Origin of the sequence: uncultured Maribacter sp. (assembly GCF_963974015.1) — a bacterium.
In the GTDB taxonomy this organism is placed as follows: domain Bacteria; phylum Bacteroidota; class Bacteroidia; order Flavobacteriales; family Flavobacteriaceae; genus Maribacter.
The window spans coordinates 57,672-115,342 of record NZ_CAXBBZ010000003.1 but is presented as its reverse complement, the minus strand read 5'-3'; the positions used below and the strand labels follow the sequence as shown (position 1 = coordinate 115,342).

The 57,671-nt window shown below is 35.8% G+C and carries 51 protein-coding genes and 1 tRNA gene (1 of these 52 only partly in view); 40 read left to right on the top strand and 12 right to left on the bottom strand.

All coding sequences use genetic code 11. The features are described from left to right. The 6 genes from AACZ41_RS07765 to AACZ41_RS07740 form a co-directional block, all read left to right on the top strand. Window positions 1-317 carry the 3' portion of a thioredoxin family protein gene (locus tag AACZ41_RS07765; RefSeq protein ID WP_339627816.1) on the top strand. It extends 124 nt beyond the left edge of the window, so only the last 317 of its 441 coding nucleotides appear in the window; its start codon lies beyond the left edge, outside the window; it ends in the stop codon at window positions 315-317. A gap of 1 nt (window position 318) precedes the next feature. Next, window positions 319-1,299, top strand: a complete 981-nt coding sequence (locus AACZ41_RS07760; RefSeq protein ID WP_339627815.1) for an FAD:protein FMN transferase — start codon at window positions 319-321, stop codon at window positions 1,297-1,299. Beyond that, window positions 1,296-1,508, top strand: a complete 213-nt coding sequence (locus tag AACZ41_RS07755) for a DUF4266 domain-containing protein (RefSeq protein ID WP_339627814.1) — start codon at window positions 1,296-1,298, stop codon at window positions 1,506-1,508. The genes AACZ41_RS07760 and AACZ41_RS07755 overlap by 4 nt, the downstream gene beginning before the upstream one ends. A gap of 17 nt (window positions 1,509-1,525) precedes the next feature. Then, window positions 1,526-2,851, top strand: a complete 1,326-nt coding sequence (locus AACZ41_RS07750; RefSeq protein ID WP_339627813.1) for a DUF3570 domain-containing protein — start codon at window positions 1,526-1,528, stop codon at window positions 2,849-2,851. A 129-nt stretch (window positions 2,852-2,980) separates the two neighbouring features. Continuing rightward, window positions 2,981-3,196 carry a malate:quinone oxidoreductase gene (locus AACZ41_RS07745; protein WP_339627812.1) on the top strand — a complete coding sequence of 72 codons (216 nt, stop codon included), beginning with the start codon at window positions 2,981-2,983 and terminating at the stop codon, window positions 3,194-3,196. Between the two features lie 51 nt (window positions 3,197-3,247). Continuing rightward, on the top strand, window positions 3,248-3,391 hold the full coding sequence (locus AACZ41_RS07740) for a hypothetical protein (protein ID WP_339627811.1): 144 nt from the start codon (window positions 3,248-3,250) through the stop codon (window positions 3,389-3,391). A gap of 94 nt (window positions 3,392-3,485) precedes the next feature. Here the strand turns inward: AACZ41_RS07740 and AACZ41_RS07735 are convergent, their stop codons facing one another. The 3 genes from AACZ41_RS07735 to AACZ41_RS07725 form a co-directional block, all read right to left on the bottom strand. After that, a complete protein-coding gene (locus AACZ41_RS07735) occupies window positions 3,486-5,690 on the bottom strand; it encodes a molybdopterin cofactor-binding domain-containing protein (protein ID WP_339627810.1) in 2,205 nt (734 codons plus the stop codon). A 52-nt stretch (window positions 5,691-5,742) separates the two neighbouring features. Then, window positions 5,743-6,207 carry a (2Fe-2S)-binding protein gene (locus AACZ41_RS07730; RefSeq protein ID WP_339627809.1) on the bottom strand — a complete coding sequence of 155 codons (465 nt, stop codon included), beginning with the start codon at window positions 6,205-6,207 and terminating at the stop codon, window positions 5,743-5,745. Between the two features lie 139 nt (window positions 6,208-6,346). Next, window positions 6,347-6,799 (bottom strand): PA2169 family four-helix-bundle protein, encoded by a 453-nt coding sequence (locus tag AACZ41_RS07725; RefSeq protein WP_339627808.1) that lies wholly within the window; start codon window positions 6,797-6,799, stop codon window positions 6,347-6,349. A 242-nt stretch (window positions 6,800-7,041) separates the two neighbouring features. On the opposite strand from AACZ41_RS07725, the gene AACZ41_RS07720 reads away from it, so the two are divergent. The 7 genes from AACZ41_RS07720 (at window position 7,042) to AACZ41_RS07690 (ending at window position 15,865) form a co-directional block, all read left to right on the top strand. Further along, window positions 7,042-7,185, top strand: coding sequence for a hypothetical protein (locus AACZ41_RS07720; RefSeq protein ID WP_339627807.1), 144 nt, complete (start codon window positions 7,042-7,044; stop codon window positions 7,183-7,185). Window positions 7,186-7,340: 155 nt separating this feature from the next. Continuing rightward, window positions 7,341-8,567, top strand: a complete 1,227-nt coding sequence (locus AACZ41_RS07715; protein WP_339627806.1) for a cell envelope biogenesis protein OmpA — start codon at window positions 7,341-7,343, stop codon at window positions 8,565-8,567. A gap of 67 nt (window positions 8,568-8,634) precedes the next feature. Next, on the top strand, window positions 8,635-10,323 hold the full coding sequence (locus AACZ41_RS07710; protein ID WP_339627805.1) for a PorP/SprF family type IX secretion system membrane protein: 1,689 nt from the start codon (window positions 8,635-8,637) through the stop codon (window positions 10,321-10,323). A 672-nt stretch (window positions 10,324-10,995) separates the two neighbouring features. Continuing rightward, window positions 10,996-11,637 (top strand): response regulator transcription factor, encoded by a 642-nt coding sequence (locus AACZ41_RS07705; protein WP_339627804.1) that lies wholly within the window; start codon window positions 10,996-10,998, stop codon window positions 11,635-11,637. A gap of 237 nt (window positions 11,638-11,874) precedes the next feature. After that, complete coding sequence (locus AACZ41_RS07700) at window positions 11,875-13,362, top strand: FGGY family carbohydrate kinase (RefSeq protein ID WP_339627803.1); 1,488 nt, start codon at window positions 11,875-11,877, stop codon at window positions 13,360-13,362. 1 nt (window position 13,363) lies between these two features. Continuing rightward, window positions 13,364-14,689, top strand: coding sequence for a xylose isomerase (gene xylA, locus AACZ41_RS07695; RefSeq protein WP_339627976.1), 1,326 nt, complete (start codon window positions 13,364-13,366; stop codon window positions 14,687-14,689). Between the two features lie 159 nt (window positions 14,690-14,848). After that, window positions 14,849-15,865: a LacI family DNA-binding transcriptional regulator gene (locus AACZ41_RS07690; protein WP_339627802.1), complete on the top strand. Its 1,017-nt coding sequence runs from the start codon at window positions 14,849-14,851 to the stop codon at window positions 15,863-15,865. A gap of 1 nt (window position 15,866) precedes the next feature. Here AACZ41_RS07690 and AACZ41_RS07685 read toward each other — a convergent pair whose 3' ends face one another. Beyond that, window positions 15,867-17,240 (bottom strand): Gfo/Idh/MocA family oxidoreductase, encoded by a 1,374-nt coding sequence (locus AACZ41_RS07685; RefSeq protein ID WP_339627801.1) that lies wholly within the window; start codon window positions 17,238-17,240, stop codon window positions 15,867-15,869. 142 nt (window positions 17,241-17,382) lie between these two features. Between AACZ41_RS07685 and AACZ41_RS07680 the strand changes: the two genes are divergently transcribed. The 5 genes from AACZ41_RS07680 to AACZ41_RS07660 all read left to right on the top strand — a co-directional run bounded on the left by AACZ41_RS07680 (window position 17,383) and on the right by AACZ41_RS07660 (window position 23,891). After that, window positions 17,383-18,762: a sialate O-acetylesterase gene (locus AACZ41_RS07680; RefSeq protein WP_339627800.1), complete on the top strand. Its 1,380-nt coding sequence runs from the start codon at window positions 17,383-17,385 to the stop codon at window positions 18,760-18,762. Window positions 18,763-18,893: 131 nt separating this feature from the next. Continuing rightward, complete coding sequence (locus tag AACZ41_RS07675; protein ID WP_339627799.1) at window positions 18,894-20,615, top strand: GMC family oxidoreductase; 1,722 nt, start codon at window positions 18,894-18,896, stop codon at window positions 20,613-20,615. A gap of 3 nt (window positions 20,616-20,618) precedes the next feature. Continuing rightward, window positions 20,619-21,341 carry a gluconate 2-dehydrogenase subunit 3 family protein gene (locus AACZ41_RS07670; protein ID WP_339627798.1) on the top strand — a complete coding sequence of 241 codons (723 nt, stop codon included), beginning with the start codon at window positions 20,619-20,621 and terminating at the stop codon, window positions 21,339-21,341. A gap of 18 nt (window positions 21,342-21,359) precedes the next feature. Beyond that, complete coding sequence (locus AACZ41_RS07665; protein WP_339627797.1) at window positions 21,360-22,178, top strand: sugar phosphate isomerase/epimerase; 819 nt, start codon at window positions 21,360-21,362, stop codon at window positions 22,176-22,178. A gap of 96 nt (window positions 22,179-22,274) precedes the next feature. Next, window positions 22,275-23,891, top strand: coding sequence for a sulfatase (locus AACZ41_RS07660; protein ID WP_339627796.1), 1,617 nt, complete (start codon window positions 22,275-22,277; stop codon window positions 23,889-23,891). Window positions 23,892-23,898: 7 nt separating this feature from the next. Here AACZ41_RS07660 and AACZ41_RS07655 read toward each other — a convergent pair whose 3' ends face one another. Together AACZ41_RS07655 and AACZ41_RS07650 are read right to left on the bottom strand one after the other, a co-directional pair. Beyond that, on the bottom strand, window positions 23,899-25,686 hold the full coding sequence (locus AACZ41_RS07655) for an arylsulfatase (protein ID WP_339627794.1): 1,788 nt from the start codon (window positions 25,684-25,686) through the stop codon (window positions 23,899-23,901). 57 nt (window positions 25,687-25,743) lie between these two features. Then, window positions 25,744-26,868, bottom strand: a complete 1,125-nt coding sequence (locus AACZ41_RS07650; protein WP_339627793.1) for a glycoside hydrolase family 130 protein — start codon at window positions 26,866-26,868, stop codon at window positions 25,744-25,746. 96 nt (window positions 26,869-26,964) lie between these two features. On the opposite strand from AACZ41_RS07650, the gene AACZ41_RS07645 reads away from it, so the two are divergent. From AACZ41_RS07645 to AACZ41_RS07625, 5 genes are all read left to right on the top strand, one after another. Further along, window positions 26,965-27,741, top strand: a complete 777-nt coding sequence (locus tag AACZ41_RS07645; RefSeq protein ID WP_339627792.1) for a M15 family metallopeptidase — start codon at window positions 26,965-26,967, stop codon at window positions 27,739-27,741. A 14-nt stretch (window positions 27,742-27,755) separates the two neighbouring features. Beyond that, a complete protein-coding gene (locus tag AACZ41_RS07640; protein ID WP_339627791.1) occupies window positions 27,756-28,667 on the top strand; it encodes an alpha/beta hydrolase in 912 nt (303 codons plus the stop codon). 65 nt (window positions 28,668-28,732) lie between these two features. Then, window positions 28,733-28,806: transfer RNA gene (locus AACZ41_RS07635), tRNA-Pro, on the top strand. 241 nt (window positions 28,807-29,047) lie between these two features. Next, entirely contained in the window at window positions 29,048-29,191 is a 144-nt protein-coding gene (locus AACZ41_RS07630; protein ID WP_339627790.1) for a hypothetical protein, read from the top strand. A gap of 162 nt (window positions 29,192-29,353) precedes the next feature. Continuing rightward, complete coding sequence (locus AACZ41_RS07625; RefSeq protein WP_339627789.1) at window positions 29,354-29,953, top strand: Crp/Fnr family transcriptional regulator; 600 nt, start codon at window positions 29,354-29,356, stop codon at window positions 29,951-29,953. A gap of 189 nt (window positions 29,954-30,142) precedes the next feature. Here AACZ41_RS07625 and AACZ41_RS07620 read toward each other — a convergent pair whose 3' ends face one another. Further along, complete coding sequence (locus tag AACZ41_RS07620; RefSeq protein ID WP_339627788.1) at window positions 30,143-30,802, bottom strand: lysoplasmalogenase; 660 nt, start codon at window positions 30,800-30,802, stop codon at window positions 30,143-30,145. 504 nt (window positions 30,803-31,306) lie between these two features. Here AACZ41_RS07620 and AACZ41_RS07615 point away from each other — a divergent pair. The 12 genes from AACZ41_RS07615 (at window position 31,307) to AACZ41_RS07560 (ending at window position 43,547) form a co-directional block, all read left to right on the top strand. Then, the gene (locus tag AACZ41_RS07615) at window positions 31,307-33,118 is read left to right on the top strand and encodes an acyl-CoA dehydrogenase (RefSeq protein WP_339627787.1); all 1,812 of its coding nucleotides are present in this window, start codon (window positions 31,307-31,309) and stop codon (window positions 33,116-33,118) included. A 58-nt stretch (window positions 33,119-33,176) separates the two neighbouring features. After that, window positions 33,177-33,953, top strand: a complete 777-nt coding sequence (locus tag AACZ41_RS07610) for a glucose 1-dehydrogenase (RefSeq protein WP_339627786.1) — start codon at window positions 33,177-33,179, stop codon at window positions 33,951-33,953. 12 nt (window positions 33,954-33,965) lie between these two features. Next, window positions 33,966-35,183, top strand: a complete 1,218-nt coding sequence (locus AACZ41_RS07605; RefSeq protein ID WP_339627785.1) for an acyl-CoA dehydrogenase family protein — start codon at window positions 33,966-33,968, stop codon at window positions 35,181-35,183. 1 nt (window position 35,184) lies between these two features. Further along, window positions 35,185-36,264, top strand: a complete 1,080-nt coding sequence (locus AACZ41_RS07600; RefSeq protein ID WP_339627784.1) for a phosphotransferase family protein — start codon at window positions 35,185-35,187, stop codon at window positions 36,262-36,264. A 2-nt stretch (window positions 36,265-36,266) separates the two neighbouring features. Further along, window positions 36,267-36,665, top strand: a complete 399-nt coding sequence (locus tag AACZ41_RS07595) for a hypothetical protein (protein ID WP_339627783.1) — start codon at window positions 36,267-36,269, stop codon at window positions 36,663-36,665. A 19-nt stretch (window positions 36,666-36,684) separates the two neighbouring features. After that, complete coding sequence (locus AACZ41_RS07590; protein ID WP_339627782.1) at window positions 36,685-37,440, top strand: SDR family NAD(P)-dependent oxidoreductase; 756 nt, start codon at window positions 36,685-36,687, stop codon at window positions 37,438-37,440. 9 nt (window positions 37,441-37,449) lie between these two features. Next, complete coding sequence (locus tag AACZ41_RS07585) at window positions 37,450-38,223, top strand: enoyl-CoA hydratase/isomerase family protein (RefSeq protein WP_339627781.1); 774 nt, start codon at window positions 37,450-37,452, stop codon at window positions 38,221-38,223. A 14-nt stretch (window positions 38,224-38,237) separates the two neighbouring features. Continuing rightward, complete coding sequence (locus AACZ41_RS07580) at window positions 38,238-39,242, top strand: NADP-dependent oxidoreductase (protein WP_339627780.1); 1,005 nt, start codon at window positions 38,238-38,240, stop codon at window positions 39,240-39,242. Between the two features lie 44 nt (window positions 39,243-39,286). Then, window positions 39,287-40,261 (top strand): NADPH:quinone oxidoreductase family protein, encoded by a 975-nt coding sequence (locus tag AACZ41_RS07575; RefSeq protein ID WP_339627779.1) that lies wholly within the window; start codon window positions 39,287-39,289, stop codon window positions 40,259-40,261. Window positions 40,262-40,427: 166 nt separating this feature from the next. Further along, a complete protein-coding gene (fabG, locus tag AACZ41_RS07570) occupies window positions 40,428-41,165 on the top strand; it encodes a 3-oxoacyl-ACP reductase FabG (protein ID WP_339627778.1) in 738 nt (245 codons plus the stop codon). 11 nt (window positions 41,166-41,176) lie between these two features. Then, window positions 41,177-41,641 carry a MaoC family dehydratase gene (locus AACZ41_RS07565; RefSeq protein WP_339627777.1) on the top strand — a complete coding sequence of 155 codons (465 nt, stop codon included), beginning with the start codon at window positions 41,177-41,179 and terminating at the stop codon, window positions 41,639-41,641. Window positions 41,642-41,723: 82 nt separating this feature from the next. Further along, on the top strand, window positions 41,724-43,547 hold the full coding sequence (locus tag AACZ41_RS07560) for a long-chain fatty acid--CoA ligase (RefSeq protein WP_339627776.1): 1,824 nt from the start codon (window positions 41,724-41,726) through the stop codon (window positions 43,545-43,547). 279 nt (window positions 43,548-43,826) lie between these two features. Here AACZ41_RS07560 and AACZ41_RS07555 read toward each other — a convergent pair whose 3' ends face one another. Next, window positions 43,827-45,101: an MgtC/SapB family protein gene (locus AACZ41_RS07555; RefSeq protein ID WP_339627775.1), complete on the bottom strand. Its 1,275-nt coding sequence runs from the start codon at window positions 45,099-45,101 to the stop codon at window positions 43,827-43,829. Window positions 45,102-45,119: 18 nt separating this feature from the next. After that, window positions 45,120-46,796 (bottom strand): AarF/UbiB family protein, encoded by a 1,677-nt coding sequence (locus tag AACZ41_RS07550; protein ID WP_339627774.1) that lies wholly within the window; start codon window positions 46,794-46,796, stop codon window positions 45,120-45,122. Window positions 46,797-47,360: 564 nt separating this feature from the next. On the opposite strand from AACZ41_RS07550, the gene AACZ41_RS07545 reads away from it, so the two are divergent. From AACZ41_RS07545 to cls, 5 genes are all read left to right on the top strand, one after another. Next, window positions 47,361-48,443: an efflux RND transporter periplasmic adaptor subunit gene (locus tag AACZ41_RS07545; protein ID WP_339627773.1), complete on the top strand. Its 1,083-nt coding sequence runs from the start codon at window positions 47,361-47,363 to the stop codon at window positions 48,441-48,443. Next, complete coding sequence (locus AACZ41_RS07540; RefSeq protein WP_339627772.1) at window positions 48,440-49,702, top strand: FtsX-like permease family protein; 1,263 nt, start codon at window positions 48,440-48,442, stop codon at window positions 49,700-49,702. The genes AACZ41_RS07545 and AACZ41_RS07540 overlap by 4 nt, the downstream gene beginning before the upstream one ends. A gap of 11 nt (window positions 49,703-49,713) precedes the next feature. Continuing rightward, the gene (locus AACZ41_RS07535; RefSeq protein WP_339627771.1) at window positions 49,714-50,388 is read left to right on the top strand and encodes an ABC transporter ATP-binding protein; all 675 of its coding nucleotides are present in this window, start codon (window positions 49,714-49,716) and stop codon (window positions 50,386-50,388) included. Between the two features lie 286 nt (window positions 50,389-50,674). Beyond that, window positions 50,675-52,837 carry an alpha-L-fucosidase gene (locus AACZ41_RS07530; protein WP_339627770.1) on the top strand — a complete coding sequence of 721 codons (2,163 nt, stop codon included), beginning with the start codon at window positions 50,675-50,677 and terminating at the stop codon, window positions 52,835-52,837. Window positions 52,838-53,045: 208 nt separating this feature from the next. Continuing rightward, window positions 53,046-54,452 (top strand): cardiolipin synthase, encoded by a 1,407-nt coding sequence (gene cls, locus AACZ41_RS07525; protein WP_339627769.1) that lies wholly within the window; start codon window positions 53,046-53,048, stop codon window positions 54,450-54,452. 9 nt (window positions 54,453-54,461) lie between these two features. On the opposite strand, the gene AACZ41_RS07520 is transcribed toward cls, so the two are convergent. The 3 genes from AACZ41_RS07520 to AACZ41_RS07510 form a co-directional block, all read right to left on the bottom strand. Beyond that, window positions 54,462-55,100 carry a hypothetical protein gene (locus AACZ41_RS07520; protein WP_339627768.1) on the bottom strand — a complete coding sequence of 213 codons (639 nt, stop codon included), beginning with the start codon at window positions 55,098-55,100 and terminating at the stop codon, window positions 54,462-54,464. A 111-nt stretch (window positions 55,101-55,211) separates the two neighbouring features. Further along, window positions 55,212-56,582, bottom strand: a complete 1,371-nt coding sequence (locus AACZ41_RS07515) for an MBL fold metallo-hydrolase (RefSeq protein WP_339627767.1) — start codon at window positions 56,580-56,582, stop codon at window positions 55,212-55,214. Window positions 56,583-56,586: 4 nt separating this feature from the next. Next, window positions 56,587-57,432: an ATP cone domain-containing protein gene (locus AACZ41_RS07510; RefSeq protein ID WP_339627766.1), complete on the bottom strand. Its 846-nt coding sequence runs from the start codon at window positions 57,430-57,432 to the stop codon at window positions 56,587-56,589. Window positions 57,433-57,671 lie beyond the last annotated feature (239 nt).

Below are 57,671 nucleotides of genomic sequence, written 5' to 3'. Positions count from 1 at the left end.
TTTTAGTTTTTCAGGGTTCAGATTGGTGTGCTCCGTGTATTAAACTAGATAGGGAAGTTTGGTCTACAGATGAATTTAAAGCGTATGCTAAAAATCATTATGTAATGTTGCAGGCAGATTTTCCTCGAAGAAAAAATAATGCATTATCTCCTGAACAAACAGATAAGAACAAAGCTTTAGCGGAAAAATATAATAGAAACGGTATTTTTCCTTTCGTGGTGGTTATGAACGGTGACGGTAAGGTTTATGGCGAAACGAGTTATAAAAAGCTAGCTCCGAAAGAATATATAAATGAAATGAATTCCTTCATAAAATAGTGTGAAGAACGTATTACTCATATTGACTATCTTTTCTGTTGGTATACTCTTTGCCCAAGAGCCTTATAAACGTACCCTAAAATTAATGGGTAGTCGTTTTGATATTACGGTCGTAGCTAAAGATCCTATTGAAGCAAATAAACACATAGATTTGGCTATCAATGAGATAACAAGAATTGAACGGTTAATATCTTCATGGGATCCAAAATCACAAACATCTGAAATTAATAGAAACGCAGGTATAAAACCCGTGAAAGTTGATGCCGAACTATTCGAACTAATACAGCGGGGAATAGGTATTTCTAAACTGACCGATGGTGCTTTTGATATCAGTTATGCCTCTATGGACAAGATTTGGAAGTTTGACGGTTCTATGACCTATATGCCTTCAATAGATTCTATTAAAGCTTCTGTGTCAAAAGTAGGATACCATAATATAATTCTGGATAAAGAAAATAATACTGTTTTTTTGAAACTGAAAGGAATGAAAATTGGATTTGGTGCTATCGGTAAAGGCTATGCAGCCGATAAAGCCAAAAACCTGTTGATATCTAAAGGAGTAGTGGCAGGTATCATAAATGCTTCTGGAGATATGAATACTTGGGGTAAACAACCCGACGGTTCTGAATGGAAGGTTGCGATTACCAACCCTATGGATAAGAATAAAGTATTTGCGCTACTACCCATAAATAATGGCGCAGTAGTTACTTCAGGTAATTACGAAAAGTATGTTACGTTCAATGATGTGAGATATACACATATCATTGACCCTCGTACTGGGTATCCTGCTACCGGTATTATCAGTGTTACCGTATTTGCTCCAAAAGCAGAATTGGCAGATGCCTTGGCAACCTCTGTTTTTGTAATGGGCATAGAAGTAGGCTTAAATCGAATTGAGCAATTACCACAGGTTGAATGTATAATTATTGACGATAAAGGACATATTACCACATCGAAGAATATAGAAATAGAGAAATCATGATGAAGAAGATTTTAATTTTTGCCTTGATATCGGCTTCTTTTAGTAGTTGTACCGTTTTGAAGGAATACGAGAAAATAAACATTAACGATCCAGATATGGTTTTGCAAGATAAAAAGGCAGACCGTAACCTAACTACAATGCATTCCTATAGGGAAGCGGCTGTAGGTGCAAATGGAGGTAAAACGGGTGGTGGCTGCGGCTGTAATTAATAAAGGGATAACTTAAAATGAAAATATTTAAATCAACAGGTTTTATTGCCTTTATCTTCTTTTTTACCGCAAGTTATGCTCAACAAAGTCAAGATTCTGTTAGTACTTATAAAAAGCGTGTATTAGAGACTACAGAGGTAGATTTTCTTACGAGTTATTATTCGCAGGATGGGGATAATGCTGCGGTAAGTGGAGGTATTGGTACGGAAGAATTAACGGATTTTACGGGAACATTTGTAGTTTCGATTCCGTTGAACGATGATGACGTTTTAACGATTGATGCGGGTGTGTCTGCATATACATCTGCGTCGTCAAGTAATGTAGACCCATTTGATGGTGGTCAGCCAGCGGACCCTTTCGTAGCTAGTTCTGGTGCATCAAGTTCAGATACTTGGGCAAATTTAACGGGTTCGTATAGCCATAGTTCTGACGATAGAAATACCATTGTTTCAGGTAAACTATCTTTTTCATCTGAATATGATTATTTCTCCCTAGGTTTTGGTGGAGGTTTAACCAAATTGTTCAATGAGAAAAATACGGAGGTAAGTGTGAATGCCAACGTGTATTTAGACAAGTGGAATTCTATATATCCGTCAGAACTTAGGCCTTTTGTCAGTGGCGCCAATGGTTTAGCTAACGGTTTCTTTTCAAATAAAACAATAACCGGAAATGCTAACTATAGCCCAATTTTCGATAAATTTTCTGATGAAACAAGAAACTCCTATTCTCTAGGATTTGGTTTTTCGCAGATATTGAGTAAAAACGTGCAAGGTTCTTTGGCCTTAGATTTTGTTCAACAACAAGGACTATTGTCAACACCGTTTCAAAGAGTATATTTTAGTGATGTAGCAGAGTCTTTTATTGAGAATTTTCAATTGGCAGATGCTATCGAACAATTACCGGATAGCCGATTTAAGGTGGCTGCCGGTGGTCGGTTAAACTGGTATATTAATGAAACATTTGTAATACGAACATTCTATCGTTATTATTATGACGATTGGGGTATCAGCTCTCATACTGCAAGTGCAGAGGTTCCTATTAAATTATCTGATAAGTTTACTATATATCCCTCCTATAGATATTATCAGCAGACAGCTGCAGATTATTTCAATGGTTATGAAGAAGCCTTATCAACAGATACATTCTACACTTCCGATTATGATTTATCCGAGTATATGGCAAATCAATTTGGAATGGGTGTTTCATATACCGATATTTTTACAAAGGCACATATCTGGAAACTAGGACTTAAAAGTATTGACTTGAAGTTTTATAAATATGATAGGGATACGACCTTTAGTTCAAGTATCATAACAGCAGGCTTTAAGTTCGTAATGGACTAAGAATTGAACATTAGAATTTAATAAAAGCAGGTCAATTGACCTGCTTTTTTATGTTTCAAAACGTTTTAAAAAAATAAAATCAATGTAGAGTAATAATTGATTTGGGGTGTTTTTTGGCATAATCTACCATTGACCAAGTATTTGATAGAACAAGTAGCTATGAGTTTTGACGATAGAATGGAATCGCTACGGACATTTATGAGAGATGCAAAAAATGAAGATTGGGAGATATTGGTTGCAGGGCAACGAGTTCAGACGATTAAAAGGAATAAATTTGAAGGCGGTTCCTTAGAGTTTGGCACTGAATTAGTAAGTAGAAAGGTGGTAGGGTCACTTGTTTGTTAGGCACTTCTCCAGGAGCTTCTACGTCGGTGAAAATTATGTTAAGACGTATTGGTGAAAGCTTTTCCTGAATTGGCCACATCTGAAATTGGGAAACAGAAACTAAATAAAATAGTATCTTTTTATAATAAAGATAGTACTGAAAAAATGTTTGAAGAGCAACTTGAGAATTCTAGAGTTACTTTAGAATTGAATTAGAGAAATACTAATTATAGTTTAAAAACATTTTCATAAAAATAAAAACGCCGGAAGATAACTTACGGCGCTTTCGTTTTACAATAGCATAAGGGCATTATCCTATTACAGATTTCTCCGTAATAAACGGTTGATTGTAATGTCTTTGTCCTGTTGCCCTGTATAGTGCATTTGCTAATGCACCTATAACAGGAGGAAGAGAAGGTTCTCCCAATCCTGTAGGGTCAATACCATTATCTACAAAAAAACTTTCTATTTCCTTAGGTGCTTCTTTATGTCGTATTAGGCGATATGTGTCAAAATTTGAATGTTGAGGTTTACCATCTTCAAAGGTCATTTCGCTATAAGTTGCATGACCAATACCATCAATGATACCGCCTTCAATTTGATTTTTTGCTGCCATAGGGTTGATTACAATACCACAATCAACAGCACACCATACCTTGTTAACTTTAGGTGGTGTTACATCTGTTGAGAGATCCAGTACTTGTGCAACATAAGAATTATGGCAATAGTATGATGAAACACCTCTAGCTGTTCCATTTTTTTGATTTCCATCCCAACCAGATTTTTCTCTTATCAATTTAAGCACACCTGCATAACGTTCTGGGTCGTAATCATTATTTTTTGGATCGCCTACGGGGTCTTTTATTGCCCTGTCAAACAATTCAAGTCTAAATTCTATAGCATCTTTACCTGCTGCTTCTGCAACTTCATCTAAAAAGGCTTGTTCGGCACCCGCTATAAAGTTAGATCGCGGTGCACGCCATGCGCCAGTTGTAACATTCGTTTCTAAAGTGAATTTTTCCGCCAAATAATTATCTACGGCACCAGCAGGGAATCTATTTTCAAAAATTAAATCATCGTTTGAACCGGCACCTTTAACATGCCAAGCGATTAAATTACCGTCTTTGTCTAAACCGGCCTTGTATTTAACTTTATAGGTAGGCCTATAGGTGCCTTGCGTCATATCATCTTCACGAGTGTACACTAACTTTATTGGGGTTTGCATTTTTTGTGAGATAACAGCCGCCTCTACACCAAATGTGCCATATAATCTTCTACCAAAACCACCGCCCATTCGGGTCATTTTAATATCAATTTTCTCCAAGGGCAAATCTAATCTAGATGCAAGGGTTTTTTCTAGAAACTCAGGAGTTTGAATGGGACCGTTCAAAATAGCTCTTTCACCAGTCACGTCGGCGTAAAAGTTCATTGGTTCCATAGTATTATGGGCTAAAAATGGAGCGCTGTATGTGCGCTCTATTATTTGAGCAGCCTTTTTAAAAGCACTGGCTACATTACCATCTTTACGAGCTGGTTCTTTGGAAGTAGTATTTAGTAATTTTGTTATAGCCTCATAATGACCTGCTGTACTTTCTAAGGTAGAAGTTTTTTCCCATTCAACGTTCAATGCTTTTTTAGCCTGCATGCATTGCCAAGTAGTCTCCCCTACGATAGCTACTAATTTATCTATAGCACCACCATCTGACCATTGTCTTTCAATACCTTCAGGGTACACCTCAATAGGAAACACATCTTTTATGCCAGGCATTGATTTAACAGATTCAGCATCCATTGACTTATAAGTCAAACCAAAAGCAGGCGGATGAATTATCATGGCAATCAACATACCTTCCTCTTGAAGATCAATTCCGAATAAAGGTTTTCCGGTAACCAAATTTGGTCCGTCTACATTTCTTCTATCCGTACCTATGATTACAAAATCTTTAATATCTTTCATGGATACTTCTTCAGGTACTGTCATGGTAGCTGCCGAAGATGCCATTTCACCATAACCGGCAGATTTATTGGAAGCCTTATGGGTTATGATACCAGCAGCCGTTGTTATTTCTGATGCAGGAACTTGCCATGCCTCTGCAGCAGCGGCAATCAACATATGACGAGCAGTTGCCCCAGCCATACGTAAACCTTGCCAACCGGCACGAATAGATTGGCTGCCACCAGCGAGTTGTCTTTGAAAAATATCAGTATTTAACGGGGCTTGCTCTACTATTACATTATCCCAATCTGTATCTAATTCCTCTGCCACGATCATGGGCATAGATGTTTTGACATTCTGGCCAATTTCTGGATTTGGTGACATGATAGTTACCATGCCATTATCACCAATTTTAAGGAAGCCATTAATATCAAACCATTCTTTAGGCATATTATTTACTTGTTCCGGGGTTGGATTACAAGATGCAAGCCAACTAAAACCTATTACCATGCCACCACCCGCAAGGGCGGAGCTTTTAATAAAGGAACGTCTATTATATGTTGTTTTTATGAGTGTCATCTGTTTGTTTTTTAATAAAGTTTAAAATCCACAAAATTGTGGGCCACTTGTTTTACGCATTTGAAGTATTAGCAGCGTTTTTAATCGCTTTCTTAATCCGCGTATATGTGCCACAACGACAGATATTACCGTTCATAGCATCCTCAATTTCCGCATCTGAAGGATTAGGATTTCTCTTTAAAAATGCGCTTGCATTCATTATTTGCCCCGCTTGGCAATAACCACACTGGTATACATCTTCTTCTATCCAAGCTTTTTGAACTGGATGGTCTCCGTTTTCAGATAAACCTTCAATTGTGGTTATTGATTGTTCGCCTACTGCAGATACTGGCAATTGACAAGACCGAACTGCATTGTCGCCTAGATGTACGGTACAAGCACCGCATTGTGCAATGCCGCAACCAAACTTTGTTCCTACTAATTTTAAATGGTCCCTTAGTACCCAAAGCATAGGTGTAGTTGGATCTACGTCTATCTGCTCTGTTTTTCCATTAACTTTTAAACTGAAATTCGCCATTAGTTCTTGTTATTTAATTGAGTCCCTTGAAATTAAGTAAAATTTTATACTTATTAAGTGAGTTTTTCATAAAGTTTTATAAACTAAGCGAATTAAAAAGCCCTTGCGTCGCAAGGGCTTTTTAATCCATAAGGTAATACTATTTATAATCCTCTAAGATTTCAGTTGTTTGTAAATCATTGTGCAGTTTCTCACGTTGGGCTCTAATAATTTCTTTTAATCTCGGTGGCATCATTGTTTCTGTTAAGGCTTTGTCATAATCTTCAATGGCAGATTTATCTCCTCTTACAGCTTCCTCTAACATTGCCTCGTCATTATCTCCTGCAAAAAATGCTTTTACATCCATCCATTTTCTATGTATGGCACCAGCAGCACTTCCATCTATAGCAACACTACCCAAATCTAAATCTGGTACAGCAGATCTAAGTTCTCTTAAAAATTGCATTCTTTCAATGACTTTCTTTTCAAAATAACTCTTAATACCTATTTGTTCAGAATTTTTTGAAGCTTTTTCAAAACCTTTGATAGCATCTTCATTTTTACTTACTAAATCTTTTAGTCTGTGTTCTATTTTCTCTATATCCTTGTTCATAATATTAAATTTTATATAGACACTTATGTCTACGGTTAAATAATAGTGATAGCTCTAAGTTAAGTTTATTTCATAAGTATGATTGACTATAATGAGTAGGACTTTTGCTGTATTGGTGTTATTTTGATATAAGTTATTACGCTTAATGATTATCTAGGTTTTGGTTTACGTTTTCATCGGATTGAGTTAGACTTACAAGTGGTTAACTAGTATTTTGATATAAATTTAAAAACTAAAATATTATGGGATTATCACCTCTATTTGGTGTAGCGAAGCTGCTTGTTCGAAGTCGAAAATTGAAAATGGCTGCAGTTGGTTTGCAACTTGCATATTTAGGATATACTTATATTTCTGATAAAAGAAAAAATAAGCAGGTAGCTAAATAAGCTATCTGGGTTTTTTATAAACTGGTTTTCAGTTATTTAGGTATTATTTTCAATAAGTTAGTTTACACATTAATGTAAAACCTATGAATTTTTATTAATAACAGATCGAATCGGTTGTTAGATCTTTGTGGTATTAATCCCCAAAATCTAGTAACATGAACAATTCATTAAAATGCATCCTTTTGTTTGCCTGTATGGCGACCATGGGTTACGGCCAAGATTTGGCCTTCAATCATTCCTCTACTAATTTTCAAGAGCGGAAAATTACCGAAGTATCAAAACGGGCAGAAAATTACAAGAAGTTAAAATCTCTTGGGTATGCCGATAAAGAGATTTTCGAAGACTTAGGTAATGCAAATTTTTTAACTAAGAAGTATGAAAATGCATTGTACTGGTATGGTAAATTAATGGAAATTTCAGAAGATGGGTCTTTATCTAAGAGTTATCAAAAGAGATTTGACCATGCCGTAACCAAACTGGGTAAGCAAGTTCAAAACGAAATTGCAGATGAAAACTGGACCGAGTTGGTCAAGGACGACTATAAAATGACGCAAACGGTTATACCTACTCGTATTACGTCGAACAATAGAAGTAAATTTTTGCCTTGGGATAATGAGGAAGCTAGCGAAGAATTAGCTTCAAATCTTAAAAGTCCGTCCAATACAACGGGTGAATATTCTCAGCCAGTAGCACTTACAAATGGAGGTAATACTGCATATTTCAGTAAAACTACGTACCGTAAACCTGTAACAGGTATTTTTTCGAAAAGAAAAGTAGTACATAAAATTTATAAGGCGGATAAGGTGGCCGGCGAATGGAAGAAAATTACTGAGCTACCTATTTGCCCAGGTGATTACTCGGCAAAACACCCGGCAGTTTCACCAGATGGTAGCCGACTGTTCTTTGCTTCAAACATGCCCGGTACATTTGGTGAATACGATATATATGTCGCCACAATTCAAAAAAATGGATCATTGGGTACGGCTAAGAATCTTGGTGAAAAAGTAAATACAGCCAAGAATGACATACATCCAAACCCTGTAGCCAATGGTACACTTGTTTTTGCTTCCGAAGGTAGAGAAGGTTTTGGTGGTCTAGACGTATTTATGGTAGAAGTAGGGCAGAGAAAAGTTGGCCTTGCTGTAAATATGGGAAATACGATTAATAGTTCTTATGATGAATATTCAGTAAACCTTTTACAAAGTAATGGGTCTGGCTATGTAGTATCTAATAGAATGGCTAAAGGTAAGAGTACACAAAATGTGGCTTTTAATTTAAATGATAAGCCTATAAATGAGAAAGTTAGGGATGACCGCTTTTTAGAAGCTTTCAATAGTGAAAGACAAACGCAGTATTCTAGTTCTGTTTTTGAAGATGAATAACCACCCAATATTCATTTCCCCCATTAAATAAAAGACAAACATTCACTAATCATAAAATTCAATCGTTATGGAAAGTCCGTTAAAAATCAATAGTTTAATTATTGCATTACTTTTATTGGCCCTTGTCCAAACAATTAATGGTCAAGAAACCAACACTAATTTAGGTTCTAGTAGTACCTACCATAATCAATTATTCTTCAATCGTTTTTTCATTAATCCTACTTTTTCTTTGGTGCGCGAAAACAAATCGTATTTGAACATATTACATAGAAATCAATACGCTACGTTCGATGACAATAGTCAAAACTACTTTTTAGGTTTTAGTAATAAATTAAATGACCATACAGCTGTTGGTATAGGAGTTTATAGCCAATGGTCTGGTGTTGTGCAAGAATTTGGATTTAATGCCAATTATGCTTCTTCGGTACGTTTAGGTGCAAAATCTGTTTTAACCTTTGGTACTAACATTACCTATTTCAATCAAGGTTTAGATAAAAATAGAATTGTAACGAGTGAAGTAGACCCAGAAATTGCAGATGCTAGAAAAGAAAGTAAAATTGCGGTACAACCAGGTATTAATCTTTCTTTAGGGAAATTTGATTTTGGTTTTTACGCTGAAGACCTTTTAAAATATAACCAAACGACAAATGAATTTTTAACCGATTTATCTACAAAAAGCGTGAAAGCATCCATGCAGTATACGCATTCGTTCGAAAATTCTAGAGGTCTTTTTGAAGATGCCCGATTAATGCCAATGGCACAAGTGGGTCAAAATTTAGATGGTAGCTTGTACTATTTTGGTTCTTTATTATTAGATATGCCAAACTACGGATGGCTACAAACAACCGTAGATGAAGAGTACGGAGTAGCAGCCGGTATAGGCTTTAACTTAAGTGAAAAAATGTCTTTGGGTTATTTAATGGAAAAAGATTTGTCTAGCGATGAGGCTAACTTAGGATGGAACCACGAAATAACTTTGGCATATAAATTTAAAGATGATGATTTAAACATTACAGTTGCAGACAATTCATCGGATAATCAAATAGACAATATTGTAAGAAACTATGAGGAACAAATAGCTCATTTGATAGAAGAACGTGATAATGCGAGAAAATCTAATCAAAAAAGAAAACATATTGATGTAGCTGATAATAATTTGGCTTACGAGAACAAAATTATTTTAGACGAATTAATTCTTCGTCAAGACTCCATAGAAAGTGAGAGAATTGCTGCTTTTGAAGAACGTTTCGAGCTTATAGTTAGAATGTTGCGTAACGATATTGATACCACGATAAAAAGTTCATTACAAGATTTTAGTGTAGAAGAGAACTCATCATATGTATCTAATGATATAAAATTTGAAACAGAACCAGGAAATGCTTTTGCATCTTCCGTATCTTCTTCCAGAAGAGATAATTTTAAAGAATTACCGGTTAAAATGCTAGTGGATTCTGATGTTATAGATATGAATTCTGGTTATTATGTAATAGCTAATGTATATAGCAACACAAAATATTTAAATGCCTTTATGAAAGACCTTAAGGAAAAAGGGTTGGATCCAAAGCAATTCTACAATAAAGAAAATGGTTTGTATTATGTGTATTTAGCAGATTACGATTATAAAAATGATGCACAAATGGCTGCAAGTAACAATTTAAATGGAAAATACAATCAAGAGAAATGGATTATGCAAGTAAATGAAACTACGGCTACTGCATCGAATACTTTTGAGGATGATGATATAAGTAGAGAATAGTGGTAAGATTGAACCATTATTTTCTGCGATTTTATGGTTGATTTGAATTGTCAATAAAGGAGGGGCGTTATCCGGGGGGATGACTGGGTTCCCTCCTTTTTTTTATTTTTTCAAGAAGGTAGTTCTCGGTTTAACATAAGGTTAACAATCGATGAACTACCTTTTTATTTGGCAAAAAACTGTATTTGAACGAAAAATCTGATGTTTTTGACGGGTATATGGCATTAATATATATATTTCTCGAACCAAATATATTGTAAGTGAATGTTTAACCCTAAATCCCCCCACTATTATGACAAAATTTTACCTACTAAATTTTTGTATCAATTTTAATCTCACTTCTAATGAGATTACTAATTGTTTAACAACACGAAATTTCTTAATTCCAAAGTATAGAGATCTTTTCGGTATTCTAAATTTAAATCACTAACGACTATCCCTATTTGATTTAAAAATCATAACTGAACAAGGACAAAGAATAATCTAAATACATCGATTAATCTTCGAAGTACCCCCATTTGGTATGCTTTAATGAACCGATAGTTTACTATAGGCTCATAAATACTGTCCTATTGTTTAGTTGTTCAAGAGCCAAAAGGTTTTTGAAAATACTCAAAACTAACATTTGATATTCTTCCGTTTTGGAAAGGGTATCGCTAAACTTTGGAAATTATGAAAAATTCTATCATTCGAATTATCGTATTGGAAAGTGATAAATCATTACATACTGTTTATAAAAATCACTTTGACGAAATAGCAGATTATGAATTAGTTGGCAGTTACACTTCTGCTAATGAGGCTTTAAAAGATTTTAGTTTTACAAGACCACACATTGTTTTATCTGAAATAGCGCTAAATGGAACTAGTGGTATTGATGCTATTAAACTGTTCAGAAAAAAGGAATGGGGCATTAAAATTATAATGTTCAGTGAAATAAATGATTTCGATGTTATTAAAAATGCTTTTAAAAAAGGTGCGAATGGTTATTTGACCAAGCCTTTAACTTTAGATAAATTAGAGCATGCTTTACGCAGTATGGAAAAAGAAGGTGCTGCAATGAGTAATGATATTGTAAAAAAAATCATTCATAATTTTCACAAGAAAACCTTTGCATTTTTCTCTGAAAGAGAAAATCAGATTGTAGATTATTTATGCCAAGGTGCCACTTATAAGATGATTGCACAAAAGCTTTTCGTAACCACAAGTGCCGTAAATTTTCATATTCAAAATATCTATTTAAAACTAGATGTGAATTCGAAATCTGAAGCACTTTCTAAACTTGAACAGCTGCAAGATCAACTTGAAGAATATTAAACAAGGCATTTGAAAATATGGAAGTAAATGGTATTACGAAAACCTTTTCGAAAATAATTGACAATATATTTATTATTTAAGTGATTGATTTTAAGTTATTTAAATTCAAAATTTCAATGGATTATTTTTGTTAGTATACTGGTTACTATAAATTTTCGTTGATGATTTTAGGATTAGGGCACATAGTAGTTATTTTTGGTTTAACTTATTACAGCTATAAATCAATTCATACTATTTATGTACCATTTAGGATTAGACATAGGAAGTTCATCTATAAAAATTGCCCTGGTGAACGCTTCAACAGGAAAGAGTGTAGGAGTGGTAACAGAGCCAGAGACAGAAATGACTATGGAAGCTGTGAAAAATGGCTGGGCAGAACAAAGTCCTGAAGATTGGTGGCGTTATGTGTGTAGCGGTATCAAAAGACTAAGTTCAGAGTATTCTATAAAAACTACCGATATTTCGGGTATTGGAATTTCATATCAAATGCATGGTTTAGTGCTAATCGATAAAGAAGGTAATGCACTGAGAAAGTCAATAATTTGGTGCGATAGTAGAGCTGTTTCTATCGGTCAAAATGCATACGATGAAATAGGTGCGGAACTTTGTGATACACATTTACTGAACTCTCCAGCAAATTTCACTGCCTCTAAATTAAAATGGGTAAAAGAGAACGAACCCGAAATCTATGCCCAGATATATAAAATGATGCTGCCTGGCGATTATGTTGCTTATAAATTATCAGGTGTTGTGAATACAACTGTATCCGGACTTTCAGAAGGTATATTATGGGATTTTAAGAAGGATGAAATCGCAGACATTTTATTAGAATACTACAGCTTGGAAAAAAGTATGATTCCAGACATAGTCGATACATTCTCAATACAATCTAACGTAGATGAAAAAGGAGCAGGGGAGAGCGGGCTTAAAATTGGAACACCTATTTTGTATAGAGCTGGGGATCAACCCAATAATGCCTTAACGTTAAACGTATTTAATCCGGGTGAAGTTGCCGCCACAGGTGGTACCTCAGGTGTAGTCTATGCTGTAACCGATAATCTATCGGTGAAAGAAAGCTCTCGCGTTAACAACTTTGCACATGTAAATTATACGCCCGGTAAACCTACAAGAATAGGTAAATTGTTATGTATAAATGGGGCAGGTATTCAGTATAGATGGTTATTGAATAATCTTGATGTTGACTCATATGATGAAATGAACACCTTGGCAAACGAAGTGCCAATTGGTTCAGATGGCATTGCACTTATTCCATTTGGTAATGGGGCAGAAAGAATGCTTAAAAATAAGGAGGTTGGTACACGTATAGTGAACCTTAACTTGAATAATCATGGTAAAGGCCATTTGTGTAGGGCAGCATTGGAAGGTATCGCTTTCTCATTTGTTTATGGCATGGAAATCATGGAGTCAGATGGAATAAAAGTCAATGTAATGAGAGCAGGTAACGACAATCTTTTTCGTTCTGAAATTTTCTCAACGACTGTTTCTACGTTAATAGGCTACGATATAGAAATTTACAATACCACAGGTGCTATTGGTGCAGCAAGAGCAGCAAATTTACATAAAGGTGATTTTGAGGCATTTGGAAAAACAATATTAGATAATGATTATATAATGACCTTTAGTCCGCAAGAAGATAAAAAAGCATACCAAGAAGCTTATACCACTTGGAAAAAAGAATTGGAATTAATCTTAAACAACAAATAAAATCAACATAATGGCAAACAAGGAATATTTTAAAGGGATAGATAAAATTAAATTTGAAGGTAAGGAATCTGATAATCCTATGGCCTTTAAATATTATAATCCTGATCAGGTTGTGGCAGGTAAGACCATGAGAGATCATTTTAAATTTTCAACAGCATATTGGCATACCTTCTGTGGGCAAGGTTCTGATCCGTTCGGTCCTGGTACACAAAATTTTGAGTGGGATAAATCTTCAGATGCAATACAGGCAGCTAAAGATAAGGCAGATGCGGCTTTTGAATTTTTTGATAAAATAGGATTTGATTATTTCTGCTTTCATGATTTTGATTTAATTCAAGAAGGCTCAACGTTTGCAGAATCTGAAAAGAGACTATCTATAATAACCGATTATATAAAAGAGAAGCAAAAAGTATCCGGAAAGAAATTACTTTGGGGTACTGCCAACTGTTTTTCTAACCCAAGATATATGAACGGTGCGGCTACCAATCCAGATTTTAATGTATTGGCAAGAGCAGGTGGTCAAATAAAATTAGCTTTAGATGCGACTATCGCTTTAGGCGGTGAAAATTATGTATTCTGGGGTGGTAGAGAAGGCTATATGTCCCTTTTGAATACTGACTTAGGGCGAGAATTGGACCACATGGGTCAATTTTTGACAATGGCAAGAGATTATGCTCGTAGCCAAGGTTTTAAAGGTAATTTCTTTATTGAACCAAAACCTATGGAACCAATGAAGCATCAGTACGATTTCGATTGTGCAACCGCAATTGGCTTCCTTAAAGAATACGGTTTAGAGAATGATTTTAAAATGAATATTGAGGTGAATCACGCTACTTTGGCACAGCACACTTTTCAACATGAAATAGCTGTTGCAGCGAAAGCAGGTATGTTGGGTAGTATGGATGCTAACAGAGGCGATTATCAAAATGGATGGGATACAGATCAGTTCCCGAACAACATTCAAGAAACAACCGAAGCTATGTTGGTATTTTTAGCAGCTGGCGGATTGCAAGGTGGTGGTGTTAATTTTGATGCTAAAATTAGAAGAAACAGCACAGACTTAGATGATGTATTTCATGCGCATATTGGTGGGGCAGATACATTCGCAAGAGCATTGATTACTGCAGATAAGATAATAGCATCTTCATCGTATAACAAGTTACGTGAAAAAAGATATAGCTCTTTCGACGCAGGTAAAGGAAAAGATTTTGAAAATGGTAAATTAGATTTAAAAGATCTTTACATTATCGCAAAAGAGAATGGTGAATTAGAATTACAGAGTGGTAAACAAGAGTTGTTCGAGAATATCATCAATCAATACATATAATTGATTAAGCTCTAACTGTATCAGTAAAATACATTAGTAGTTTTATTATCAAAAATGATAAAGTAATCTGTCCCTTGGTTTTCCATTAGGGACAGTTTGCTTTAATTTGAATACAAGGTAGAAATAGGTATATACCTATTTCCTTTTAAGAAATGATATATGAAAAAAGTAACCTTAAAAGATATTGCCGGGCATTTTAATGTTTCTATTTCTACGGTTTCAAAAGCTGTTAATGACAGTCATGAAATAAGTTCTCAATTAAAATTAAAGATTCAAGAATACGCGAAAGAAAAGCATTATAAGCCTAATAGGCTTGCGCTTAATTTATTGAATAGAAGCACTAATACTATTGGTGTGGTCGTACCTAATATTTTAAATTACTTTTTTGTTCAGGTCTTGTATGGTATTGAAAAAGTGGCCAATGAGAATGGGTATAATATCATCAGTTGTATTAGTGATGAATCTAGCTCAAAGGAAAGTAAGACCTTAGAATTTTTTGATTCGGGAACCGTAGACGGACTTATTATTTCATTGGCGGAAGAAACCCAGAATGATAACAAACATGAAGCACTGAAAGATATCATTAACAATGATATACCAGTAGTGCTTTTCGATAGGGTTACAGATTCCTTAGAATGTGATAAAGTGGTAGTTGATGATTTTGAAGCAGGATATAAAACTACGAAGTACTTAATTAATATTGGCTGTAGTAATATAGCTGTAGTCAATCCTACAGGTAGCTCCAGTGTTGGTAAATTAAGGCTCTTGGGATATAAAAAGGCACTTGAAGAATTCGAAATACCCTTTGATGCTAAATTAATTATCAACCTTTCGCCAAAAGACGATTTAGACATGTTAATGTCGTTTTTGCTCAATTATAAAATAATAGGAGGTATAATAGGTTTAGACGAAATAACAGCTGTAAAAGTACTTGAAGTTGTAAAGGCTAGAGGGTATAATGTACCTAATGATATATCTATCATCGGGTTTACGAATGGGCAATTGTCTAAATATGTAACTCCGTCATTAACCATGGTTAGTCAGCATGGGAAATACATAGGTGAGCTTACCGCTAAACTATTGATTAATAGAATAAAAACTCCTGGTCTGCCTTATGAAACCAAAACGGTAAAGACCAGCCTATTGGTTAGGGATTCTACAAAAAAGCTCCAGTAAGTTAAACCGTATCAGGGTGTGGATGTTCCCAATTACCGCGATAGGATCTTTGTAATAACGTAGTTGCTTCTGGGTCGTTTAAGACTGTTCTGCTTTTTGGGTCATATACCAATGGTCTTTTTAAATCCATAGATAGATTAGCCAAAATACAACTGGCTGTTGAAATATGTCCTTCTTCAATATCAGCAATAGGTTTGGTGCCGTTTTCGATCGCGTTCAAAAAATCGATCATATGGCCGCGAGTTGCGGGTGCTGCGTGTAATTCTATATCCTTTTCAGTTAAATCTTCGGGATATTTCTCGCGCTCATATAGTACATCAAAGCGAATTGGTTCACCACCGTCAAGAGGTATAAACTCTGCCTTCATCACATCTCCTTTTAAAACACCGTTGGCCCCATAAATTTTAAACGACCAAGGGTAATCAGGGTCGGCTGGGTTACCCCACGTTCTATGTTGCCAATTACAGTTAAGGTCATCATATTCAAATACAGCCGACTGAGTATCGGATATATTCGATTTTCCATCTTTCTGTACAAAAATGCCTCCTTCAGAACTAATTCGTTTTGGCCAGCCTAAATCTAGCATCCAACGAACGGTATCTAGCATATGAACACACATATCACCTGTTATTCCGTTTCCATACTCTCTAAAAGTTCGCCACCATCTTCGGTGTGGTATTCCATCATAAGGTCGAAAGGGGGCTGGGCCTGTCCACATTTCATAATCCAAAAAATCAGGGACTTCTTGTAAAGGAGGATTTCCATTTGCACGCATATGATAATAGCAAGCCATATCTACATGACCTATTGTACCTAGTAAACCGGTATCTATAATTTGTTTTTTTACATCAATCAAATGTGGTGTGCTTTTGCGTTGGGTGCCTACTTGAACAGTTCTATTATATTTACGCGCTGCAGCGACCATAGCCTCTCCTTCAATGACATCAATACTTATGGGTTTTTGCACATAAACGTGTGCTCCAGATTTTAGAGCTGCAATACATGTTAAAGCGTGCCAGTGGTCAGGAGTTCCAATTAGAACAATATCTAAATTATCATTTTTCAACATTTCTCTGTAATCAGAAAACAATTTCGGTTTCTTGCCATTTTTTTGACGTTTTGAAACCAAAATAGCTGTTTCGTTCAAGAAATTTGTATCTACATCACAAAGCGAAACAACTTCCACATTAGCTACCTGAATCAATCGCATTAAATCACTTGTACCATACCATCCAGTACCTATAAGTCCGACTTTTTTAGGTTTTTCATTTTCGAAAAATTCAAAACCATAAGAGCTTATTGATGTTAGTAATAATGATGCTGATGCAGCTTTAATGAAATTCCGTCTTTTAATAGGTTCAGAGAAATTTGACATGGTGTTGGTTGTTAGTTTATAATGTATTTCAATATTAGAAGAGTTAAGATAAGTAATCATTTAAAATTAATAGTAAATGTTTGTGAAATTGTCAAAATGAATCATATTTCGGTATATTTAAATCAATTTTATTATTAATTATATGAAATTACCTTTAAGCTTATTTCTCTTGTGCCTTTTCTCAGTTACTTTTGTTAAGGCAGAAATTACATTGCCTAATATCTTTTCGAACGATATGGTCTTGCAAAGAGAATCTGATGTTTCACTTTACGGATGGGCAAGACCTAGTGAGGAATTTTCAATTTATACGAGTTGGGATGATGCTACTGTACAAGTGAAATCTGGTAATGATGCGAAATGGAAAATTCAGGTAGCCACGCCAAAAGCAGGAGGGCCTTACACGATACGATTTATTGGTAAAGAAAATGAAATTGTTTTAAGCGATGTTTTGATTGGTGAGGTATGGCTTTGTTCTGGGCAGAGCAATATGGAATGGAGTGCGAACAGTACAATTGATAATAGAGATTTTGAAATCGAGAATGCCAATTATCCTAATATTCGATTATTCACTGTGGAGAAACGAACAGCAGATTATCCGTTAGATAATGTTATAGGTACTTGGGAAACTTGCTCTCCTGAAACCATGCAAGATTTTAGCGCTGTTGCTTATTTCTTTGCTAGAAAAGTTCAAAAAGAACTTAATATTCCTATTGGGTTAATCGATTCTTCATGGGGTGCATCATGTGCAGAAGTCTGGACGCCAGAATCTGTTTTTAAAGCATACCCAGAATTGGTAACTGCACATGAACTAATTCAACCCAATCAATGGGTGACTATAGAGAAGTCTACTATATATAATGCCATGATTGCACCATTGACCAATTTTAAAATTGGAGGAGTTTTGTGGTATCAAGGAGAATCGAATACTGCTAACGCAGAATCTTACCAACAGATTTTTACTGAAATGATTAACTCTTGGCGCGCTGATTGGAATAATGATTTTCCATTTTACTACGTGCAAATTGCGCCTTTTAACTATGGTAGGTCTTTTGAAGGAGGGGTTTTGCGTGATCAACAACGTAGAACTTTGGTGTTGAAAAATACAGGAATGGCAATGACCAGCGATATTTGTACGGTTGAGGATATTCATCCACAGAACAAACAGGATGTTGGTTTGCGATTAGCAAATATAGCGTTGAAAGAACATTATAATATTTTAGAAGGGCAAGAGGTTTATGGCCCGTTGTTCGAAGCTGCTGAAATAATAGGGGATAAAATTCAGGTTAAATTTAGTCACGATAAAGGATTGAAAAGTGATGAAAAAAAAATAGGATTATTTGAGATATCGAATGAAAAAGGGAAGTGGTTTTCGGCTAAAGCAAAACTGAAAAATGGTATTGTTATAGTTAGTTCAAAAGAAGTAAAAAGCCCTAAAGCTGTTCGATATGCATGGAAAAGTACTGATATTGGTAATTTATATAATGGGGTAGGTTTGCCAGCATCTACATTTTCAAGTGAGTGAAAATAGTGAAGTAAAGTTTATAAATGGCGTTAAAACCTTACGCCCGTCCAATGATCAAGGTCATTCAGCTAAAAACAAGTATTATATTTTGATAAAATATTTAAATTGTATTCAATAACTAATTCAAAATTATGCAGATAAAAGAATCCTCGGAAATCTATGATGTCATCATTGTTGGTTCTGGCGCTGGTGGTGGTATGGCTACCAAGCAGTTGGCAGATGCCGGTTTAAATGTTGCCGTTGTAGAGGCTGGACCTTATTTTGATCCAGCAGATCCCAAAACCATGACTCAGTTAAAGCAGCCATATGATTCTCCTCGGCGAGGAGCAGGAACAGATCGTGCTTTTGGTGAATGGGATATGTCTTGGGGTGACTGGGAGGTTGAAGGTGAGCCATATACACATGAAGAAGGTACCGAGTTTAAATGGTGGAGAGCAAGAATGTTAGGAGGGCGAACCAATCACTGGGGACGAATTTCTTTACGATTCGGACCAAAAGATTTTAAAGGTAAAACTCGTGATGGTCATGGTGATGATTGGCCTATTGGATACGAGGATGTTAAACCTTACTATGATAAATTAGATAAGCTAATTGGTGTTTTTGGTACCAATGAAGGCCGTGAGAATGATCCTGACGGATTTTTTCTTCCTCCCCCGAAACCAAGATTGCATGAGTTGTTTTATATCAATGGTGCGAAGAAATCTAATATTCCTGTAATACCGGGTAGACTTTCAATGTTGACCAAAAGGATTAATAATGATCGTGGAGTTTGTTTTTATTGTGGGCAGTGTTCTCGTTCATGCTCTGTGTATGCCGATTTTTCTGCGGGAAGTTGTTTAATATTTCCAGCGCAAAAAAGTGGAGGTAAAGTTAAAATTTTTGTTAATTCAATGGTTCGTGAAATTACGACTAATGACGAAGGAAAAGCAACAGGCGTATCTTATATCAGTAAAGACGATAGAAAAGAATATAAGCTTAAAGCTAAAGTAGTTGTATTGGCGGCATCCGCTTGTAGTTCAGCACGAATTCTACTAAATTCAAAAAGCAAGCAACATCCTAACGGATTGGGTAATAGTAGTAATATCGTTGGTAAATATCTTCATGATTCTACGGGTGCAAGTGCAGCGGGCGTAATACCCGATTTAATGAATAGGAAAACATCATACAACGAAGATGGTGTAGGGGGTATGCATGTGTATTCACCATGGTGGGGGGATAATTCTAAGCTTAATTTCCCTCGTGGGTATCATATTGAAGTTTGGGGTGGTATGGGGCAACCCAATTATGGTTTCGGTTTTGACCCTAACGGAATGAACAAATACTTCGGGCTTAAGTCTGGAGGTTATGGAGATGGTCTACGTGACGATGTTAAAAAGTACTACGGCTCGGTGATTGGTTTTGGAGGTCGTGGCGAAGCTATTGCTTTTAAAGACAACTATTGCGAAATTGACCCTACAACCGTTGATCAATTTGGTATACCTGTTTTAAAATTCAATTATAAGCATTCTGAATTTGAGATAAACCAGGCTAAGCATATGCAGGATACTTTTGAAGAACTGATTCATAACATGGGCGGTATACCCTTAAGTGAAAAACCTGGAAAAGACCAAGATTATGGTCTTTTAGCCCCAGGTCAAATTATTCATGAAGTAGGTACTACCAGAATGGGAAATGACCCTAAGACATCTGTTACGAATAAGTTTCAACAGCTACATGATGTTGACAATGTTTTTATTGTCGATGCAGGTGTTTTTGTTTCACAAGCAGATAAGAATTGTACTTGGACAATTATGGCACTTTCATGGAGAGCATCTGATTATATTATCGAACAACTAAAGGCACAAAATATTTAGAAGATGGATAGAAGAAAGAGTTTACAAACTTTAATACTTGGTGGGGCTGCCGCTGGTACAGGTCTAGTATTCAACTCCTGTAAAACAGAAAATGCCGATACTATCGATGAGGCTATTATCACCGGAAGTGATAAATATTTTGGAAGAACACCAGAAGAATTGGAGCGCATAGAGAAATTAAATGCTGAACAATTATTCAATGAGCATGAGATGGAGACTATTGCATCATTGGCTGTAGTTATTTTACCACCAAAAGAGCCTCATGGCGGACCAATTGAGGCGGGCGTTCCAGACCTTGTAGAGTTCATGGGGAAAGATATCCCAGAAATGGCCCCGACGCTGTTAGGTGGCTTAATGTGGTTAGATCATAAAAGTAATACAGAATTCGGAACAGAGTTCAAGTCGGCGACATTAGAACAGAAAAAACAGATTTGTGATGAAATTTGTTGGCACGATGTAGAAATTCCTTTAGAGAAACAACCTTTAGAAATACAATTTTTCTATATGATGCGAGGTCTAACGGTTACAGGTTATTATACCTCTGAAGTAGGTATTGCAGAGTTAGGTTATAAAGGAAATTCACCCAATGTATGGGATGGCGTGCCGCAAGATGTTTTAGACCAGCACGGTGTAGCATATGACCCGGCATGGATAGCGAAATGCGTTGATCAGAGCCAAAGAAATGTCATTGCAGAATGGGATGAAAACGGCAATTTACTTACTTAGATAAAAGAAAGAAAGAAAATGAAAAAAGTTATAATTGTCACTATGCTTTTAAGTTATGGCTTTCTAGCACAGGCACAGGAGGTTGGTTTGCAATTATATAGTTTACGTAATCAATTTAAAGTTGATGTCTCAAATACATTAGGTTTAATCAACGAATGGGGAATTACAAAAATTGAAGGCGGCGGAACTTATGATCTACCACTAAATGATTTTAAGGCACTACTTGCCAAGAATAATTTAGCAATGGTTAGTGTAGGTTCAGAATTTGGTGACTTGGAGAATGATATCGAAAAAGTTATTAAAAACGCTAAGGATTTTGGTGCTAAATATGTAATGTGTGCTTGGGTACCTCATGATGGTAACAAATGGGATTTGGAAGAAACCCAACATGCAACCGATGTCTTTAATAAAGCAGGAAAAATTCTTAAAAAGAACGGACTTACGCTAGCTTATCATGCGCATGGGTATGAATTTAGACCTTATAAGAACGGTACTTTGTTTGACTATATGGCTGAAAATGCAAAGGACTTCTTTTTTGAATTAGATGTGTTTTGGGCTCAGCATGGCGGTGCAGATCCGTTGGCATTAATGAAAAAATATCCTAAGAAGTTTGTCTTGCTACATTTAAAAGATATGCAAAAGGGCATTGTAGGTAACACTACAGGACATGAAGAAGACGATACCAATGTTGTGCTGGGTACAGGCCAAGTTGATATTTCAGGCATTGTCGCCGAAGCTAAAAAGTTAGGTATAGAATATATGTTTATTGAAGATGAATCTTCTAATGTTGTTTCACAAGTACCTAAAAGCTTAGAATATCTAAGTCAATTAGAATAGTAATACCAATTACCAACCATTGGCCCCTATTTAATGTTTGAAGTAGGGGTTTTTTATTATTGGGATAATAAGATTCTATTCTTTAATTTATGCTTCATGAAATTAATCTTACTTTCAATCTTTTTGACAATTTCTTTTTCTTGTAAGGATAAGGCAGAGAATATTAATCACGACATACAATCACTACCGAACATTATTTGGTTGGTGGCCGAGGATCAATCACCAGACTGGTTCCCGATGTATGGCGACTCAATACAGTCTCTTCCTAACTTAGAGTCTCTTTCACATGATGGCGTTGTTTTTACAAACGCTGTTGCTCCCGTACCAGTCTGTGCTCCGGCACGAAGTGCAATTATCACGGGTATGTATCCTACAACATTAGGTACACATAACATGCGAACGTATAATATGTATGCTAAAGGACAAAATGAACCATCAATTGGTATTCCTAATTATTCTCCATTAGTGCCAGATGGCGTAAAAATGTTTACCGAGTATTTGCGAATAAATGGATATTATACGTCTAATGGACCAAAGGAAGATTATAACTTTGAAAAATCGGAAGCGGCATGGAGTGATTCAAGTAAAGAGCATCACTGGCGTAACCGAGAATCGGGACAACCATTTTTTAGTGTCTTTAATTTTTCTGTTTGTCATGAATCGCAGGTTTGGGCACGAACAAATGATACCCTCTACGTAAATCCGGAAGAAATTAAGGTTCCACCTTATTTTCCTGATACTGATGTAGTACGACATGATTTGGCTGTCAATTACAGTAATTTAAAACGGTTGGATGATCAAATCGGAAAAGTTTTAAATCAATTGAAATCCGATGGGCTTTATGAAAATAGTTACATCTTTTTTTATGGTGATCACGGCGGACCCTTTCCAAGGTATAAAAGAGCATTGTATGATACGGGTTTAAAAGTGCCAATGGTTATTAAGTTTCCTGCAAATGAAGGTGCAGGTTCGGTCGATGATCGAATGTTTAGTTTTATTGATTTAGCGCCCACAGTACTTTCTTTAGCAACTATAGAACCTCCTAAAGTAATGCAAGGTGTTGCACAATTTGGTACTTTTGAGACCAAGAACAAACCAAAAGTAACCTTTCATTCTTCAGATAGGTTTGATGCGGTATATGATCGATTAAGAGCAGTGCGTTCTTCTCGATTTAAGTATATAAAAAATTTTAATACAAATTTAAGTAGAGCTTTACCTATTGCTTACAGGGAACAAATGGGCATAATGAAAGAATTGAGAAGGTTGGATAGTGCAAATAAATTAACCGAAATTACATCAACCTGGATGAAACCTGATAAACCAAATGAGGAATTCTATGATTTACAAAAAGACCCTAAAGAACTTCATAATCTTTCAAATTTGCCAGAATATAAAGATTCAATTGATCACTATCGCGATATTCTTAATCAATGGATTCTTGAGACTAAAGATCTCGGAGAAGTAGAAGAGAAAATACTATTAAACAATTGGTTGATAGATGGTAAACAGCCGAAATTAACTAATTTACAGTTACAGGAAAAAGATAATACTATTGAGCTTAAGCATTCAAAAGCAGATGCTACCATAGTTTGGAGAAAATTAAAAGATTCAGTTTGGAATATTTATTTTGAACCTTTGAACAAAGACATATCATTTGAGGCCAAGGCAGAGCGTATAGGGTATCACGATAGCGAATTTTTAATTTGGAAATAACTTCAGATCAATCTAACCTCTTAAATTGTAAAAGCCTAAAATCACCTACTTGATTACCAGGAATTTCCAAGGCTTTTAGCTTAAGCGTACCCTTTCCCTTAGAAAGAACTAAAACACCTAGGTCAAGTATGTTGAATTCCTTTACGTAAGATTCCATTCTTGGTACCCTATCATTTTCTTTTCCAGTTAAGGGAGGGTCGAACGGAACTGTTACTTTCTTGGCAATTTTGCTATTTTCATAACTTAATTCAATAATTGACCCCAAATCTATTTCAGGACATGTATAATATAATTCTACCTGAAAATGACCATCGGTAAGCACTTCAATATTCCAAGTAATAGAATCGGTAACTGATTTCCAGTTCGTAAAGAATGAGTCATTTGGCCACTTGTTACTTCTATATATATTTCCATAAGCTTCACCATCTCTAGCTGGCAGTTGCGTATATAATGCTTTTGGATAACCCAGTGTAAAAGCGCGTTCATCGTTTTCTTTGGTTATTTGAATCGTTTCCTTTTCCCAATTATTCTTTGCTGTAATTAATGAATCGGTTATTTGCGGATATTTATTAGAAACATCAAATTTTTGACCACGATCAGTACTAATATCGTAAAGTCTATTTTCTTCATCTAATCTAAATTGTTGACTTCGAACGCTTGTTTTACCATTCCAGTGATTGTAAATCCAGCGGTTTTTTAAATTCATGGATTCGCCAAAAAGTAACGGACTTAAATCTTTCCCATCAATTTGTTTTTTGGTCTTTATCGGTATAGATAATAAGCCGAATAGGGTTGGTAAAATATCTATTCCGCTTGCGATATTCTTGATGTTCAATCCTTGTTCAATATGGTTTGCCCATTGTATATAGAAAGGTGTACGAACGCCCCCTTCATCAACAGAACCTTTCTTGCCGCGCATTCCTCCATTCCAGCGATAGGCATTAGGCCCGTTGTCAGAAAGATAAATTATTATGGTTTCCTCTTCCAAGCCCAAACTTTTAATTTTATGGGTAACCCTACCAACATTGTGATCTATGTTTTCAACCATAGCCAAAGCTGCTTGAGTAAATCTTAAATCTTCTTCTAAATTATCTTCGGATAATAAGTTTAGCGGTTTGCTTTTCATTCTATCCCAATTCTCGTCAGGTACTTGCATTGGGCTATGAGGGGTATTGTATGGTAGGTAAAGAAAGAAAGGTTCATTGGTATTTTTCTCTATAAAATCAAGTCCTTTATCAGTAAGGTCATCAACTAAATAACCATTTCCCTGTACCAAGTTCCCGTTATTTTCTAACATCGGGCAAAAATAATTACCCCAATGACCAGAAGCGAAACCATAAAACTGGTCAAATCCTCTTGAATTAGGGTGGTAGGGAGGTTGCATACCATTATGCCATTTACCAAATGCAGCAGTACGATAACCTATATTTTTAAGAAGTTCAGCTATCGTAGTTTCGTTCAAATTAATACGTTCACCACCAGACGATGTTTCATAAACTCCCATTCGCGTAAAATACCTTCCAGTTAAAATTTCGGCTCTTGTTGGTGAACATACCGGTTGAACATAGAAGTTTTCAAACGAAGCACCTTTGGCTTTTAAAGAATCTATATTAGGTGTATTTAAATTTGTATTACCGCTACTGCTTAAATCACCCCAACCTTGATCATCGGCGAGAATTAAAATTATATTCGGCTTTTTTACTGATGCTATATTATTATCTTTTTTTCCTTTTTCAGAGCAAGAAAATAGTAGAAGCATTAAGATAAAATTGGCTGAAATTTTAAATAATTTCATAATGCACCTCACTTGTTTATATTCTTATAACTAAATAATACATTTTAAAATTTAGTTTTATTCCTTGACCGCTAATCCTACCATAGAATCCGCTGTACCATAATACAGGAACCATTTATCATGAAAATATACCAAACCTTCAATGAATGTGGTACCGGCCTTATACTGACCGCTAACTTCATGGGGTAAACTAGGACAGATAAAAGGAGTATCTAGTCTTTTTATCATCTTGGTTGGGTCATTTTTATCGAATAAAACTTGACCGCCACAGTACGTGCCTTCAGGAAATTTATCTGTTGCGCCTTCACCACTTAAGTTTTTCCCATTGTATAACAAAAGAATACCAGCATCTGTAAATAGGGCAGGAGGCCCAGGCTCGGTAAGGTGGCTGTCAAAATCATTTAATGTTGGTTTAAAACTATGCAGTAATTCCCCAGTTTCGGTTAACGTCGGATCCCAGTCCACACCATTGCTAGAAGTAGCAAGATTTACAAAAAGCTCCCCCCAATACATTAAATATTTTCCGTTAATCTTTTTAGCAATTAATCGTCCATTTATCAATTCAGTAACAATGGAACCCGATTTGCTCCATTCATTTAAAAACTTGCCGTTGTTAGTTTTTTCAAAAACAGGGCCTCGCTTTGTCCAATTTTTTAAATCTTTAGAGGTTGCGCTAGATAGACGGGCGATATCTTTGTTCCAACTTGTATATAACATGATATAGATACCGTCTGGAGTTTCCACTATACGAGGATCTTCGATTCCACCGGGTTGATCCCATTGTGAAAATTCATCATTATCAGGGAATAGAACAGGCTTTGGATATTTTGTGAAGTCAATCCCGTTTGTACTATAAGCCAATCCGATACGAGAGGTTCTTCCGCCTAAAATAGCAGCAGGATTATCCTCAGCCCTAAATAATAGAAATACGGTATCATTTTTTACGATTGCCCCAGGATTAAAAACATCGGCTTTTTGCCATTGAACTTCTTTATTTGAAATAGGGTCCGAAAACGTATAAGTGGAGTCTGATTGCATTATCGGATTTTTTTTGGTTTTTTCAAAACCTAACAACCAAGGAGAATCTGTTGGTTTAACAGGCTCCGTTGATGAGTTCTTTTCATCTTTACATGAAATTAATAAAATAGCTAAGGTCAAGAATAACGATATCCGGTAGTTCATTGTTTTTGGTTAAATTGCTAAAATGATAGTTTTAGGTAAGGTAGTAATTATTATACTATAACTTACTTTGAATTTTGGATGATATTGAATAACAGAATGGCAGAAAAAATGATACCGCATACTACTTTAATGCAAGATTTTAGAAAATGCAATTATTTGAAAATAGTAGCATTCTTTTTTTTTATATTGAATATATCTTGTAAAGAAAACAATAAAAAAGTTGAGGCTGAGCATCCTTTACCTGAATCTATTATTCAAATAGATTCATTAACCACAGAGAATAATATTGAAATTATAAAAGAGATTATACCTTTAACTTCCCTTATGGATACCACATTCATACGGCTAGCAGATTATAGTGATGATTTCGTTTATGATTTACGATACGCTACAGATAATAATTTTTTAAAAGAGAAAGTTTATGACTGCGCTGAATGTTATACTAGGGTGAAAACTGCAAAAGCATTAATGACTGCCAATGAGGAATTTAAAAAGGATGGGGTTAAAATAAAGTTTTATGATTGTTATCGTCCGAATTCTGTACAGTATAAAATGTGGAAAATAGTACCTAACCCTCAATATGTGGCCAACCCCGTAAAGGGTTCCATCCATAATAAGGGTGGGGCAGTAGATATTACTCTAGTTACTTTAGATGGTGAAGAGTTAGATATGGGAACCGATTTTGATTATTTTGGGAAGCGTGCTTATCATGATAATTTAGATTTGCCACAAGAGATTTTAGATAATCGGAAGCTGCTCAAAGAGACTATGGAAAAACATGGTTTCTGGTCTACGAGAACAGAGTGGTGGCATTATAATTTACAAGGGTCTTCAAATGACCCAATAGCGAACTTTAACTGGTCGTGTGATTAAAAAAGTTAAGAAATATGAAATACAAAACACTTCTATTTGCATTGATTTTCATGAGTAAATTAAATGGACAGGACACAATAATGCCGATATGGCCAAAAGGTGAAATTCCAAATAGAATATCATCTAATGAATCTGAGGTCAATAAACGGGGAGATATTTTAGTGATAAGCAACGTTCAAGTACCTACCATTGAAGTTTTTTTGCCTACGAAGCAGAATGCTACCGGAGAGGCAATGCTGATTTTTCCAGGAGGCGGTTATGGCATTCTTGCTTATGATTGGGAAGGGACGGATATCGCTAAGTTTTTAAATGGAAAGGGAATTGCAGGGGTAGTAGTTAAATATAGGCTACCATCTAATCAATCTCAAACAAATAAACATAACGTACCATTAATAGATGCGCAAAGAGCTTTAAGAATGGTAAGATATCATGCAAAAGATCTCAATATAACTACTGATAAAATAGGAATTATCGGGTTTTCTGCGGGTGGACATTTAGCATCTACCTTAGGTACGCATTTTGACGAGTCTGTATATAATGCAATAGATGCTATTGATAAGGAAAGCGCAAGACCAGATTTCATGGTACTGGGTTATCCGGTAATAAGCATGGGTCCGATGACGCACGAAGGTTCTAAAGGCAATTTGTTAGGCAATAGTACTACTCAAAAATTACAAGATCATTTTTCGAATGAGAAACAGGTAACAGTAAGCACACCACCCACATTTTTGTTTCATGCCACCGATGATACTGCGGTACCAGTTGAAAACAGTTTACTTTTTTATAATGCCTTAAAGGATAAAGGAGTATCGGCTACAATGCATATATATCCAAAAGGTGGTCATGGTTTTTCTCTAGCACTTAACGACCAGTATTTGAAAGGTTGGACAACGCTTATGTATGACTGGATCGAAAGCCTCGATTAGTTTTTGCTTTTAGAGAAAAAGTAGATGCTATTCAAGTTTACTTTTATATTTTTGCAATCCGATTTCGGGATGTAGCGCAGTCCGGTAGCGCACTCGGCTGGGGGTCGAGTGGTCGCAGGTTCAAATCCTGTCATCCCGACGAACCACTTTCAAAGAGGTATCAAAGCACTGTTAACTTACTGTTTTACAGTGCTTTTCGTTTTTTATTTATTCATATGATATCATCTAATATCATATAAAAGGTGTAGAGTTCGATTAATGGATTGGTACGTTTGTTGTTTATGATTTTGGTAGTGTATAAGACTATTTAGCGTCGTCTTTGTAAACAAGTTTGTTTAATTTAAAAGACACGTATCATACGGAACAATAGTACATTAACAGTGCTCATTTTTACGAGGGACATTACTTACAATCCTGAAAAGCTCATAATTTATACCCGAATAACCGTCGATGGAAAACGGGCCGAAATCATTTTAAAACGGTATACTTCGGTGAATGTTTGGGACGTTTCAAAAAGAAGGTAACAGTTGATTCTTAATCATCCACTTTTAGTAGTATGGTATTGAGAATACAGAAAACCTTGAAATCATTTAGTATATAGTATTCTAAAACATAACCATAAGTTGAAGAATCAATTATCTAAAAATTCCTATCTTGAATTTCTTTCCTAAGTTAAACGATAACCCTTGAAAACAAAAATCGAAACCTTACATCTAGAAAATCTGAAAAAAAAGATTTTGTCGTATACTCAGGTAGATGATGAGATGGTAGAAGAACAGATGCAATTTTATCATAGAATAGATTTGAAAAAAGGCGATACTTTGTTAACACCAGGGCAATTGGTTGATTACTTTTATTATGTAGCTAAAGGGTGTATATACTATTATAAGTTAGACGAGGGCGAGCAAAAAGTACTGGAATTTTATACCGATGATATCTTTTTCACCGATTTACCTGCCTATGTAAAGGGCACTCCCTCCAATTACTACTTAAAAGCATCAGAAGCCACGGTAGTTTATGCCATAAAAAAATCGGATGCAGAGAATTCTTTTAAACGATCACACCAATTGGAGCGTTTTGGACGATTATCGATGCAAGAAGCTTTTATAAAAATATTCACGAGAGTCGAGCGTATTAATAGCCGTACCAATGAGGAACGTTACTTACGCTTGATAAAAAAACGACCAGACCTATTTCAACGTGTACCTCAATATTTGATTGCTTCATATTTAGGACTAACTCCAGTGGGGCTATCAAAACTTCGGAAACGATTGGGAAAGGGATAGTTTTTTAACGGTTGTTGTCAGCATAGTAATTGGTTTTAAAAGTGGCCGATAAGCTTTAAAAAATCCTAAGCTAAATGGTATATAACAAGAAAATATATAACCAAAGCAAATTATAAATTATAAAATGTAGTGATGCCTTTTGCTCTAGTAAAATTCTTAAAGACTTTTCGTTGCAGTGATATTTAAATCTTAATCCTGCCTCTTTATTAATGAAAATGTTATACTAATGTGGGCAAGATAATAGGTTGGTAAAATTAAAAAATCCAACTTATTATATCCTAAAAATTCTGTTAGAGAGATTATTGTGTCTGAAAAAAGAATTAAAAAAATACCAAAGACATAGGTCCATTTTACTATAGAGTCACCCTTAATTCCAACAGATGCGCCTAAGGAAAAACAAGAAATAAATAAATAAAGTAATGCAGCAAGCATAAGAATGATATCGTTAATTCTAGGGAATAACACTATGAAATAAAACAATAAAAACGATGCCAGTAAAATGCTTGTAAACCTCCACTTTATTTGTCCATTAAGTGTGGCAAAGAAAAGGTAGCCTAAATGAGCAAGGAAAAAAAATGCAATACCCTTAGTAAACATTGTACTATCTCCATTCATATTGGACATAAAATAATCACCTGCAATTGAAAACAAAAAAGCACCGATGATGAGCCATGTATTTTTGGAAGGTTTTTCTTTTTTGAAATTGAGAATTATGAGAATTAAGATCCCTATACCAGCTGTTCCTGATTTAAAAATAAAGTTTGAAGTTATTAACGCAAATATTGCTGATATAACCGATACTAATAAAACACCATAAACCCAATTATTTTTTATCCACATACTATTCATTCATTGTGAGTATTTTATAAGGCATGACTAAGTGAAACTTATTCTTTCTTTTTTTGCCACTGAACACCTTGCTTAAAGAAATATAGCTAACTATATGCCTTATAGTAGTTTGGGTATGAAAAGTCGCTAACTTATTATGTTTTACTATTCTACTTTAAATGCTAATTTTTATTATTTGGCAGACTCAGAAAACATTTCAAAGGCTTTAAATATAGAACTTTAAGTGCTATTAGTTATAGGCTTCATTATCATTACTGCTTTCTCGTTCATATTCTTTCATAGCTTCTTTACCTATTAATGCCAACATTTAGTTAAACGTAATAGTCCGATTGGCGCTTTTAAACATCTACTAAACTAATGGATTTTAATAAACGATTTATATTCAGCTACGAAATACAATAATATTAAAAGTGAAATTGATTCTTTTTTTATTAAACCAGTTTAACGAGATTCCTTTGAATAAATCCTAACTTCAATGGCACTAATTTTTTTAAAACAGTTGTTATGGCCAATACTTATATAGATATGGAAACCCTTAAATTTTTATTGTTCAACGTACATAATCTTAAAACTGTACTGGCACAAGAACAATTTGCGGAATATGATGAAGAGTCCATTGCTATGATGCTCGATTCGGTAAAGGATTTTTCGGATAAGGAACTCTATCCTTATTATAGGGAGATGGACGAAAACCCCGCGCATTTTAAGGATGGGGAACTTATTGTTCATCCACAAGTTAAAAAGTATATGAAAGCGGGGGGTGAAATGGGCTTTTTATCCGGTCCATTCTCCTATGAAGCTGGGGGTATGCAAATGCCTTCGATGGTGGTACATGCTTCTGCCTTTATTCAGGAAACGGCAAATAACCACCTCCCTGGTTACATTGGTCTTACGGTAGGTGCAGCCGAATTGATCGTGCATTTTGGGAATCAATTTCTTAAGGATACCTACGTGCCCAAAATGATGGCTGGAGAATGGAGCGGTACCATGTGCCTTACAGAACCACAGGCGGGTAGCTCGCTCTCTGATATTGTGACTACCGCAGTACCTGATGGAGATTCGTATAAAATAAACGGACAAAAGATATTCATCTCCGGAGGTGATTATAAAGGCGCTGCAAATATCGTTCATTTGGTTTTGGCACGTATTAAAGGAGCACCTGCCGGTACCAAAGGAATATCACTTTTTGTTGTGCCTAAAAACCGACTCGATTCACAAGGTGATTTAGAAAATAATGATGTTACTACGGTTGGTGATTTTCAAAAAATGGGACAAAGAGGGTATTGTACCACGCACTTGTTTTTTGGAGATAAGGAAGACTGCACAGGTTGGTTGGTTGGTGAACCTAACCAAGGTTTAAAATATATGTTTTTGATGATGAACGGCGCTAGAATCGCGGTTGGTAGGGGTGCTGCTGCAATTGCTACGGGAGCATATCATGCCTCGGTTAGCTATGCTAAAGAAAGACCTCAAGGTCGTGAACTGCAACGTACTGGAAAAAAAGACGCCTCTCAAGATCAAACTCTCATCATCAATCACCCCGATGTGCGTAGAATGCTGCTTTTGCAAAAAGTAATTACAGAAGGGTCTTTAAGCTTGGTCTTTTTGACCTCTCGTTATCAAGACTTGTCACAATCGCTTTCAGAGGCAGAAAGTAGAGAAAAATATAAGATGTTGTTAGAAATATTGACACCTGTAGTAAAGACCTACCCTTCTGAAATGGGTATTACTTCTGTAAATAATGGAGTACAAGTATTAGGTGGTTATGGTTTTTGTTCCGATTATATTTTACAACAGTATTTGCGAGATATCAGAATCTCTGCCATTTATGAAGGAACTACTGGCATTCAGTCTCAAGATCTTTTGGGAAGAAAAATCACGATGGAAAATGGAAAAGCACTAAAATTGCTCTCTGAGGAAATTATGAATTCTATCAAAGAAAGTATGGCGCACGAAATTTTGAAACCTTTGGCAGAGAAATTAGGTAGTAAATTGGAACTAACCCAAAAAGTGCTACAATCTCTCATGGGTTATGCAATGAAGGGTGATTATCAGCGATTCTTGGCGGATGCCACACCTTTTATGGAATTTTTCAGTACGATAATCATGGCATGGCAATGGTTGGATATAGGCCGTGAAGCACAAAAAGCATTGGTCTCTGCTGATACTAGTTTTAGTGCTGAATTTTATGAAAACAAAATTCACGCCATGCGGTTTTATTTTAAATACGAACTTCCTAAAACAACAGGGCTATCTGAAATATTAATGGACAAACAGGCATTGACATTGAATACAGAAAAGCAACTATTCGCTTGATTAAAAAGACAAAAGAGTAAAAGAAATACTTTTAAAAACTAACAACCGAGAAAGAAATATGCGTAGTATAAAATCAAAATTTAATCTAACCGGAAAAGTGGCTATCATCACAGGATCAAGTAAGGGGATAGGACTTTCCATCGCCAAAGGACTGTCTGAAAACGGGGCCAAAGTGGTCATTAGTAGCAGAAAACAAGAGGCTGTTGATGCCGTAGCGAAGGAGTTTAATGAAGCCGGATTGGAAGCCATAGGAATCGAATGTCATATTGGGGATACCACCCAAAGGGAACAACTGATAGCCAAAACAATGGAAGCTTATGGCAGAATAGATATTTTGGTCAACAACGCTGCCATAAATCCGTTTTACGGACCATTAGAATCGGCAGGGGAAGAAGTGTTCGATAAAATCATGAACGTAAACGTTAAGGCACCTTGGTTACTTTCTAATTTAGCACAACCGCATTTGAAAGCTAATGGCGGTGGTAGTATTATCAATATTGCATCAGTAGAAGGTATTCATCCCGGATTTCGATTGGGACTCTATAGTATGACGAAAGCTGCTGTAATCATGCTTTCTAAGAACCAGGCAAAGGAGTGGGGCCGATACGGCATCCGTTCCAATGCGGTATGTCCTGGATTAATAAAGACAAAATTTAGTGAAAGTCTGTGGTCAGATGAAAAACTGGCTGCACAGTATACCAGTATCGTTCCTTTGAAAAGAGTGGCAGAACCTGATGAAATGGCTGGAATAGTCATGTTATTAGCATCTGATGCGGGCTCTTATATGACAGGTGGGGTGTATACTGCAGATGGAGGTTATTTAATTTCAGGTTAATAAAAGAGAACTATGAACTTTGACTACAGCGATAAATCGATAACACTTCAAGAAAAATTGAAGGGTTTTTTGGAAACTCATGTTCACCCTATTGAAAAGGAGGTAGAGTTGTTTCATCAAAATCCGGATAATAGTTGGAAACGTTGGCCCGGTATGGAAGCATTAAAGCAAAAGGCAAAGGATGCTGGACTGTGGAATGTTTTTCTTCCTTTTTCGTATGGAGAACCAAGTCCCGGGCTTTCGAATTTGGAATATGCCCCTTTGGCAGAAATTATGGGGCGTATACTCTGGTCGTCCGAAATTTTCAACTGTAGTGCTCCCGATACGGGAAACATGGAGGTGCTTGCTAAATATGGAACTTCAGAACAAAAAGAAAAATGGTTGAGACCTTTAATGAACGGGGAAATTCGTTCGGCCTTTTTAATGACGGAGCCTGAGGTTGCTTCCTCTGATGCAACTAACATTGAAACCGCTATTGTTTCTGACGGAAATGACTATGTTATTAATGGTCGAAAATGGTGGTCTTCTGGTGCGATGGATCCTCATTGTAAAATTGCCATTGTGATGGGTAAAACCGATTTTGATGCACCTCGACATGTACAACAAAGTATGATTTTGGTACCTATGGATACGCCAGGCCTAAAGATTGAAAGGGCACTAAGTGTTTTTGGTTATTCTGATTCTCCGGAGGGTCATGCTGAAATCATTTTAGAAAATGTTCGGGTACCCAAATCTAATTTACTATTGGGGGAGGGTAGAGGTTTTGAAATAGCCCAAGGCCGTTTAGGTCCGGGTCGTATTCATCATTGTATGCGGTTAATAGGTATGGCACAGCGGTCTTTAGAAATTATGTCTGAACGTACAGTGCAAAGAAAACCTTTTGGTAGAACCTTGGACACTTTTAGTAGTATACGACAAGATATAGCTCTTTCTGCCTGTGAAATTGAACAGAACCGGTTATTGGTATTATCCGCAGCTGATAAAATGGATAAAGTAGGAAATAAAGAAGCTAAAGATTTAATTGCCATGATAAAAATAGTCACTCCACAAATGGCATTAAGGGTAATTGATAGGGCTATTCAGATTTTAGGAGGAAAGGGCGTTGGGAGTGATACACCCTTGGCACATTTCTTTGCAGCGGCAAGAACGCTACGTTTGGCCGATGGCCCAGATGAAGTTCATATGAGTCAATTGGGAAAAAGTACGATATACAAGTATGTAAAAAAATAGAATGTCTAACGAGAAAAACTTAAAATCGGTACGGGAAGGCGAGGAAATCAATGAGGTTAAACTCAAGGATTTTTTGTTAGAAAAAGGGTTAATAACCCGGGTGAATATTGAATTAAAAGTAAAACAATTCACTAATGGGTATTCCAACCTAACGTACCTACTTCAAATTGAGGACAAGGAATATGTCTTGCGAAGACCACCCTTTGCGGCGCCAAAACGCGGGCACGATATGGGACGTGAATTTAAGGTGTTACAGCATTTAAACCCTGTGTATAGTAAGAGCCCTAAAGTCTACGTCTTTAATGGGGATACTAAAATTATAGGAGCTCCATTTTATATTATGGAGAAGGTCAACGGAGAGATCCTAACAGCTAAGTCTGCCTTTGGTAAGCAAGTTTCCCCCGAGCAATTTAAAACCATTTCAGATACATGGGTCGATGCTTTTGTAGAATTTCACAATATTGATTTTAAGATAGCAGGACTTTCCGATTTGGGAAGGCCGGAAGGATACGTTGAACGACAAGTTAATAATTGGGGCAAGCAGTATCTGGCCGCGGTAACCGATGAAGTACCAGCAGCACAAAAGGTAATGATGTGGATGAGTGAAAATCAACCTGAAAAATATGACCATACGCTAATTCACAATGATTTTAAATATGATAATGTAGTTTTTTCGGACGATAGTTGGAAGAAGATTTCAGCTGTTTTAGACTGGGAAATGTGCACCCTCGGAGACCCTTTAATGGATTTGGGTACTTCACTTGGTTATTGGACAACGGCAGGCGATCCAGAGTTTATGAAACAGGGGCTTCCTTCTCCAACGGTTATGAAAGGCAATCCTTCACGAACGGAAATTGTACAGCAATATGCTTTAAAAAGTGGCAGAAATATAGATAATCTTACTTTCTATTTCGCTTACGGCCTATTTAAGATTGCTGTAATTGCACAACAGATTTATTACCGATATAAACATGGACATACAAGTGACCCCAAGTTTGCGAATTTGAATAAAGCTTCTGCTTTATGTTGTAATACCGCATGGCAGGCCATTCAAAAAAATCAAATAGATAATTTGTATTAACTATGGGCGAACAACACTATGTAAACATAAATTCAGAGCAATTATCGGACTTTGCACATAGCGAATACAAAGAACCTGTAGTCATGCTAAATATGATAAAATATAAAGATGTTGTTCCTGAAACTGGCATGACGGGTAAGGAAACCTACAAGGAATATATGCGACAAGCGACTCCTTTTTTTTTTAAGGCGAATGCAGAAATAGTGTTTTACGGTTCGCCCAAGCATATGTTAATAGGCCCTGAAGATGATTCTTTATGGGATGATGTACTTATCGTAAAGTATAATTCCGTTAGCGATTTCATGAACATGATAATGGACAAAGGGTACCCTTCAAATTTAAGAGCTCATGCATTAATTGATTCACGATTAATTCATTGTGCACCAAATCAAAAAAAATAAATCAATCAAAATCGAAAAAATGAACTTAAAAGACAAAGTAGTTTTAATTACCGGAGCCGGCAGTGGCATAGGGGCTTCCACGGCAAAGCTTTTTGGCGCACATGAGGCCAATGTCATTGTCTCTGATATCAATCTGGAAAGTGCGGAAAAGGTGGCAAGTGAAATCCGAAATGATGGAGGAAAGGCCTCAGCATTACAAACGGATGTCACCCAGTTTGAGCATGTGAAGGAATTATTGCAGAAAGTAATGGAAAAATATGGTAGTCTAGATGTTATGGTGAACAATGCCGGAATAGGAGGCAAACACCAAGCAAAGACTGCGGAACACTCTCTTGACGACTGGCATAATGTGATTGCGGTGAACCAAACCGGAGTATTCTATTGCATGAAACTTGCAATACAACATATGCTAAAACAGGGGCATGGTACTATTGTGAATGTCGCTTCTTTAGCAGGGTTAAAGGCTTCTGGAAATAACCTTTCTTATTCCGCTAGTAAATTTGCAGTAGTGGGAATGACAAAATCGGCTGCCTTGGAGTATGGTAGAAAAAACATTCGAATCAATGCTGTTTGCCCTGGGTTTACTCATTCGGCATTGTTGGAACAATTACTCGCTGTAAGTGCTGATATGGGCGATAAGTTAAAACGAATGATACCTATGGGCAGGTTTGGGGAAGCGGAGGAAATTGCGGAAGCTATTTGCTGGCTGGCATCTGAAAACTCAAAATTCATTACCGGACAGACCATAACCTTGGATGGTGGCACCTCATTATAATATCAGACTATGAATACATTAGAACTCACTAAAAGGGAAAATTACACGATAGTTCAAATGAACCGTGGGAAAGTAAATGCCATCAATCATGAGATGGTGAACGAACTGAGGGAGGTTTTTAGGAAGTTAGAAAATGACCCAGGAGTAAAGGGTGTAATCTTAACTGGACAAACGCATTATTTTTCGGCAGGATTGGACTTAATCGAATTATATCAATATGACGAAAAGCAAATACAGGAATTTTTCACTGCTTTTGGAGAGCTATACCTCCAATTGGTACAGTTTAAAAAACCTTTTATCTCAGCAATAACGGGGCATTCTCCAGCTGGCGGATGTGTTTTGGCCGTTGCCAGTGATAATCGCTATATGGCAGAGGGTGATTCCTATGTTATTGGCTTAAACGAGGTGGCCGTAAATATTCAAATCAGTCAAAATCTCACAGAAATCTATGCTTTTTGGATAGGTGAGGGGTTAGCACATCGGTATATTATGGAAGGGAAATTATTGAACGGAAAGGAAGCCTTGGCTTCTGGTCTGGTAGATGAATTGGTTCCTTTGGATATGGTTTTGGAACGTGCTGAAAAACAGATGAAGCACTATTTGAAAGTAAACCAGGAAATCTTGATAAATACCAAGAAAAAACTGAGAAAGCATCTATGGGATAAACTCGAATTGAATGCAGAGAACTCATTGAAAGAAGCATCCATATTGTGGTGGAAACCCGAAATAAGGTCCAAGATGAAGGCTTATGTAGAAAGTTTTACCAATAAAAACAAAAAATAGATAAACCAAACAATATGAACAGACAACAGATATTTGTAAAGAGACCGGTAGGAGCGGCAGATGCTTCCACTTGGTCCTTAGAAATAAATCCTATTCCGGAATTAGAGGAGGGGCAGGTCCTAGTACAGAATCATTACATTTCTCTTGACCCCGCTATGCGTGGATGGATGAATGAGGGAAGATCGTATATCGCGCCAGTAGAAATTGGCGATGTAATGCGTGCAGGTTCGGTGGGTGAGGTCATAAAAGTAAAAAATCACCTAACATTCAAGGTAGGGGATTTCATTTCAGGTCATGGAGGTGTACAACAATATGTTGCGACCGATGGAAAAGGATATTATAAAGTAGACCCAAAGTTAGCACCATTGCCCACGTATATCGGCACATTGGGAATGCCTGGAATGACCGCTTATTTCGGAATTTTAGAAGTAGGCAAAATTAAAGAAGGAGATGTTGTCGTGGTTTCTGGCGCAGCTGGCGCAGTGGGCAGTATTGTTGGACAAATAGCAAAGATAAAAGGGTGTACCGTAATTGGCATTGCTGGTGGCACTGATAAGTGTAAATATGTAGTTGATACTTTAGGCTTTGATGCTTGCATCGATTATAAAAACGAAGATGTAAAGGAGCGTTTGAAGCAAGAATGTCCAAAAGGATTGGATGTTTATTTTGATAATGTTGGTGGGGAGATTTTAGACGCAGCTTTGGGACGATTACGAATGCATGCAAGGGTGGTTGTTTGTGGGGCGATTTCCCAGTACAATAACAAGCAAAATATGAGAGGACCAACCAATTATCTTTCGTTATTGGTGAATAGGGCTACTATGCAAGGGATGGTGGTATTTGACTGGGCCCAAAGATATGGGGAAGCCGGTCAACAAATGGGCAAATGGATGGCGGAAGGCAAGTTGAAGACCCGTGAGGATGTCTATGAAGGAATAGAGAACTTTCCTGAAACCTATAATCGGCTTTTCTCTGGCGACAAATTGGGTAAATTGGTGTTGAAGGTTATTGAGGATTGAGACTATTCGGGATCCATTTAAATATAAATAGGAAAATATAGATAATGAAAGCATTACGATGTAAAACATACGGTCCACCTTCCAATTTGAAGTTGCAAGAAATAGATTCCTTGCATGCAGGCCCAAAAGAAGTAGTAGTTCAAGTGAAGGCTTGTGGATTAAATTTCCCGGACACACTAATCATTCAAGGCTTGTACCAATTTAAACCGGAGTTGCCATTTACTCCAGGAAGCGATATAGCAGGTGTGGTAAAGAAAGTTGGTGATGGCGTGACCCATTTAAAGGTGGGCGATGCCGTTTTTGGCTTTGTGGCACATGGAGGTTTGGCGGAAGAAGTTATCGTACCAGAGAACGCTTGTTTTCTTAAACCACCTCAAATGGACTATCCTATAGCGGCCTCTTTTATGATGGCCTATGGCACCTCTTACCATGCACTAAAAGATAGGGCAAAGTTAATGGAAGGGGAGACGCTGTTGGTTATGGGTGCCTCTGGAGGGGTTGGTCTGGCCGCTGTTGAACTAGGGAAATTAATGGGGGCCAAGGTAATTGCAGCGGCCTCTACTCAAGAAAAGCTAGAACTCTGCAAGAAGTACGGCGCCGATGAAGGAATTAATTATACCACCCAAGATTTGAAATCGACCCTAAAGGAACTAACTGATGGAAAAGGTGTCGATGTGATATACGATCCTGTTGGGGGTGACTTTTCCGAACAAGCACTAAGAGCTATCGCATGGAATGGTAGATTTCTTGTTGTAGGTTTTGCAGCTGGTAAGATACCTAAGATTCCATTAAATCTGCCCTTGCTAAAAGGAGCATCTATTGTTGGTGTTTTTTGGGGCGGATTCGCAATGAAATACCCCAAGGATAATATGGCCAATACAAGGATCCTCATGCAATGGCATGGAGAAGGTAAGTTAAAACCACATATTCATAAATTAGTTCCCTTAGAAGATGCTAAAGAAGCGTTGGAGGAAATGATGAACCGAAAGGTGAAAGGAAAAATGGTTGTTCAAATCTGAAAAGATAATATACCTAGTTTAACTTGTGATACATTTTGGTTGGCTATATAGAAAGGTCAGATTGTGTCATCATCGAAAGATAATTGTACCCGACATTTCTTTAGAGAGCAGGATTTAAGTAGAATTTTTCAAACGCACCAAGAGTAACTAATGAATACTAAGAGATATGAGATTAAAGGATAAAATAGCGATTGTAACAGGAGGTTCACAAGGAATCGGAAAGGCTATTTGCGAACTGTTCGCAAAGCAAGGTGCTACGGTGATTATCATGGATTTGCTTCCCAAAGGACAAGAAGTAGCCAATGATATTATTTCGACCGGTGGCAAGTCAGAATTTCATACCGTTTCGGTAACCGATAAATTGGCTGTAGAAGCACTCTTTGAACAGGTGAATTCCAAATATGGTAAAATTGATATCCTAATTAATAATGCCGGAATAACAAGGGACCGCACCTTGGAAAAAATGACCGAAGATGAATTTGACGCTGTTATCGAGGTGAACCTGAAAGGGGTGTTCATTTGTACGCAGGCAGTTGCACCGTATATGAAGGCAAATAGATATGGAAGAATTGTAAGTGCGGCATCCAATGTGGGATTGCGAGGTAATTTTGGTCAAACGAATTATGCGGCTACCAAAGCAGGTGTAATCGCCATGTCAAAGACCTGGACAATGGAACTGGGTAAATATGGTATAACAGCAAATGCCATAGCTCCTGGCTTTACCATGACCGATATGGTCGAAAAAATTCCGCAAGAACATTTTGAGGCGATTAAGGCAAGTATACCTTTAAAAACGGTTGCACAGCCCGTCGATATAGCATACGGCTATTTATACTTAGCCTCAGATGAGGCACGTTTTGTTTCTGGAATTTGCTTGACCATTGACGGTGGAACTTCACGATAAACGATAGAAAAATGACTAAACTAGTTTTAGATGATTTAAAGGAATTTAAGACCTACGAAGGAAAAGCACTTCCGTCAGGTGAATGGATTACCATTACTCAAGAAATGATAAATGATTTTGCAAAGGCAACCTTAGACTTTCAATGGATACATGTAGATGTGGAAAAGGCGACCAAATTCTCACCATTTAAAAATCCAGTTGCACATGGCTTTATGTCGGTGTCCCTATTATCTAAAATGCTCGGGGATCTTATACAGGTTAAATCAGTAAAAATGGGAGTAAACTATGGCTTGAATAAGGTTCGTTTTCCAAATGCCGTTTTGGTCGATAGTAAGTTACGATTGAATGGAAAAGTTGCTGCAATTGAGGAATATCCCAAAAACGGTGTCAAAGTCACATGGCACTGCTCAGTGGAAATTGAGGGGGCTGACAAGCCTGCCTGTGTGGCCGAATTTATAAGTGTTATGTTTGAATGATAGCTATCCAATACCTTAACGACCCTTATGAATTAGTGCACTTTATTTTGTATATTCAGACTTGCCAAAATAAACCAAACCAATGACCAGACTCTTCGATTTACTCGATTATCAATTAAAAAATAATCCATTAGAAGCTTCCATTAGCGGAAGGAATAAAGATGGAAATTGGGAATCGTACAGTACACAAAAATTAAAGGATACTGCAGAACAAGCTGCGGCGGGATTACTTAAATTAGGACTTGTACCAGGAGATAAGGTCGCTATTGTTTCCTATCAAAATAGGCCAGAATGGATTATCATGGACTATGCTGTCCAAATGGCCGGAATGATTAGTATTCCTTTATACCCTACGATCAGTGTCTCGGAATATGAATACATCTTAAATGAGGCCGAAGTGAAGGCAGCCTTCTGTGGGGCATTGGATTTGTATGATAAACTATCAGAAACTCAGAAAGTAGTACCTACGTTAAAGCATATTTACACCTTTGATGGACTGAACGGCAACCCTTTTTGGAAAACTATTTTTGAAACTAAAGGTATTGCAAGCTTAGAGAGCATTCAATCCAATATAAAAGGAGATGATTTAGTAACCATTATCTACACATCTGGAACTACTGGAAAACCAAAAGGAGTTATGCTGAGCCATACCAATATTATGCATGTTGTTATAGCTACCTCAGAATTAATAGTTGCTAAACCCCAAGAAAACGTATTAAGTTTTCTTCCACTATGTCATATCTATGAAAGAGCCGTTTCTTTTTGTTATTGCTATAAAGGAGTATCGGTATTTTTCTGTGGGACAAATAATTTAAGTGGACCAGATGGGGATTTGGTAGCGGTTCGTCCTGTGGCTTTTACAACTGTTCCACGATTATTGGAAAAGATTTATGAGGCCATTTATAATAAAGGTTTGGCATTGCAAGGTGCTAAAAGAAATTTATTTTTTTGGGCTTTGGACCTAACCGATGATTATGTGATAGACCAGCAGTTATCTATTATGGCAAGTTTGAAATGGAAGGTGGCCGATTCATTGATTTTTAGTAAATGGAGGGCAGCTTTAGGGGGTAATGTAAGGCAGGTCATTACTGGTGCCGCTCCTTGTCCCATTAAAATATTACGTGTTTTTTGTGCAGCTGGTATTCCTATTAGAGAAGCATACGGATTAACGGAGACCTCACCGACCTTAACCGGTAATAGTTTGGAACCAAATGGAGCAATGATTGGAACGGTTGGGTTTGCCATTGATGGTGTAGAGTTGTTTATTGATACAAAGTCAGGAGAGTATAAGGAAGATGAAGGAGAAATTTTGGCTCATGGCCCAAACGTAATGCTAGGGTACTATCAAAAACCAGAAATAAATGCCGAGGTATTCCAGACAATTGATGGTAAAAAATGGTTTCGTACAGGTGATATCGGAAAACTCATTAAAGGACCTGATGGAAGAGAATTTCTTAAGATTACGGATAGGAAGAAAGAATTGTTGAAAACTTCAGGAGGAAAGTACGTAGCTCCTGCACCCATTGAAAATCGGATAAAGGAAGATTTTTTGATTGAACAGATGATGGTTATTGGGGATAAGCAAAAGTTTGTTTCGGCTTTGATTATCCCTTCAGAAGAAGCATTGAAAAATTGGTGCCTCCATAAAAAAATGGAGTGGGCCACATTAGAGGAAATGATACGAAATGAAAAAGTGATTCGTAAATTTCAGAAAGTGATTGATAGTTATAATCCGGAATTTGGCCATATAGAACAGATAAAGAAATTTAAACTTATAGCCACACCTTGGCTGCCAATTCATGAAGACGGTTCTTTGGCCGAACTAACACCTACATTAAAACTAAAAAGAAGAGTGATTAGGGAAAAATATAGTGAGGAAATTGCTGCTATTTATAATGAGTTGTAAAAATTTCACTTAATAAGCGTTTGAATTTATAAAAATACTAAGTATAAGATTAGCAATGATTTGATGTAGCAAACGTCTTATTTTGGAGCCTTTACTAACTATTTTTACTTTTGAGTAAATCTTCCGAATTTTTCATATCAAGTTGTTTGTATAAGATTTGTTGAATTATGGCATTCCGAGCGAATTAAAATAGAATAATCATAATGGCTTCAAATTTCACGTATGTTAGACCATAAAATGTTGTGTTTATAGATAAGCTTTGATATCGGATAATCTGAACTATCTGTTTATAATAAAAGAATATAAAATTCCGATTACGATAATACTTCCAAAAGTATAACCGACCAATTTCCCAGTAATTTTAGAGCCCTTGATTAGGGTAATTCCCAATTTAACCAGCATATTACTCATAGTTGCTGCAACAATAACCGATGAAGCAAGTTTTAGTTTTTCTCCATCTAAAGCAAATTTGGCCAAACTTATAGTGATGGCATCTGTATCTGCTAACCCGGCAATTATAGCAGAATAATACAAACCACTTTCTCCAAAAAAATTATTACTATAAAAAACAGCCAATAGAATTATAACATAAAGAAGCCCAAATCCTATTGCGTTAAGAAGGTTCATAGGGTTTCCTAATTTAATCTCTGTGTCGAGCTTATGGGTATCTTCTTTTATTAAAAACAATGCTACTATTAGACATATCAATGTGAAAATTCCAAAAGGTACTATCAAATAGTTGAGAAGTGAACTATTGAAGATATATGTTAATAGGGCAAGCCTTGGAAACATAATGGCCGAGGCGATGATAATACCTGCAGCGTATTTTCGTGACAGTTCTGGAGATTCAATACTTCTAGAAGCATAACTCCATGTAACGGCAGTACTAGATATCAATCCGCCAAGTATTGCTGTCAATAAAATCCCTTTTTTTGAACCTACAAATTTGACTAAAAAATAGCCTATGAAATTCAGGAAAGAGACTATAGCAATGATAGATCCAATCTCAAACGGATTTATCAAATCATTTGGTCCGTAGGTATTATTTGGTAAAAAAGGCAATATTAAAAGAGCTATGATAGAAAACTTTACAAAAGCAAAAAGTTCTTCGGAAGTAATGTTACTAATGACCGAATGAAATCGTGTCTTAAGCGAGAGTAATGTGACAATTATAACTGCCGTTGCCACTGCATTACGGTAGTATTCCGCAGAAACCATTAGGCCAAGCATAAATGTGGCTATAAGGGCTAAATTGGTCGTGAAACTTCGTTCAAAGCTATTTTCTTCTTTATAAAAGTGATTGAACCCTAGAAAAAGAATAAAAGTACCCAAGCTTATAATTGACAACCAAAAAGAAAATAGTTCAGTAAGACTACCTAATGAAAAGGCCAAAATGGTGACTATCGGGAATGCACGTATACCTGCAAAGCCATAATCTCCCTTAATATTGTTGTATTCTCGTTCCAATCCTAAAATAAGACCAATGCCTAAGCTAATGAACACCCCTAAAATGTATGGGTCTAGTGTTGTTAATATACTCTCAAATTCATCCATTTTTTCTTACTGTTAAAATCAATCGTTTCTGAATATGGAAATGACAATATAAAATCCTAATAGAGCGGACAATACAAAACCTATGGCACCTAATAGGGGTACTCCGTTCACTAACGGAGGCATTTTAGACATGACCAAAAGAGATGATCCAATTGATAAAGCTGCAATGATAACTGCAAATACCAAACGGTTAACTGCTTTACTTGTAGCAAGTTGAAATTCTTTAAGTCCTTTGTGTTCATGTATTACTACTAGTTTTCCTTCCTTTATTTTTTTAAGGATGATATTGATATCATCTGGTAGGGTGTCAACTAAATTATTAATGTCTTTAATACGGTTTAGGCTCTTTTTAAAAAGGTATTTTAAGCTGAATCGACTGCGTAGTATCTTTTTTGTGTAAGGCTTTAAGTTATCTGTTATATTAAATTCAGGGTCTAGTTTAAGACCTACGCCCTCTATAATAATAATACCACGAATAAGCATATAGAGATAGTGCGGCATAATTATTCTATTTTCATATAAAACGGTCTTAAACTGTGATAAGGTAGGACCTAGTTTAATGTTTTGAATTGCCATATTACTAATTCCCTCGACTAGAATGTATAAATCTTGTTCTAGTTTTATGTAATCCGGTATATTAGTTTTTATGGCAATCTTTTCAAGTATAGAAATTATTTTCTTGATGTCTTTACTTAAAAAGTGGAGTAGTAGGTCACTTAAGACTTCTTTCTCGTTCGGCATAATAGTGCCCATCATACCAAAATCTAAAAAACAGATTTTTCCTAGTTCTGGTAGTACAAAAATATTACCAGGATGAGGGTCGGCATGAAAGAAACCATGTTCTAAAATTTGTTCTAAATATAGATCAACCCCGATTTTTGCTACCGCTCTGGGGTCAATATTAGCAGCTTTGAGTGTCGCGATCTCCGATACTTTAATACCGTCGATAAATTCCATACAAATAATCTTATCATTAGATAAGTCCTCATATATATCTGGTACGTGAATATGCATATTGCCTTCAAAGTTTTCAGTGAATTGTACGGTGTTTTTCAATTCTCTCGAAAATTGAAGTTCTTCTTTTATACTACGTTCAAAAGATTCTATAATTCGTAGCGGTTGCAACGCTTCTGCTTGACTACTATATTTTTCAAGACTGTGGGCAAGTTGTTTCATCACCAGCAGGTCTGACTCTATGATCTCTTCAATATTGGGTCGTTGAATCTTTAAAATAACTTCATCACCATTTATTAGCTGTGCACGGTGTACCTGTGCAAGAGAAGCTGCTGCTAATGGTTCTATGTTTATAGTTGCGAAATACCGAAAGTTTTCTGTGCCAAGTTCTGCTTCAATAGTTTTCAGTACATCGAAGTTTTTTAGCATAGGCAAGTGATCTTGCAATTTTTCGAGCTCTGTAATTAATTCAGCGGGAAGCATATCTTCTCTAGTACTGAATATCTGTCCTAATTTTACGTAGGTTGGCCCTAACTCTTCCAACACCATTCGAATACGTTCGTATTTTGAAAAAGATAGGTTTTGTTCTATATCAGGATGGTTTTCTAAATACTTCTTTGGTATTATTTTGCTAAATGCACTATTGGACAAAACATCTTCAAAACCATATTTAACTAGTACGTTTAATAACGTAGCATACCTTTTAATTTCTTTTTGTGTTGGAAGTTTTAAAATGGCCATTTATGATTTGAATGTTTTTGTATTTAGAATGAAACGATGAAAATTATTCTAAAATTTGCTGTCAGATTCTTCATTTTATAGGTACAGGTCTACACAATTTCTTACCTTGAAAATAACTAATAACTTCAAAGCTATTTGAAATAATGAACGTGATTTATGATAATAGTCATATTTCATAGTTTGTTACTGAATTAATAAAGTTTAGGTTGATTTTTAATGATGTCTTTTGATTGTAATTACCTGTTTTATAGATTATCACAGCACTTGAAAAGCCGAATAGCATCTTTTAAAAGGATGAGGAATCCAAAGTGTTGAATGATATTTTTCTAATTGAAAGCCTGATCTCTATCCTAGCTTAGTACACGTAACACTTCAATAAAAAACATACTAAAAGGTGTTTGTGATCATAGATGATTAGATTCAAAGATTGGATAGTCTTAATCAAATTTTAAATCTGCAATATGAGTTCTACTATTTCTTTGGTTTAAATTTAGTAGATATGATTTTACTCATAGTATTAATTGAGATTTTAGATTTATTTTGAAGGTTCACAATCTATATTTCATGCAAAATTTGAAAATCAGTATACTTTTCTTGCTTTGCCTTTCTTGTAACCAAGAACAGGAAAAAATTTTTCCTCAAAAAACAAAGTTAACATCCTCAGTTTATGCATCTGCAACGATACAGCCAGATAGTTTGTATCAAATTTATGCCGTTGTTGCTGGTATTCTTGATGATAATTTAGTGGAAGAAGGAGATCTAGTAGATAAAGGAGATGCTATTCTACAGATTAATGATCGTGCACCTAAATTAAATGCTGAGAATGCCTATTTATCATTGCAACAATCTAAAGAAAATGTACAAGGCAATGCCGCCATATTAAAGGATATTGAAGATGAAATTTATGCGGCGAGGTTAAGATTCAAGAATGATTCCATCAATTTTATTAGACAAAAGCGGCTTTGGGAACAAAATATTGGGTCTAAGGCAGAATTTGATGCTAGAAAGTTGGCGTATGAGCTTTCAGAAAATCAGCTAAAGCAGCAGAATGCAAAATATGTTCGAACCAAATATGACTTGGAAACAAAAATAGCGCAAGCTAAAAACAGCTATTCTACTACAAAAATAATCACTGATGATTACATGGTAAATAGCAAAATTAAAGGAAGGGTATATGCCCTATATAAGGAGCCTGGTGAACTTGTAAATACTTTAGAACCTTTAGGTGCAATAGGTAGTGCCGTTAACTTTAAAATAGTAATGCTAATAGATGAGGTAGATATCATTAAGATAAAAATAGACCAGCTTACACTTATAACTTTAGATGCCTACCCTAAAGAATTATTTACCGCAAAGGTGAGCAAAATATATCCTCAAAAAGATGAACGTTCACAGACTTTTACAATTGAAGCACGCTTTACAGAATACCCTGCTATATTATACCCTGGTTTAGCTGGTGAGGGTAATATTGTAATTGCGGAAAAAGAAGATGCACTTACCATTCCTATAGAATATTTAATGGATGGTGATAAAGTAGAAACAGAAGAAGGTTTAGTAAATGTTGAGGTAGGCTTTCAAAATTTAGAAAGGGTAGAGATTGTTTCAGGTATAACAGAGAATACATTGCTATTAAAGCCAAAAGAATGATAAACTGGAGGGTCATACTGAATATTGCAAAAACACATCTTCTTACTAAGATGAAATCTACTGCTACTGCATCTTTAGGTGTCACTTTTGGTATAGGTGCCTACATAACCATGGTCAGTTTTATGACAGGTTTAAATAATATGTTAGATAGTCTTATTTTAAACCAAACTCCCCATATTCATCTATATAATGAAATAGAGCCAACCATTAATCAACCAATTTCGTTATTTGAAGGTTTCGAGAATTCGGTATATATGATAAGCTCTATAAAACCTAAGCAAGGGCAAAAGAAAATTCATAATGCCCTACCTATTCTTAACTATTTAAAAAAAAAGGATAATGTAAAGGGGGCGACACCACAAGTACGGGCACAAATATTTTACCTATCTGGTGCCATTGACTTAGGTGGTACATTGGTTGGGGTAGATATTATGGAAGAAACCAGATTATCGAATATGCGTGACTATATTGTCGATGGTACCCCTGAAGCATTGAAAAGTACCGATAATGGTATTTTATTAGGGTCTGGGCTGGCAAGTAAAATGTCATTATCTGTAGGTGAGAGAGTCCAAATAAGCACCGTGAAAGGCGGTATTTTTCCTTTGAAAATCGTCGGTATTTATCAAAGCGGAATTGCAGATATCGATAATATACAAAGCTTCTGTAATTTAAAAACAGTACAACAGATTTTAGGAGAGGCACAGAATTACGTCACCGATATCAATATTAAACTTAATACAATAGAAGATGCCCCTACCATGGCACAAATTTTAGAAAAACAATTTGATGTAACCGCTACGGATATTAATGAAGCGAATGCCCAATTCGAAACAGGTACAAATATTCGAAATCTAATAACATATGCAGTTTCTATAACATTGCTAATTGTAGCAGGATTTGGAATTTATAATATTCTAAATATGCTCATTTATGAAAAAATGAAAGATATCGCTATTTTAAAAGCAACTGGATTTTCGGGCCGAGATGTGCAGTTCATTTTTATGAGTCAGGCCATGATAATTGGTATTGTGGGTGGAATTTTAGGATTGATTTTAGGTTTTGTTCTATCCGTTATTATTGATGGGCTAGCGTTCGAGACAGAAGCACTGCCAACAATTACAACGTATCCTGTCAATTTTAGTATAACCTATTATGTAATAGGAATTGTCTTTGCCTTACTGTCAACCTTTATTGCTGGTTGGCTGCCTTCTAATAAAGCTAGGCGTATAGATCCGGTAAAAATTATTAGAGGTACTTAAGAGAATTGAAAATGGATAAAGTATTAGAAGCCAAAAACATAAATAAGCACTTTCTAAAACCTAAGGACTTTCATGTCTTGAAAGATATTTCATTTGCAATAAAAAAGGGAGAATTTGCCTCTATTATGGGAAAATCAGGTTCGGGTAAGTCTACATTACTTTACATACTTTCTACTATGGATACTGAGTATACCGGCGAGTTATACTTAAATGAAAAATTGGTCACCGGTAGATTGCCAAGTGAATTATCGCTAATTAGAAATGAGCATATTGGTTTTGTGTTCCAGTTCCATTATTTATTATCTGAATTCAGTGTTCTAGAGAATGTAATGTTACCTGCAAAAAAGTTGGCTCGAAAAACGAATCAAGAGATTGAGTTTGATGCAATTCAAAAATTAAAAATGTTGGGTATCGAAAATCTGGCAAAACAGAAAGCTTCCCGTATTTCCGGTGGCGAAAAACAACGAGTTGCCATAGCAAGAGCATTAATAAATAACCCTTCTATTCTTATGGGGGATGAACCAACAGGGAATTTGGATAGTTATAACTCTGATAATGTTTTTAACATATTTAAACGATTGAAAGAGGAGGGAGGTCTTTCACTTTTAGTTGTTACCCATGATGAGGATTTTGCGAATCGAACCGATTATATTATTGAAATGGAGGACGGTCGAATTACTAGTTAAAATTAAATATTTTTTAAGGCTATCTAATTTAGTGGTTAACTAGTTATTAATGTATATAGTTTAATTGATTGATATAAATTCTTTTGATTATAGTCAGCTCATGGTAGGTTTTTATTCAAAAATAAATTTAGTTTTGAAATTATCAATAAAAATTTATTTTCTTTCATTTTCATAATTTATCAGTATGGTTAAAAAAGCTTCAAAAAGCTATAGTTATTTTCTAAGTATTTCAGTTTTGTGTTTGCTATTTGCTTCGTGTGCAAATGAGGCTAAACAGATTTTAGTAATGCAAACAGAAAATACGATTGCCCTCGATGCAGATGATACCCAAGATTCCATTAAACTTAAGGCAACTCATGTTGTTCCTACAAAAAACCAGTACGATGCTTTAAAAGATGAGTTTATAGCCTTTGTTCATTTTGGACCAAATACCTTCAGCAAAATGGAATGGGGTAGCGGTATGGAAGACCCTGCTATTTTCAATCTTCAAAATCTCGATACGGATCAATGGTGTATGGCCATGAAAGATGCTGGTATGAAAAAAGTCATCATTACAGCCAAGCATCACGATGGTTTTGTAATATGGCAAAGTAGGTATACAAAACATGGAGTAATGTCCTCGCCATACAAAAATGGCGAAGGAGATGTGTTGAAAGAATTATCAGAATCATGTAAGAAATACGGTATAAAACTGGGAGTTTATCTTTCCCCAGCAGATTTATTTCAAATAGAAAATACAGAAGGGCTCTATGGCAATTTGAGCCAATACACCAAACGTACCATACCTGGAGAAATAGTTGGTAGACCCTTTGAGAATAAAATCACTTTTGAGTTTGAAGTGGATGATTACAATGAATATTTTTTAAATCAATTATTTGAATTGCTAACTGAGTATGGCCCTATAGATGAGGTTTGGTTTGATGGTGCCCACCCTAAGCGTAAGGGGAATCAGCAATATAAATATAGGGATTGGAAAAAACTGATTACCAAATTGGCACCCAATGCTGTCGTATTTGGCAAGGAGGGTACACGTTGGTGCGGTAATGAAGCTGGGGCCACAAGAGATACGGAGTGGAACGTTGTACCTTATGAGGAGGACCCTAGAACAATGAACTTGTTCGCAGATATTACGGATGAAGATGTTGGAAGTTTGGAGAAAATGGCAGCCAGTAAGTTTTTACATTATCAGCCTGCTGAGACCAACACTTCAATACGCGAAGGATGGTTTTATAGAGATGACACTGATCAAAAAGTAAGAACTACAGATGATGTTTTTGATATCTATGAAAGGTCTGTTGGGGGAAATTCTATTTTTCTATTAAATATTCCTCCTAATCGTGAAGGTAAATTTTCAGACCAAGATGTTCAGGTCTTAAAAGAAACCGGTGAAAGAATTAAGGAAACGTACGGCGTTAACTTATTGGAAGGTGCAGAGGGGCCAAAGGAGCTTTTAGATAATGATGAAGAAACCAATTTGGTTCTGCAGGGGGAACAACCGATGGTTGAGCTAACGTTACCTAAGGCAACGAAGATCAACAGGTTTCTTATTCAAGAGAACGTAAAGATATTTGGTGAACGCGTATCTAAACACGCATTAGATGCTTGGATAGATGGTGTGTGGAAAGAAGTAACCAATGCTACTAATATAGGGTATAAGCGAATATTAAGGTTTCCAGAAGTAACGACAACCAAACTTCGCCTACGCATTCTTGAAACAAGATTTATTCCCGTGCTACAACATGTTTCAGCGCATTATTTTGAAAGTAGGCCACCACAATTACAATTTACTAGAAACAGTAAAGGAGAAGTTACTATCGTACCTAAGATGTCTGATTTTAGATGGAATCCTAATGGCGAAAATGCAGGTGCTAATCTAAATAAAGGAATGCGGATATTCTACACTACAGATAGTCAAGAACCTTCTGCGGAATCTAGTTTGTTTACAGAACCATTTTTATTTGGTGAAGGAGAATTAAAAGCTATCGCAATTAACAATGAAAAAAAAGGAAGTGTAGCTAGTATTAAATTCGGAATCTCCAAAATGCCATGGAAGTTGGTTTCAACGAGTAGTGCACTAGATAGGCATGATGCCCATCTATTTTTTGATGAAGATCCAAAAACCTATTGGCAGTCAAAATTGAAAGGCAAGAACGAATTTGTTTGTATTGACTTGAGCAAGAAAATAGAAATCAAATCTTTCGCTTATACACCGCCGAATTCAACTGCTGACGGAATGATTCAAAAAGGAACTATTTTCTCTAGTGATGATGGCGAAAATTGGACGAAACAAGGCACCTTTATCTTTGGAAACCTGATCAATGACCCAACACAACGCATTCATAAGTTTAAGCAAAGTTTTTCTACACGCTTCGTTAAATTACAGGCTGATGAGATTGCAGGTAATGGTAGTTCAGCCGCCATAGCAGAGCTAGATTTTTATACGCAATAAGCTTTTTAAGGTTTTAGTTAATGACATTTCCATAAACATCAAAATAGTTTAAGTAATTAAGGCTTCAATTTAATTGAAGCCTTCTATAATAGTTCGTTAATTGAATTTGCCGTAGTGTTGGTTTTTTGACTGAATGTAATTATTTTATGTTGAACAATTTAATGTATCTTGAAGTTATATAAAGAGCTCTTTTCGAATCAATAAGCCTATGTGGACCACAATTTTTGTTGGTATATATGTTCTATTAACTTTATTTATAGTGCTATCTATTATTCTTTACGGCGCCAAACCAACTAAGAGTTTAGCATGGCTTTTAGCGATTTTCGCATTACCTGTTGGTGGTATAATATTTTATCTTTTATTAGGTCGCAATAGAAGAAAGCGTAAACTAATTCGCCTTAAGAAAAATATGTTCTCCAAGCTACCATGGCCTAATGCATCACAAAAAAATGTTTTCAATGGCAGGTATAGTAAATTGATGACGCTCTGCTATAAGAGTTCACATTTTCCACCAACATCGAACAATGAACTACTTTTATTGAAAGATGGTAGAACTACTTTTGAAGCTATATTTTATGCTTTAGAAAATGCAACGATTCAAATTCATATTCAATATTATATTTTTGAAGATGGTGAGTTGGCCATTAAGCTGTTTGAATTATTCAAGAAAAAAATAGGAGAAGGCGTTGTTATTAGATTAATTTATGATGGTATCGGCAGTTTTTCTTTAAGTAAAAACTACTTAAATCAATTAGTTGAAATTGGTGTTGAAGTATATTCATTTCTTCCTTTTAAATTTGGGCGATATTTCTCTTCACTTAATTATCGAAACCATAGAAAAATAATAGTAGTCGATGGTACAATAGCTTTCACAGGCGGAATTAATATTTCTGATAAATACCTTAAAGGCCAAGTTGGCCTTGGTAAATGGCACGACATGCACTTAAGGTTAGAGGGTCCTTCGGCCAAACAACTCGATCAAGTTTTTATGACAGATTGGTATTTAGTGAGTTCAAAACTGTTACAGCCATTAGAACTCTCGTCACGCAATTTAGAATCTGTTTCGAATGAATTGGTGCAAATAGTGGCAGGAGGTCCTGATGATGATTTTCCTGTAATGGAACAGACCTATTTTTCTATGATAAACATGGCGAAAAAGTACATTTATATAACCAACCCATATATAATACCTGGTCAATCTCTTATACGTGCATTGCAGACAGCTGCCCTAAGCGGTGTTGATGTTCGTTTGCTGGTGTCTGAAAATGCTGATAATAGAGTGGTTAGTTGGGCTGTTCATTCTTATTTTGAGCTGTTTTTAAAATCGGGCATTAAAATATATCTTTTCCCTGACGGATTTTTACACAGTAAAATTATGGTGAGTGATGATGCCATTTCATCAATTGGTACTGCAAATTTAGATGACCGTAGTTTTGAACAGAATTATGAGGTAAATGCCATTATGTATCATAAGGAGTTTGCCAAACTTTTAAAAGAAGATTTTCTACACGATTGTAGGGCCAGTAATGAACTACGCTATAATGAATTTATTAAAAGGTCTTGGGGCAAAAAGTTAAAAGAAGGTTTTGGCAAAGTTTTGAGTCCACTGTTTTAAATGAGATAATTAATCTACTTGTGAGGTGAAAATTAGATCTTGCTCCTCCAAAGTTGAAATAACTAATTTTATATAGTCTTTAATGGCTTTTTCAACGTTATTTGGGTCAGCGATATCGATAACTCCTCTCCATATCATAGCTCTTTCTTTACCCTCGCAGATGCAGTATAAAGTTGTTTCAGCATGGTATACAGTAAATTTTTCATAATAATCATCATCATAGTAAATGCCTTGATGTTCTAAATAATCGTCATTAAAACGAGATTGATGATCATCCCAGCGAGAAATAGATTTCATAAAGTTTTCACGATTTTCAGAACCTGTAACTTTAGTTAATAAAATTGCATCAAAATCTTTGTCCAAAAGACTTTGTTCAACTTCATCTAATTCTTTATCGGTTTTTCTTGAATTAGTTAGTGATAAATCGAAAACATCAATACTACGCCATGCCTCGACATTTCGATTTGTGAATTCTTTCTTCAGTTGACTTTCAAAATCTTCTCTAGTTTCTTCACTTTGCGTCATACCTACCAATAAAACCTTGTTGGCATTGAACAAAACTATATCTGGGTTCTTCCAATTTTCTACTAAACTTATAGAAGAACAACCCACTAATAAAAATGAGAATACGATGAATATCTTTTTCATGTTACTGGTATTTTTAATAATATCATGCAAAGTTAAGATTTAGAAAATATCATATATATGATAATGGTCAGTTGTTCATTAATCTATAATGATTTATTTAATTTGAAGAAGTTATAACCATAAATTTATGCTTTCGTTTATTTTAGGAATGTGGCACTCCCAACCCTTAGTGTCTCTTATTTTTACTTTGAAAGCATCTAGAGCACCTGGTTCACCATGAATTAAAAAAACATTTTCAGGTATGTTTTTAATGTTATCTATCCAGTGTAAAAGTTCAGCTTGGTCTGCATGGGCAGATAAACTCTCTATAAAATGTATACTGGCCTTTACCGGATAAAATTTTCCAAACATCTTAAGTTCATGTGTACCGTCTAATAATTGTCTACCTCTTGTGCCTTCAGCTTGATAGCCAACGAGTAATACTTTTGTTTTTGGTTCATCAATTAATTGTTTAAGATAGGTGAGTACCCTACCGCCAGTAACCATGCCACTACCTGCAATGACGATTTTAGGTCTCGGGTCATCTATTGTCTTCCATGTATCTGCGTAAGATGTAATAATTGTAAAATGATTGCACATAGCTTCATATTCATTCATCGATAACTTATGCCAATCTGGATATTGTTGAAATACGTTAAGTACATTATTACCCATAGGACTATCAATGAAAATAGGAATATTGGGTATTTTGTTCTTCTTATACATATGCCATAATAAATACATAAGCAACTGTAGACGTTCAACCGCAAATGAAGGTATAATCAATGTACCTCTATCATTTATAGTTTTTTGAATAAGATTACTTAGAATTTCAGTAATGTTTTCTTTTGGGTGTAGTTTATTTCCATAAGTGCTCTCTAAGAAAAGGTAGTCTGCCCATTTTGGCCTTTCGGGTGGTGCCAATAGTTCATCATTTAATCTGCCAACATCGCCTGAGAAAATAAAAATCTTTTCAAAAATCTCTAGGTGTATAAATGTTGAGCCGATAATATGGCCATTAAATTGAAACTTAAATTTAATGTTTTTGGAAAGTTCGATCCACTCATCTTTCTTACGGCCAGAGAAAAGCTTTATAGTATTTTCGGCTTCCTCTAAATTATAGAAGGGTAGTGCAACGGGATGTTTAGAATATCCTTCTTCATTAGCTTTGTTGGCCTGTTCTTCTTGAATTTTGGCACTGTCTAACAAAATTATACGTGCAATTGATAATGTTGGTTCCGTGGCGATAATTTGTCCTTTAAAACCTTCTTTTACTAATCGAGGCAGATAACCAGTATGGTCTAAATGACCATGTGTTAATAGAACTACATCCACTTTACTAACTTCGATAGGTAAGGGTTGCCAATTTTTTTCACGTAACTCTTTTAGCCCTTGAAACATCCCGCAATCTACAAGTATATTTATTTCAGGAGTTTCTAAATAGAATTTAGAGCCAGTTACGGTACCTGATGCGCCTAAAAATTTTATGCTAACTTTTCTCATTGTATTAAGTTTGACAGAGTTGTTCTATTTCATCTAAAATTTTAGTTTTTCTTGAGTTAGAAATACCCAAATGATCCAGAAAGAATTTATCTTTTATAAGTTGTCGACATAAAACAACATTTCTACTTAATAAAAATTGCTTTTCTCTATTAGTTAATAGGCCAGAGACTGTAATAGGGTAAAGACCAAGTCTGTCAATTCTATCTTTAAGTCCATCTTTGGTAGGGTAATCCCAGCTTAAAAGATAGAGGTCAGCACATTTTCCATACTTAATTGCATCTTCTGTAAATCGAGTATTAGTAACTACCCAGCCTTTATTTAGAGGCTTTGTATTATAACTATTAGTAACCCAATATGCTTTTACATCGTTATATCTAGAATGAATGTAAAGTGGAACTTTAACATTGCAATTTCGACCTTCTTCATTATGAAATTTGCATTCTATTATGGTGATCGTATCATTTTTTTCTGCTACAACATCAATTTCATGGGTAACACAAACGCCATTCAAAACAATATCAACTTTGACCGTGTAACCCGAATATTGTAAAATTGCACCCACAAAACGTTCGAACGGAAAACCTGTAGGTCCTAGTTCATAAATAGCCTTCTTGAGCTTATATTTTGATGCAAAAACAGATTTGGTTTTTTTAAGTAGTGAGTAAGCTCTATTGTAAATCTCATTAGTCGTTATACCTTCATAAAGTTCATCATTTACTCTACTTACAATTTCTTCTACCTGCTCATGATTTGCACCGCTATGTTTTAAAGAATTACGAAGCTTATCTAACGAAAATTTCACTTTTTGTCCTGAAGATTTTATGATATTGATAGTATTGTATGTATCCATATTACTTTTTTAGATTAATATCTATAGGTGGTTTTTGAAGTAATTGTGTCATAGTAGAAGCCAAGGTTAGTTTACCATTCGTTTTTAACATAGCTTTTTCTATAGGTTTAAAAGGGTATTTTTTGTATTCCTTTTACGTTTATAGTCTGTAATAAATCTTATTTTTAATTAAATCCAATTATTGGTTAAACTCTTTGCGATGGCTCGTTCCATATTCGAGTTTTCTATTTAGTAATGCT

Coding starts and splice junctions, on each gene's coding strand:
- AACZ41_RS07755 (WP_339627814.1), top strand. CDS start 1,296: ATGATGAAGAAGATTTTAATTTTTGCCTTGATATCGGCTTCTTTTAGT.
- AACZ41_RS07750 (WP_339627813.1), top strand. CDS start 1,526: ATGAAAATATTTAAATCAACAGGTTTTATTGCCTTTATCTTCTTTTTT.
- AACZ41_RS07735 (WP_339627810.1), bottom strand. CDS start 5,690: ATGACACTCATAAAAACAACATATAATAGACGTTCCTTTATTAAAAGC.
- AACZ41_RS07730 (WP_339627809.1), bottom strand. CDS start 6,207: ATGGCGAATTTCAGTTTAAAAGTTAATGGAAAAACAGAGCAGATAGAC.
- AACZ41_RS07725 (WP_339627808.1), bottom strand. CDS start 6,799: ATGAACAAGGATATAGAGAAAATAGAACACAGACTAAAAGATTTAGTA.
- AACZ41_RS07720 (WP_339627807.1), top strand. CDS start 7,042: ATGGGATTATCACCTCTATTTGGTGTAGCGAAGCTGCTTGTTCGAAGT.
- AACZ41_RS07715 (WP_339627806.1), top strand. CDS start 7,341: ATGAACAATTCATTAAAATGCATCCTTTTGTTTGCCTGTATGGCGACC.
- AACZ41_RS07710 (WP_339627805.1), top strand. CDS start 8,635: ATGGAAAGTCCGTTAAAAATCAATAGTTTAATTATTGCATTACTTTTA.
- AACZ41_RS07705 (WP_339627804.1), top strand. CDS start 10,996: ATGAAAAATTCTATCATTCGAATTATCGTATTGGAAAGTGATAAATCA.
- AACZ41_RS07700 (WP_339627803.1), top strand. CDS start 11,875: ATGTACCATTTAGGATTAGACATAGGAAGTTCATCTATAAAAATTGCC.
- AACZ41_RS07690 (WP_339627802.1), top strand. CDS start 14,849: ATGAAAAAAGTAACCTTAAAAGATATTGCCGGGCATTTTAATGTTTCT.
- AACZ41_RS07685 (WP_339627801.1), bottom strand. CDS start 17,240: ATGTCAAATTTCTCTGAACCTATTAAAAGACGGAATTTCATTAAAGCT.
- AACZ41_RS07680 (WP_339627800.1), top strand. CDS start 17,383: ATGAAATTACCTTTAAGCTTATTTCTCTTGTGCCTTTTCTCAGTTACT.
- AACZ41_RS07675 (WP_339627799.1), top strand. CDS start 18,894: ATGCAGATAAAAGAATCCTCGGAAATCTATGATGTCATCATTGTTGGT.
- AACZ41_RS07670 (WP_339627798.1), top strand. CDS start 20,619: ATGGATAGAAGAAAGAGTTTACAAACTTTAATACTTGGTGGGGCTGCC.
- AACZ41_RS07665 (WP_339627797.1), top strand. CDS start 21,360: ATGAAAAAAGTTATAATTGTCACTATGCTTTTAAGTTATGGCTTTCTA.
- AACZ41_RS07660 (WP_339627796.1), top strand. CDS start 22,275: ATGAAATTAATCTTACTTTCAATCTTTTTGACAATTTCTTTTTCTTGT.
- AACZ41_RS07655 (WP_339627794.1), bottom strand. CDS start 25,686: ATGAAATTATTTAAAATTTCAGCCAATTTTATCTTAATGCTTCTACTA.
- AACZ41_RS07650 (WP_339627793.1), bottom strand. CDS start 26,868: ATGAACTACCGGATATCGTTATTCTTGACCTTAGCTATTTTATTAATT.
- AACZ41_RS07645 (WP_339627792.1), top strand. CDS start 26,965: ATGGCAGAAAAAATGATACCGCATACTACTTTAATGCAAGATTTTAGA.
- AACZ41_RS07640 (WP_339627791.1), top strand. CDS start 27,756: ATGAAATACAAAACACTTCTATTTGCATTGATTTTCATGAGTAAATTA.
- AACZ41_RS07620 (WP_339627788.1), bottom strand. CDS start 30,802: ATGAATAGTATGTGGATAAAAAATAATTGGGTTTATGGTGTTTTATTA.
- AACZ41_RS07615 (WP_339627787.1), top strand. CDS start 31,307: ATGGCCAATACTTATATAGATATGGAAACCCTTAAATTTTTATTGTTC.
- AACZ41_RS07610 (WP_339627786.1), top strand. CDS start 33,177: ATGCGTAGTATAAAATCAAAATTTAATCTAACCGGAAAAGTGGCTATC.
- AACZ41_RS07605 (WP_339627785.1), top strand. CDS start 33,966: ATGAACTTTGACTACAGCGATAAATCGATAACACTTCAAGAAAAATTG.
- AACZ41_RS07600 (WP_339627784.1), top strand. CDS start 35,185: ATGTCTAACGAGAAAAACTTAAAATCGGTACGGGAAGGCGAGGAAATC.
- AACZ41_RS07595 (WP_339627783.1), top strand. CDS start 36,267: ATGGGCGAACAACACTATGTAAACATAAATTCAGAGCAATTATCGGAC.
- AACZ41_RS07590 (WP_339627782.1), top strand. CDS start 36,685: ATGAACTTAAAAGACAAAGTAGTTTTAATTACCGGAGCCGGCAGTGGC.
- AACZ41_RS07585 (WP_339627781.1), top strand. CDS start 37,450: ATGAATACATTAGAACTCACTAAAAGGGAAAATTACACGATAGTTCAA.
- AACZ41_RS07580 (WP_339627780.1), top strand. CDS start 38,238: ATGAACAGACAACAGATATTTGTAAAGAGACCGGTAGGAGCGGCAGAT.
- AACZ41_RS07575 (WP_339627779.1), top strand. CDS start 39,287: ATGAAAGCATTACGATGTAAAACATACGGTCCACCTTCCAATTTGAAG.
- fabG (WP_339627778.1), top strand. CDS start 40,428: ATGAGATTAAAGGATAAAATAGCGATTGTAACAGGAGGTTCACAAGGA.
- AACZ41_RS07565 (WP_339627777.1), top strand. CDS start 41,177: ATGACTAAACTAGTTTTAGATGATTTAAAGGAATTTAAGACCTACGAA.
- AACZ41_RS07560 (WP_339627776.1), top strand. CDS start 41,724: ATGACCAGACTCTTCGATTTACTCGATTATCAATTAAAAAATAATCCA.
- AACZ41_RS07555 (WP_339627775.1), bottom strand. CDS start 45,101: ATGGATGAATTTGAGAGTATATTAACAACACTAGACCCATACATTTTA.
- AACZ41_RS07550 (WP_339627774.1), bottom strand. CDS start 46,796: ATGGCCATTTTAAAACTTCCAACACAAAAAGAAATTAAAAGGTATGCT.
- AACZ41_RS07545 (WP_339627773.1), top strand. CDS start 47,361: ATGCAAAATTTGAAAATCAGTATACTTTTCTTGCTTTGCCTTTCTTGT.
- AACZ41_RS07540 (WP_339627772.1), top strand. CDS start 48,440: ATGATAAACTGGAGGGTCATACTGAATATTGCAAAAACACATCTTCTT.
- AACZ41_RS07535 (WP_339627771.1), top strand. CDS start 49,714: ATGGATAAAGTATTAGAAGCCAAAAACATAAATAAGCACTTTCTAAAA.
- AACZ41_RS07530 (WP_339627770.1), top strand. CDS start 50,675: ATGCAAACAGAAAATACGATTGCCCTCGATGCAGATGATACCCAAGAT.
- cls (WP_339627769.1), top strand. CDS start 53,046: ATGTGGACCACAATTTTTGTTGGTATATATGTTCTATTAACTTTATTT.
- AACZ41_RS07520 (WP_339627768.1), bottom strand. CDS start 55,100: ATGAAAAAGATATTCATCGTATTCTCATTTTTATTAGTGGGTTGTTCT.
- AACZ41_RS07515 (WP_339627767.1), bottom strand. CDS start 56,582: ATGAGAAAAGTTAGCATAAAATTTTTAGGCGCATCAGGTACCGTAACT.
- AACZ41_RS07510 (WP_339627766.1), bottom strand. CDS start 57,432: ATGGATACATACAATACTATCAATATCATAAAATCTTCAGGACAAAAA.